The following is a 56,121-nucleotide window of genomic DNA, read 5'->3' on the forward strand; positions in this document are numbered from 1 at the left end:
AGTTCCTGCGGATATGATCCAGATTGATCGGAAAACGCTCTAGCTTGAGGCAAGAGCCGCGACGTAATGCCAATAAATACCGGCTTTCGCCGGAATGACGGACCCATGGCGACTCCAAGCAATCGAAACGAGAGCGCTCCACCCTACCCCCGTGTGACGAACCGCTCGTAATCGCGCGGCGCCATGCGGACTTCGTACACCGCCTGCTCGTCCTCAATATGCTGTCCGATCACGTCGCCATGCTGGTGCAGCCACGCGGCCGCGGCACCGTCGGCGGGATCGAGCCGAAGCGTGTAGCGGCGGTGCCCCTCGGTCAGTCGCCCAGCGACCGCCTCGACCAGCGCATCGACACCCTCCCCGTTCAGCGCCGAGATCACCCGCACCTCGTCAGTCCGGCGCGCAGCCATCGCCAGCGCCTCCTCGCGCTGCTCCTCATCGAGCAGGTCGAGCTTGTTCCACGCTTCGAAGCGCGGGGTCTGCTCGGACACGCCGATTTCCTGGAGCACCTTCTCAACGTCGGCGCGCTGCGCCTCTGTGTCCGGATGTGCGATATCGCGGACGTGGATCAGCAGGTCTGCCGAGACAACCTCTTCCAGCGTCGCCTTGAACGCGGCGACCAGCTGGGTCGGAAGCTCGGAGACGAAACCCACGGTGTCCGACAGGATCGCCTTGTCGATGCCCGGCAGCGATATCTGGCGCAGCGTCGGGTCCAGGGTGGCGAACAGCAGGTTCTCGGCCATCACCTCGGCGCCGGTCAGCCGATTGAACAAGGTCGACTTGCCGGCATTGGTATAGCCAACCAGCGCCACCACCGGCCAAGGCGCGCGCTGGCGTCGGTCGCGGTGAAGGGTGCGGGTGCGGCTGACCTGGTCGAGCTCACGCCGCAGCCGCGCCATGCGGTCGCGGATCAGTCGGCGGTCGGCCTCGATCTGGGTCTCGCCCGGCCCGCCGAGGAAGCCGAAGCCGCCGCGCTGGCGCTCAAGGTGGGTCCAGCTGCGCACCAGCCGGCCCGCCTGGTAATCGAGGTGGGCGAGTTCGACCTGCAGCCGGCCTTCGGCGGTACGGGCGCGCTCGCCGAAGATTTCCAGGATAAGCCCGGTGCGATCGATCACCTTGCAGCCGAGCGCCGTCTCGAGGTTGCGCTGCTGCACCGGCGTCAGCGCCGCATCGAACACCGCAAGCTGGAGCTCGCCGTCGCGCACCGTCTCGGCCAGGGCTTCCACCTGGCCCGAGCCGATCAGCGTACCCGGCTTGGGCTGACGCAGCCGAACGGCGACCCGCTCGACCACGTCGACGCCGATCGCCGCGGCGAGGCCGGCCGTTTCTTCCAGCCGCGCCTCGGCGTCGCGCGAGCTTCCGCCCATGTCCGGATAGACGACGAGCGCGCGTGCGCCCCGCGCGAATTCGTCGGGGTCGCGCTCGAAACCAGTGCTCATGCCGACGTCAATCGTCGTCGCCGCTATTGGTTTCCTCGGCGAGGTTCAGCGGATGCGCGGGCTGGATGGTGGAAACGGCATGTTTGTAGACCAGCTGGGCCATGCCCTCGCGCTGGAGCAGCATGCAGAACAGGTCGAACGCGGCGATCTGCCCTTGCAGCATCACGCCGTTCACCAGGAACATCGTGACGTTTTCCTGCGCCTTGCGCACGGCGTTGAGGAAGATTTCCTGCAACACCGGGTTCTTGTGCTGATACTCGCCCGCGGCCGTGAGCAGCGCGGCCAGGTCCATCGGGCCGGACGGCATGATCGTCGAGATCGCGTGCTTGTAGATCAGCTGCGACTGGCCGTCGCGACGGAGCAGCACCGAAAAATTGTCAAACCAGGTAACGATCCCCTGGAGCTTGACGCCCTTGACGAGGAACATCGTAACCGGCGTCTTCGACCGGCGCAGTGAGTTGAGGAACAGGTCCTGAAGCGAAGTCTGCTTCTCTGCCATATGGTTGGCTCCATTTATTCTTGGCGGGATTTGTCCCGCGGTGCGCCGTTCCCGGCGTCAGGGTCGGCGCCACCCTGGCGCCGGGCTGTAATCTAAGGCGTTCGTCGCACGGCGTCCATAGGGGTGCACTCACTCCTCGCGCGCATCGGTGATGCCGAGCAGCTTGAGCTTTCGGTGCAGCGCCGAGCGCTCCATGCCGATGAAGCTGGCAGTGCGAGAGATATTGCCGGAAAACCGCCGGATCTGAACGCGCAGATATTCCCGCTCGAAGCTCTCACGTGCTTCCTTCAGCGGTGCACCCATGATCGCGCTAGACGCCATGCCGCCGGTCGTTTCGCCCGGTCGGCCAAGCACTTCAGGAGGAAGCAGATCGATGTCGATCCGGCCGATCCGGTCACCCGGCGCCAGGATCACCGTTCGTTCCACCACGTTCCGAAGCTGGCGGACATTGCCCGGCCAGTCATAGCTCTGCAGGGCCACCATTGCGTCGGCGGCGATCTCAGGCGTGGGTACGCGCCGCTCGGCGGCGTAATGCGCGACATAATGCTCCACCAACGCCGGTATGTCCTCGCGGCGATCGGTCAGCGGCGGGATTGGCACGGGCACGACGTTCAGTCGATAATACAGATCTTCGCGAAACCGGCCGGCGCCGATTTCCGACATCAAGTCGCGTGCCGTGGCGGAGACCACGCGGACGTCGACCTTGACGATCCGGGTTCCGCCGACGCGGCTGAAACTCTGGTCGGTTAGCACGCGCAGGATGCGAGCTTGCGTAGCCACCGGCATGTCGGCGATCTCATCGAGGAACAAGGTGCCGCCATGGGCCTGTTCGAGCAGGCCGGGCCGGACAAGATCCCCCGCCTCCTCCACCCCGAACAATTCCTCGTCAACGCGGTCGGGAGTCATGCGTGCCGCGCTCACGATTACGAAGGGCGCATCGGCGCGCTGGCTCCACCCGTGCAGCAGGCGGGCGGCCACTTCCTTGCCCACGCCCGCACCACCGGTGATGAGCACGCGGCTGCCGGTAGAAGCGACGCGTTTAAGCGTCGCACGCACCGCGTTGATCGCGCTGGAGGCGCCGTGAAGATCGGTGCCCCGCCCCGCCACCGCGCGTAGCGACGCCACCTCGCGCCGCAGCCGCTCCGTCTCGGTCGCGCGTGCAACCATCAACAGCAGCCGTTCGGCCTCGAAAGGCTTTTCGATGAAGTCGGCCGCACCCCGCCGGATCGCTGCCACGGCTGTATCCAGATTGCCATGGCCGGAGATCACCAGCACCGGGATCGAAGGGTCGCGCCGCTTGATCTCGTCCAGCAGTTCCAGCCCGTCGAGCCGCGAGCCTTGCAGCCACACGTCGAGCAGCACCAGACTAGGCCGCCGCTCGGCGATGGCCTCGAGTGCGGAGTCGCTGTCGGCGGCGTTGCGAGTGGCGTAGCCCTCGTCCTCCAACACGCCGGCTACCAACTCGCGAATGTCGCGTTCGTCGTCTACGACGAGAATATCCAGGCTCATATTCTGCTTCCGGTTCGGGTGAGCATCGCCGGACGCGAATCCTTCGCATCCTCTGGCGCTTCGGTGAGTGCGACGCCAGCAAGCATCGCGGTATCGAAACACAAGCTGACCAGGGTGCCGCCGCCGGGGCGATCGGCGAAGGCGATCGTGCCGCAATGTTCCTCAACGATCTTCTTGACGATGGCGAGGCCCAGGCCAGTGCCGCGGCTGCGCGTCGTCATATATGGCTCGACGATCCGATCCCGTTCGACCGGCAGGCCCACGCCGTTATCGGCAAGGGTGAGGACAAGCTTGCCATCGGCTTCGGGATGGATGACGAGATGCACTTCGCCCTGCGGCAGATCTGCTCCGGCGCCCGCCGCGTCGTTGCGCGCGTCAATCGCCTCCACCGCATTCTTGACGATATTAGTAAGGGCTTGGCCTATTTGCCGACGATCGCACACAAGCGAAGGCGCCGGATCAGGCGCGTCCAGCGTGAAGCGCATTGCGGGATGCGCCACCTCGTGCAGGAACATCGATTGTCGCGCGATATCGAGCAGCGATTCCCGTCGGAACATCGGCTTCGGCATGCGCGCGAAGGAGGAGAATTCGTCGACCATGCGGCGGAGATCGCCAACCTGGCGGATAATCGTTTCAGTCAACCGTGCGAACACGCCGTCGCTGCTGTCCACCTGCTTGCCATAGCGGCGCTGCAGGCGCTCCGCCGCAAGCTGGATCGGGGTGAGCGGGTTCTTGATCTCGTGCGCGATGCGGCGGGCAACGTCTGCCCAGGCCGCCCGGCGCTGATCGTTCAACTGCTGGGTGATGTCGTCGAAGGTGAGCACCTGCCCGCCTTCGTCGGATGTGACCTTCACCGCCAGCGTCCGGGCCTCGCCCCCGCTCGCGATCTGCACGATGCCCTCGCGTTCGCCGCCGCCGAGCATGGTTTCAAGCTCGGGCGCGAGCGCCGCCAGGGGCTGACCCACCGGATCTTCTGCCTTATGCCGCAGTAGCGCATTGGCCGACGCGTTGATCAGACGCACCCGATGGTCGCCGCCGATTGCAATGACGCCAGCCGATACGCCGGACATCACCGCTTCAATCAACGCGCGGCGGCTGTCGAGCTGGGCATTCGCCGTCACAAGCGCATTGGTCTGTGCGCTCAGACGCTCGGTCATGCTGTTGAACGCGATGCCCAGCGTGGCGACCTCGTCGATACGCTCCGGCGGCGGAACGCGCGCGGTCAGATCGCCGTCTGCCACCTGCCCCGCTGCCTTGACGAGTTGATCAATGGGCCGAACCAACCGATCCGCAACCGCGAGCGCAATCCAGGTCGCGATTCCGACGATCAGCAGCGCGACACCGAACAGCACCGCGTTGAATTGCAGCTGAAGCGCACGCGACCGCGCGATCAGCGCATTATACTCGCTCCTGATGCGATCGGCTGCGACGTTCTGCCGGTTGAGAAACTCGACGTTGGTCGGCGTCGCAACGTACAGGAAGAGATTGGCCGAGCGATCGATCGGTGTAACGACCCATAGCATTTCAGAGTCGAAGTTCGTCGCGCTCTCGCCGTTTTTCATCACCTTCAGCACGTTACGCGACACCCTGCGCGCGAAAACCGGCGCGGATGGTGCTTCAAGGGAATAAATCACGTCGACCTTGTCGCCATCCACGACACGAAATAGCACCGATTGTGACAACCCGCGGTACACGATCTGCCGCAGATACCAATCCTGGAACAGGGGAGACTGCGGCGTGATTTTGGGCCAGCTTTCGATAAGATCGTTGACCATGGTCCGCGCCTCTAGCGTCCATCGACTGGCGACCAGCGTTTTTCCCTCTTCGGAAATCGCCGACGCCGTATCGAGTGCGGCGCGGGCCCGTTGAGATCCCCAGAGCTGGATGCCCGACTGGAACATGATCGAGGCTGCGATAACCGTGAGGACGATCGGCGCACTGGCCATGAGGGTGAACACCGCCACCAACCGGACGTGCAACCGTCCTCCGCCGGCGAGCGCAGAGCGTGCAGTGCGATTGATCGCGATGCGGCGCCCGATCAGTACGATCAGCGCGACATAGGGCAGCAGGTTGACGAGCAGCAGCGTTGCGGCGACGCCCGGACTGAACAGCTGTTGCTTGGAATTTTCCTTAACGAACCAGTAGGTTACAACAGGTGTAGCGAGCGCCAAAGCCAGAACGAGAAACTCGACAAGCCGAACCCATCGGCCGGACCGGGACCAATCCTCATGCGTGTCGAGATTCGTTGGATCTACCGCGTCCATTGCGTCCTTGATACACGCCGATTGTGGCAAAAAGAACACATAAAATCACATGATGTAGCGCGCCCGCATCGATCGCTGGCAGGGGAGCCTCAGTTTCTCAGGCTCCATCCTGCGTTTTTGCGCCCGATCCCAGACCCAACGTGTCCATGCGTTTCCGCAACGTGTTGCGATTGATCCCCAGCGCTCTGGCTGCCCGCAACTGATTGTTGTGATGTCGTGCCAGCATCGTCTCGATCAGCGGCCGTTCCACTTCCCCGATGATTCGGTCGTAAAGGGTGCCGTCGTCGATTGCATGAGGCTCCTCGATGGCAATACGCTCCAGCCGCGCTCGGATCGCCGCTTCGATGCCCGCATCGCGCGCGCTCGGTGCAGCACTGGCCCCTTCGCCCAGAGCCCGACGCAGGGCAGCCGCATCGATCCACTCGTCCCGGGAAAGCGCGGCGAGACGGCGCATGAGGTTTTCAAGCTCACGGACATTGCCCGGCCACTCTAGCGTCTCCAGCAGGGCGACGGCATCCTTGTCGAGCTGCTTGCGTGGCAGCCCGTCCTCGGCGGCACGTTCGAGGAAATGACGTGCTAGCAGCGGGATGTCCTGGCGCCGATCGCGCAGCGCCGGCAGGCTGATTGGCACCACGTTCAGCCGATAGAACAGGTCCTCTCGGAACTGGCCGATCTGCACCAGCTGGGCTAGGTCCTTGTTGGTTGCGGCGACGATCCGCACATCCGCTCGGATGGTTCGTGCGCCGCCGACTGTAGTGAACTCGCCAGATTGCAGCACGCGCAACAGTCGCGTCTGAGCATCCATCGGCATGTCGCCGATCTCGTCGAGGAAAAGCGTGCCGCCAGCCGCCTGCTCAAACTTGCCCGCGACGCGCGCCTGTGCCCCCGTGAAGGCACCGCGCTCATGGCCGAACAGCTCCGCCTCGATCAGTTCGCGCGGGATCGCAGCCATGTTCAGCGCGACAAAGGGCGCGCGTCGACGCGGACCCAGGTCGTGGATGGCCTTGGCCACCAGCTCCTTGCCCGTGCCCGACTCCCCGCTGATGAGCACGGTCAGATCGTTGGAGACGACGCGAGCGATGACCCGATACACCTCCTGCATCGCCGGCGATCGGCCGATCAGCGAGGGGCCGCCATCCTGCTCCACGTCTGGCAGGTCGGCGGGCCGACGGCGCCCACGCGCGATCGCGCTCTGCACCGCCTGGGTCAACACGTCGAGGTCGAAGGGTTTGGGGAGATAATCGAACGCGCCCACCTCTGTCGCGCGGACTGCCGTTGCCAGCGTGTTCTGGGCAGAAAAGACGATTACCGGCAGCGAAGGATGCGCTGCCATAAGCCCTGATACGACGTCCAGCCCATTGCCGTCCGGCAACACGACGTCCGTCACCAGTACATCGGGAATGCCGGTGCCAAGCGCCCGCCGCAGTTCGGCAACGCTAGCTGCGGTCGCGACGCGATGCCCTTCGCGCTTCAGCGCTGCGGCGACAACGGTACGGATCGCCGTATCGTCATCGACGACCAAAACCGAGCCAGGCATCATGCCTTGGCTCGCGGCAAAAGGATGCGGAACACCGTGACCTCCGGTTCGCGTTCGCGGGCATATTGCACGATGCCGCCCATGTCCCGCACCAGTTTTTCGACGAGCGGTAGGCCCAGCCCCTTGCCTTCCGGCTTTCCGGAGACGAACGGCTCAAACAGATGCTCGGCGATATCGGCCGGGGCACCGGGGCCGTTATCCATCACGCAGATTTCGATGGGCAGCGGCCGCCGCGGCTGGCCCGGCCCGACACTTACCGACATCCCATGGCGGAAGGCCGTCGAAAGAATGATCCGCGGCTGGGCGAGATCCGCAAGTGCCTCGGCGGCGTTCTTCAGGAGGTTGAGCAGCACTTGGAGAAAGGCGTCGCGATCGACCAGCACCGGCGGCAAGGAGGGATCGAACCATTCCTCGATCACCATGCCGCGCGCGAAGCCCGCCAACGCGACGCGACGGGCGTGGTCGAGCAGCGGATAAATGTTGGTCGGCACCAGATCGAGCGGGCGTGTGTCGGTGAAATCCTGCATTCGATCGATCAGCGCGGCTATGCGATCAACCTCGGTGGTGATCAGACGGGTGAGTTCGCCATTGCTCTCCGGATCGCCGCCGCTCTGCAGGAGTTGCGCGGCGCCTCGAATGCCCGAAAGCGGATTTTTGATCTCGTGCCCCAGCATCGCCGCCGCCCCGATCGCCGCGCGGGCCCCGGCGGTGCGGTCCAAACCATGCCCCATCTTACGGGCCTGCGGAGCGTGGTGGAGCGTCACGATGCGCCAGCCCGGATGATCGGGCACCTGCGTCTCGAGGAAATCGACGCGAAGGCGGGTGCCACGCACCGCCTCGATCTCTGCATCGAACGCGGCGAAGCCCCGCCCGTCTCGCCGCTCGGCATAATCCTCCGGCGGCAACAGGACCGCGTCATAGGGCTGGCCGACCATGCTGGTTTCGCTGTGATTCAGCAGCACCTCGCATGCGGGATTGGCATGGGCGATGCGACCGTCGGGGTCGAGCACCAGTACCGCCACGGGCAACGCGCCGAACAGCTCGGCGAAGCCCGGCCCTTCGACGGTTTGCGGGCGGAACCGCTTCAGGCCGCCGCGCGGGAAAGCCACGGCTCGTAGAATTCGGCCAGCATGTCGAGGACGCGCACCGCATCAGGCACCTGGTTTACCTTGTTGCGGAACTCGGCTGAACCCGGCAGCCCCTTGGTGTACCAGCCCAGATGCTTGCGCATCATGTTCACGCCAACCTCGCTGCCATAATGTGCAAGAGTTTCGACGTAATGCTCGGTAATGACGCGATATTGCTCTTCAATGGGTGGCTCGGGCCGTTCACCCTTGCCCGTCAGGGCGTCCATCACCTGTCGCAGGATCCAGGGCTTGCCATACGCGCCACGGCCGATCATCACGCCGTCCGCGCCGGATTGAGCCAGCGCCTCGCGCGCATCGCCCACCGAGCAGATGTCACCATTGACGATAACCGGGATCGACACCGCATCCTTCACGCGGCGCACGAAGCTCCAATCGGCGCTCCCGCGGTACATCTGATTGCGGGTACGGCCATGGACCGTCACCAGCTTGGCGCCGAGATCCTGCGCGATACGCGCGAGTTCCGGGGCATTCAAACTATCATGGTCCCAGCCCATCCGCATCTTGACCGTCACAGGCGTACGCACCGCGTCAACACAGGCACGAATGATCGCGCCGGCATGATCCAGGTCGCGCATCAGCGCCGAGCCAGCGTCGCCATTGGTCACCTTGCGAACCGGGCAGCCCATGTTGATGTCAATGATCGCGGCGCCGCGATCTTCGTTCAGCTTGGCCGCCTCTGCCATCTCGTGCGGCGTGCAGCCTACGAGTTGCATGGAAACCGGCTCTTCGATGGGATCCCACGCGGCCTTCTGCACCGATTGCCGAGTCTCTCGGATTGCAGCGGCGCTGGCGATCATCTCGGTGACATTGAGGCCCGAACCGAAGCGCCGCACCGCGCGGCGAAACGGCAGGTCCGTCACGCCGGTCATCGGCGCGAGCAGCACCGGGGCTTCGACCCGCACGGGGCCGATCTGGATGGGGGCGAGTTCGCTCATCAATTCTGCCTGAAAATCAGGCAGGCGATGTAGCGATCTCCGGTGACAAGAGCAAGGCAGGCCTACCCCCGAACCTCAAACTTCGCTAGGCGGCGCGGATGACCGAGTTCAGGACCGCCGCGATCCTCGTCGCCGCCGGCAGCGGCACCCGCGCCGGGGGCAGCGTGCCCAAGCAATATGCGCAACTTGGTGGGCGGCCACTGATTGCCTATGCTCATCAGGCGCTCGCCACCCATCCGAAGATCGATGCCGTGCTGACCGTGATCGGCGCAGGCCAGGAGGCGCTGCTAGGGGCTGCCCTGGGGACAACCCCTTTCGTAACGGGCGGGGCGACGCGGCGCGAGTCGGTAGCGGCGGGGCTGGAGGCTCTGATCGCCGGCGCGTTCACCCATGTGCTCATTCACGACGCCGCTCGCCCGTTCCTGGCGGCGCGCGTCATTGACGATCTGCTCACTAGCTTGGGCAACACGCTGGGCGCGGCTCCTGCCCTGCCCGTAGCCGACACGCTGGTGCGCGGTGACGGCGATCGGATCGGCGAAACTGTTGCCCGCGATAATCTCTATCGCATACAAACGCCTCAGGCGTTCGACTTCCCTGCCATTCTGGAGGCGCACCGCCGCTGGCCAGCCGATCGCGAGGCAACCGACGATGTGCAGATGCTGCGTGCCATCGGTGGGCACGTCGCGCTCGTTCATGGAGACCCAATGCTCGAGAAAATCACGCACCCAGCCGACTTTGCGGCGGCGGAGGCACGACTTGCGTCGGCCATGCGCGTGCGCACCGCCACCGGCTACGACGTTCACCGCCTTGTCCAGGGCGAGGCGTTGTGGCTGGGTGGCGTGCGCATTCCGCATAGCCATGGGCTTTCCGGCCATAGCGACGCTGATGTCGCACTGCATGCGATCACCGATGCCCTGCTTGGAACAATCGGCGCGGGCGATATCGGCATGCACTTCCCGCCCAGTGATCCGCAATGGCGCGGCGCGGCATCGGCCAGGTTTCTGGAGCATGCCGCCACTCTCGTCGCGACGAGGGGCGGCATCGTCGATTTTATAGACCTCACTCTCATCTGCGAGGCACCCAAGATCGGTCCGCACCGGGACGCGATCCGCGCCTCGATCGCGGCGATCCTTGGTCTTGATCCAGAACAAGTGAGCGTGAAGGCGACCACCACCGAAAAGCTGGGCTTCACCGGACGCGGCGAGGGCATGGCCGCGCAGGCGATCGCAACCATCCGCATGCCCGGCACGAACTGACTCGTAACGTCGATCATCCAGTGGCAAGGGGCTGCCGTTATGGACACGATTCTTCCTCCCGAGCTCGTTGACGCCGCGCGCAAAGTGCTCGATGCGAACCGCGCCGCCGGCCGTCGCGTTGCCGTTGCGGAAAGCTGCACCGGCGGCCTCGTTTCCGCGGCGTTGACCGAACTGCCAGGGTCGTCCGACGTTTTCGAAGCCGGCTTCGTCACCTATTCTAACGATGCCAAGATGGACCTGCTGAAAGTGAGCCTGGACGTGCTCGAAACCTTCGGCGCAGTTTCGATCGCCGTCGCCTGGAGCATGGCGCAGGGCGTGCTGGAACGCACCAATGCCGACGTCGCCGTGGCGATCACCGGTATCGCCGGTCCGAACGGCGCTACTGAGAACAAGCCGGTCGGCACCGTCGTGTTCGCCCAGGCGATCCGCGGCGCAGATCCCAAGCACGTCGTCGCCGATGCCCGTCATTTCGAGGATAATGGCCGCGGCGGCATCCGCCTTCAGGCGGCGTTGTGCGCGCTTGACCTGTTGCTGCCGTCTCTCGAAGTGCCGGTCGAGGAACCCGACGCCCCATAAAGCTTCGCTGCGCGCTCCTCGAAGGCACCGATCATCTTCCGAAGCGCGCGGTCGAACACCTGGCCTGCCAGCATCTCGAACACTCGGTTCTTGAACGCGAAGTCGACGCAGAAATCGACATAGCAGCCGCCCTGCCCGTCCGGCCGAAACTTCCAGTCGTTCGACAGGTGCTTGAGCGGCCCATCCACATATTCGACATGGATAGTCTCCGCCCGTGCCTTGGAAACGCGCGACGTGAAGGTCTCGCGCAGCCCCTTGAAGCCGACGATCATGTCGGCCACGACCTGAGTGTCGCTCGACGAACGAACACGCATCGCGCTCACCCAGGGCAGAAACTCGGGATAGCGCGCTACATCCGCCACCAAGTCGAACATCTGTTCCGGCGTGTAGGGAAGGTGCCGGGTCTCGCTATGCTTGGGCATCAGGCCTTGGCACTCGCCTTTGCAAGCTTGGCCTCACGGGCGGCCCGCATCTCGGCGAAATCCTCGCCGGCATGGTAACTGGAGCGCGTGAGCGGCGAGGAAGCGACCTGCAGGAAGCCCTTGGCACGAGCGATAGCGCCATAGGCCTGAAAGGCCTGCGGAGTCACGAACTCCTCGACCTTCGCATGCTTCGGCGTCGGTTGGAGATACTGGCCCATGGTCAGAAAATCGATATCGGCCGAGCGCATGTCGTCCATCACTTGGTGGACCTCCAGGCGCTGCTCGCCCAGGCCCAGCATGATGCCCGACTTGGTGAAGATCGACGGGTCGAGCCGCTTCACCGTCTCCAGCAGCCGCAGCGACGCATAGTAGCGCGCGCCCGGGCGGATCATCGGATAGAGCCGCGGGACCGTCTCGAGATTGTGGTTGTACACGTCCGGCCGCGCGGCGACGATCGCCTCGACGGCGGCTTCGTGCTTATTGCGAAAATCGGGCGTGAGGATTTCGATCGTAGTAGCCGGGCTGGCGCTGCGGATCGCCTCGATCACCTTGACGAACTGGCTGGCGCCGCCGTCGGGCAGGTCGTCGCGATCCACCGAGGTGATCACGATATGCTCCAGGCCCATCTGCACCGCCGCCTCGGCGACGTGCTGGGGCTCCAGCGGATCGACCTTGCGCGGCATGCCGGTCTTGACGTTGCAGAAGCGGCAGGCTCGCGTGCAGACGTCGCCCAAGATCATCACCGTCGCGTGCTTTTTGGTCCAGCACTCGCCGATGTTCGGGCAGGCGGCTTCCTCACACACGGTGGTCAGATTTTTCGAGCGCATCAGCGCACGGGTCTTGGCGAAACCTTCGGACGTGGGCGCCTTGACGCGAATCCAGTCGGGCTTGCGGATGCGTTCGGGCCGCGCCAGCGGAGTCTGCTCGTTCATGGGGGGCAGATAGAGCGCCCGAGCATGTTTCGCCAGCCCCGGAAATTGCGCAGAGCGCGTATTGGGAGCAGAAACGGGTCCGGAACGTTGTCGGGGTCGACAGCTTTACAGGAACGATAGGCGAAACACATGGCTGGATTCGAGGCACTGCTCAGCGGGTATCACCGCTTTCGGACTGACGGCTGGAGCGCTCAGCGTGAGCGTTGGGCTGAGCTTTCTGCAGGCCAGAGCCCGAAAGTAATGGTAATCGCCTGCTCCGACAGTCGAGTCGATCCGGCGCAAATATTCGACACGTCTCCGGGCGAGATTTTTGTGGTGCGCAACGTGGCCAATTTGGTGCCCCCCTTCGAAACCGGTGGAGGCCGGCACGGCGTTTCAGCGGCGCTGGAATTTGCGGTGACACAGCTAGAAGTGCCCGAAATCGTGGTGATGGGTCATGGTGCCTGTGGCGGCGCCCATGCGGCACTTACCGAGCGCTTCGCCGATGCAGATCATGGCGAGGGCGGCTTTATCGCTCACTGGGTCGATATGCTGGACGAAGCGCGGGAGAAGGTCCGCGCGGAATATGGTCAAGGCCCGGAGGCCGTTCGCGCGATGGAGCATGAAACCGTGCGGGTGTCGCTCCGCAATCTGCGAACGTTCCCGTTTGTCAGCGAGCGAGAGGCTGCGGGCAAGCTGACGATCCATGGCGCCTATTTCGCAATCGCTGATGGCCTGTTACACGTGATGGGCGACGACGGCACCTTCGCGGCGGCGTGAGCTTCCAAACTCCTCCCCGATCCGGGGAGGAACTAAGGCTCAGAACTTACCCAGCGTTTCGGTCGCCACCTTCACCACCTGCGGGTCGAGCTCCGGCGGCACCATCGGCACGTGCTTTTCGAGCTGCTCGGCAATCGCGGTCAGCGCCGCAATCCGCGCGGTCTTCTTGTTGTTCCCGTCGATCACTGTCCATCGTGCGTGCGGCGTGTCCGTCTCGCGAAACATCGCGTGCATCGCGTCGAGATAGTCGGCCCGGCGCGCGCGATTGCGGAAATCGTCCATCCCGATCTTCCACCGCTTCCAAGGATGGGTCAGACGGTCGCGAAGGCGCTTGTCCTGGGTCTTTTGCGTGACGTGCAGGAATATCTTGATCAACGTGGCGCCGTTATTGACCTGTTGCGCTTCGAAATCGTTGATCTCGGCATAGCTGCGGCGCCACTCCGCCTCGCTCGCATAGCCTTCGACCCGTTCGACCAGAACGCGGCCGTACCAAGTGCGATCGAACACCGCGATATTGTGCTGTGCCGGCAGCCGCTGCCAAAATCTCCAGAGGAAATGGTGCGACAGCTCCTCCTGCGTAGGCGCAGAAATCGGCCAGACCTCATAGTAGCGCGGGTCCCATTCGGCGGTGAGGCGCTTGATCACCCCGCCCTTCCCCGCCGCGTCCCAGCCCTCGAACGCAACGATCGCGCGGCGCTTGTGGATGATGTGGGCGGTCTGGATGTGGCTCAGCCGCTTCTGGAGCTTGGCGAGTTCGGCTTCGTAATCGCCGTCGAAATCGTCGCCGGCCTCATAGTCGGAAAGATCGATCGTCATGGGAGCCCATAACGCGGCGGAGCGATCAAGGCTGCATCGACGCGATGGGCGAGCGGGCGCCCGGCTTCAAAATCGGCGATGCTGGCCAGCGTCGTCTCGGCGATCGCCGACAGCGCCTCTTCGGTGAGGAAGGCCTGGTGGCCGGTGACCAGCACGTTGGGGAAGGTGAGCAGCCGCTGGAACTTGTCATCGGCGATGATCTCGTTCGACAGGTCCTCGAAAAACAGGTCGGCCTCCTGCTCGTACACGTCGAGTGCGACGGCGCGGACCTTGCGCGCCTTGAGCCCGTCGATCAGCGCGCCGGTATCGATCAGCGCCCCGCGGCTGGTGTTGACGATCACCAGCCCGTCCCGCGCCTCGGTGATCACCTGCGCGTTGATCAGCCGGTGGGTATCGGGCGTGAGCGGACAGTGTAGCGTGACGATCTCGGCGGTACGCAGCAGCTCGTCGCGCGGCACGTAGCGAACGCCCATCGCCTCCAGCTCGGGATCGGTGTGGAGATCGCTCGCCAGCACGGTGCAGCCGAAGCCTGCCCGCAGCGCCCGCGCGACCAGCGCGCCGATTTTGCCGGTGCCGACCACGCCGACGGTGCGCCCATGCAGGTTGCGCCCGATAAGCCCGTCGAGCGCGAAATTGTTTTCCCGGACGCGCGACCAGGCCCGGGGGATCTGCCGGTCAACCGCCAGCAGCAGCCCGACGGTGAACTCCGCCACCGCATGCGGCGAATAGGCGGGCACCCGCACCACCGTGATGCCCAACCGCTCCGCCGCCGCAAGATCTACATTGTTGAAGCCCGCGCAGCGCAGGGCCACCAGCCGGACGCCGACCTTCGCCAGGGCTTCCAGAACGCTCGCATCCACGCCGTCATTGACGAAGACGCAGACCGCCGCGTGCCCCGCCGCCAGTGTGGCGGTCAGCGCATCAAGGCGGGGTTCGAGAAAGGTCAGGTCATGGCCGAAACGTGCGTTCGCCTCGACGAGGAAGCGGCGGTCATAGGCCTTGGTGTTGAACACCGCGACGCGCATGACCGCCGGCCTCCGCTCAATTGGCCTTGGGGCCGTCGACGCCCGGCGCCAGCCGGATGTGCAGTTCCTTCAGCTGCTTGTCGCTCACCGCGGACGGCGCGTGCATCATCAGGTCCTCGGCTTTCTGCGTCATCGGGAAGGCGATCACCTCGCGGATGTTCGGCTCGTCGGCGAGCAGCATCACGATGCGGTCTACACCCGGGGCCGAGCCGCCGTGCGGTGGGGCTCCGAACTTGAACGCGTTGATCATGCCCGCGAAGTTCGTGTCGACATCGGCCTGCGTATAGCCCGCGATCTCGAACGCCTTGTACATGATCTCCGGCTTGTGGTTCCGGATCGCGCCCGAGGACAGCTCGATGCCGTTGCAGACGATGTCGTACTGATAGGCGAGGATGTCGAGCGGATCCTTGGTTTCCAGCGCCTCCAGCTCGCCCTGCGGCATCGAGAAGGGGTTGTGGCTGAAATCGACCTTCTTGGCGTCCTCGTCATATTCGAACATTGGGAAGTCGACGATCCAGCAGAACTCGAAGCGCTTCTTGTCGATCAGCTCGAGCTGCTCGGCGGCCCGGGTGCGGGCGAGCCCGGCGAGCTTGGCGGCCTGCGCTTCCTTGCCCGCGGCGAAGAAGATGCCGTCGTTCGGACCCAGGCCCATCGCCTCGGCAATCGCCTTCATGCCGTCCTGGCCATGGTTGTTGGCGATCGGGCCGCCGAACACGCCGTCCTTCTGCGTCGCATAGCCGAGGCCGGGGAAGCCTTCCGACTGCGCCCAGCTGTTCATGTCGTCGAAGAACTTGCGGCTCTTCTCGTGGGTGCCGGGTGCCGGGATCGCGCGGACGACGTCGCCGCCCTCGACGATCGAGGCGAAGCGGCCGAAGCCCGAGCCCTTGAAGAAGTCCGACACGTCGGTGATCACCAGCGGGTTGCGCAGGTCCGGCTTGTCGTTGCCGTATTTGAGCATCGATTCGCGATACGGGATGCGCTTGAACGGCAGCGCGCTGACGCTGCGGCCCATGCCCTCCCAGTCGGCGAATTCCTCGAACACGCCGTGCAGCACCGGCTCGATCGCGGCGAACACGTCATCCTGGGTGACGAAGCTCATCTCGAAGTCGAGCTGGTAGAATTCGCCCGGCGAACGATCGGCGCGGGCGTCCTCGTCCCGGAAGCAGGGCGCGATCTGGAAATAGCGGTCGAAACCGGCGACCATCAGCAGCTGCTTGAACATCTGCGGCGCCTGCGGGAGCGCGTAGAACTTGCCCGGATGGACGCGGCTGGGGACGAGATAGTCGCGCGCGCCTTCGGGGCTCGACGCGGTGAGGATCGGCGTCTGGAACTCGGTGAAGCCCTGGTCGATCATCCGGCGGCGGAGCGACGCGATCACGTTCGAGCGCAGCAGGATGTTCTTGTGGACCTTCTCGCGGCGCAGATCGAGATAGCGGTTCCGCAGGCGGATCTCTTCCGGATACTCCTGCTCGCCGAACACCGGCATCGGCAGGTCGGCTGCGGCCGACTGGACGGTCACTTCCGCCGCGCGGACTTCGATCTCGCCGGTCGGCAGGTTCGGGTTCACCACGCTGGCATCGCGCGCAACGACCGTGCCGGTGACGGTGATCACCGATTCGGAGCGCAGCGACTCGATCGCCTCGAACGCCGGGCCGCTGGCGTCGGTGACGATCTGGGTGATGCCGTAATGGTCGCGCAGGTCGACGAAGACCAGGTCGCCATGGTCGCGCTTGCGGTGCACCCAGCCCGACAGGCGGACGGTTTGCCCCACGTCCGCGGAGCGGAGCTGGGCGCAGGTGTGCGTGCGATAGGCGTGCATGATGCGGTTCTTCTCACCTTGGCGTCTTCCCGCCACGCTTGGCGGTGCCGGAACGGGCCGGCGCGACGATATTGAAACACTATGACCGCGCGCATTCCGGTCACACCCCACTTTTGTCAACCCGAAGACCGGTATATGGGCGTCAGATGCACATTCATGGTCTGATCGAAGACAGCGTCACCCTCGCCGATCTCTGCAAACGCCTCGCGAAGTCCGACTTCATCACGGTCGACACCGAGTTCATGCGCGAAAACAGCTATTGGCCCGAGCTCTGCCTGATCCAGGTGGCGAACGACAAGGAGGCCGCGGCGATCGATCCCAAGGCCCCGGACCTCGACATGGGGCCGCTGCTCGACCTGCTGACCGACAATGAGGACGTGCTCAAGGTGTTCCACGCCGGCGGCCAGGACATCGAAATCGTCTACAACCTCACCGGGAAGACGCCGCACCCGATGTTCGACACCCAGGTCGCCGCGATGGCGCTCGGCCAGGGCGAGCAGATCGGCTACTCCAACCTCGTCGACACCTATCTCGGCATCGTCGTCGACAAGGGCGCCCGCTTCACCGACTGGGCGCGCCGCCCGCTCGACAAGCGCCAGATCGACTATGCCATCGCCGACGTGACGCACCTCTCCAAGATCTTCCCCAAGATGCTGGAAAAGCTGCGCAAGTCCGGTCGCGGCGTGTGGCTGGACCAGGAGATGGAACGGATCTCCGACCCCGAAAACTATCGCAACGATCCCGACCAGGTGTGGCAACGCGTCCGCATCAACAGCCGCAAGCCCGAGGTGCTCGGCCGTCTCAAGGCGCTGGCCCGCTGGCGCGAGTTGGAGGCGCAAGGCAAGGACCTGCCGCGCGGCCGCATCGTCAAGGACGAGACGCTGGCCGATATCGCCGCCAACCCGCCGCGCAAGCAGGCCGATCTTGCCAAGGTGCGCGGCCTCTCCGCCGCTTGGGCAGGCAACGACATCGGCGGGCGGATGATGGCCGCGATTGCCGAGTCTAAGCCCCTGCCGGCCAGCGAAATGCCCGGCCGCGAGGAGCGCAAGCCTGCACTTGGCAAGGACGGTGCGCTGGTCGCCGATCTTCTGAAGCTGCTGCTCAAGATTCGTGCCAAGGAGGTCAATGTCGCTCCCCGGCTTCTCGCCCGTTCGGAGGATCTGGAAGCGCTCGCCGCAGGGGTTCGCAAGGATCTGCCGATCCTGGAGGGATGGCGCTACGAACAGTTCGGCCGCGACGCACTCGCGCTGGTTGAAGGTCAGCTGGCGTTTGCGGTGCGCAACGGCAAGCTCAAGATGAGCCGGACGGAGGAGCCCGCATGATCCGTACCCTCGCCCTTCTCGCTCTTGGCGCCGCTACGGTCGGCTGTGCGCCCAAAAAGGTCGAACCCCTGCCGCCCGGCGTGGAATGCGATGCCAATCGCGTGCTGTACCTGAAGGGCAAACCGCGCGCGGCAATCGATGCCGGCGAAGCGCTGCGCCATTCGGGAGCCAAGGTAATCCGCTGGATCGAACCGGGTTCGGCTGTGACGATGGACTTCCGCGTCGATCGGTTGAACCTGCATGTCGACAAAGTCGGTACGGTGACCGACGCGCGCTGCGGCTGAAGCGGGTTCAGCCCCGCTTCACCAGCGTTACCTGGAGCACGTCGATGCCGCCGCCGCGAAAACCACCTTCGCAATACATCAGGTAATAGCGCCATAGCCGCACGAAGCGATCGTCGAACTGCGCCGGCAATAGGCCGGCCGAAGCCGCCGCATCGAAACTCTCGCGCCAGCGGCGCAGCGTTTCGGCATAATCCAGTCCGAAGCGATGGACATCGCGCCACTCCAGGCCCTTCGCTTCGGCCAACGCCCGAAACTCGCTCTCGCGCAGCAGCATGCCGCCTGGAAAGACATAGGTCTGAATAAAATCGACGTTGCGCGCATAACCCTCGTAGAGCGCGTCGTCGAAGGTAATGACCTGCAGCGCAGCGCGGCCGCCCGGCCTCAGCGCACGCGCGATCGCCGCAGCATAGTCGGGCCAATATTCCCGCCCCACCGCCTCCGCCATTTCGATACTCGCCACGGCGTCATACTGCCCGGCGACGTCGCGATAATCGGTAAGGCTGAAGCGCGCGCCTTCCATGCCGGCAGTGCGGGCCTCGGCCCAGGCCTTTTGCTCGGTCGACAGTGTGATGCCGTGCACCTTCCGTCCCTGCCGCAGCGCCCGCTCGGCGAACGAACCCCAGCCGCAGCCGATTTCGAGGATCGTGTCGCCCGGCGCGGTCGCAGTGCGGTCGAGGATTGCCTGCAGCTTGGTATCCTGCGCCGCCTCCAGCGCTTCGTCGGCATCGGCAAAGATCGCGCTTGAGTAGCTCATCCCCGGATCGAGCCAGCGCGTATAGAAGTCGTTCCCGAGGTCGTAATGGAACGCGATGTTCTTGCGCGATCCATCACGATGGTTGCGCCGCATCCAGTGCATCGCCCGGCGCGGTAGTAGCGAAAGCCCACGCGAGCGGGACCTGGCCGCCAGACCGGCGCGATTGCGGCTGAACAGCGCGAACAACTGCACCGGATCCGGGCTCGACCACTCGCCCTTCTCCCACGCCTCGTACCAGCCTGAAGAGCCACCCGTCGCCAGCCGTACCAACGCCCGCCAGCTGTGTAGCGTCACCACCGCTGCCGGACCCGCGGCACTGCCGCCCAGCAGCCGCGCCTGCCCGTCGGGCGTGAACACCTCCAGACTGCCCTCGGCGATGCCGCGGTCCAGTCGATCGAGTTGGCGATGAAAGAAAGGGCCAAAAAGAGCTAGCGGCCCGTAGCCGCGCGACGCGACTCGTTCCCGATGCTGCACCGGAGCGTTCATGCCGCGTTACATGCACGCTTGAACGTGCGGAGCAAGCCCTCAGCGGATTGCGCGCCCCGCGGCCAGTGCCCGTTCGCGAGCATCGGGATGGCTGATCCGCTTACGAGGATAGCCGGGCGGGCGACAGCCCGCCGCCTCCGGATCGTGGATCGCCGCATCTGGCAGCTTGGCAAGCTCGGGTACCCATTTGCGGATATAGCCCGCAGCATCGAATTTTTCGGACTGGGCGAGCGGCGCCATCACCCGGCTCCATTGGCTGGAATCGATGCCCGAGCCGGAGATCCATTGCCAATTCACCGCGTTGTTGCCGTAATCGGCATCGACCAGCGTGTCCCAGAACCAGCGCTCGCCCTCGCGCCAGTCGATCAGCAGATGCTTGATCAGGAAGCTTGCGGCGATCATCCGAACCCGATTGTGCATCCAGCCGCTCGTCCAGAGCTGGCGCATGCCGGCGTCGACGATGGGATAGCCGGTCTGCCCCCGCTGCCAGGCGCGTAGATCGGCGTGCGCCTCCGCGCCGCTCCGCCAATCTAAGGCATCGAAGGACGGGCGGCCGTTCTTGGCGGCATAATCCGGATATTGGCAGATCAGGTTCTGGGCGAAGTCGCGCCAGCCCAGCTCACGCAGATATTCCTCCACCTGTCCGCCCGTATTCTCCAGCGCGTGCCACACCTGCGTCGGCGAAACCTCACCGAAGTGGAGATGGGGGGAAAGGCGCGAGCTCCCCTCGATGGAGGGCAGGTTACGGGTATCGTCATAGCGCGCGGCATGCCGGCGGAAGTGTTGGAGACGTTTGCGCGCTCCCGCTTCACCGGGTTCCCACTCCTCCCGGAGTCCGGTCGCCCAGTCAGGCGCGGTGGGAAGCAAGCGCCAATCCTCGAGTCGATCGCTTCCCGGCCATTTTCCGGGTGCCGGTATCCGATGTGGTACGTGCAACGGCTCGGCCGGCGGCAGGCGTTCGCGCAGCGCCCGCCAGAATGGCGTGAAGATCTTGTAGGGCTTGCCCGCACCCGTGGTGACCGCACCCGGCGGAAGCAGATAGTTGCCATCATGGCAACAGAGCGTCAGCCGCTTGGCGACGGCCCGCTCGGCATTGCGCCACCATGGCTCGTAATGCCGGATGCAATGGACGGTGGTCGCGCCGGTCTCCTCGGCAAGGCGGCCAAGTTGCTCGTCGCTGCTGCCTCGGCGGAGGATCAGCCGCGAGCCTTTCTCGCGTAGCGAATTGTCCAATGAGACCAGGCTATGGTGCAGCCACCAGCGCGAGGCCCCGCCCATTGCGCGATGCTTCGCACTTTCATCGTCTAGCACATAAACCGGGATTACTGGGCCTGCCTCTATCGCGGCGACGAGCGCGGGCTGATCGGCAAGACGGAGATCGCGGCGGAACCATAGAAGAACGGGTGCGGTCATGCGCCCACAAACGCGCAAGGCGGACGGGTGGCGACCTGTCCGCTGGAACAGGGGGCGACGGACCTTATCCGCCCGCGCGGGCGTTACGCTGCCGTCATCAATCGAGGGTTTCCCATGGCATTTCAATCGGCGGCGATGGTCGTCAACACCAAATCCCGCCATGGCCGTGACTGGTTCGATCGTGCCTGCGCCCGTTTTCACGATCAGGACATGCCTGTCGACGCGCATGCGGTGGACGACCCCAGCCAGCTGGAGGCGACGCTCGACGCAGCGCTTGCGAAGAACCCGGAAATGGTGATCCTCGGCGGTGGCGACGGCACGATCAGCGGTCTTGTTGATCGCCTGGTCGGCAAGGGCGTGACGCTGGGCGTTTTGCCGCTGGGCACCGCCAACAGCTTCGCCCGCTCGCTGGGTATCCCGCTCGACGTTGATGGCGCCGTCGACGCGATCCTTGCCGGACAGCCGAAGCGGATCGATCTCGGCATGGTCGATGACGATTATTTCGCCAGCACCGCCGCGATCGGGCTTTCGCCGCAGATCGCGGAAACCGTGCCGCACAACGCCAAGCGCTGGTTTGGCCGCATGGGCTATCTCAGCTGGGCAGCGATCCAGTTTCTGAAGTTCAAGCCCTTCACCGTCATCGTCGGCGAAGGCAAGGAGGCGGAGCGGATGCGCGCGGTGGAGGTAAGAATCTCCAACGGCCCATTCCATGGCGGCACCGAACTGGTTGACGAGGCCGGCGTGGCCTCCGGCGAGATCGTCGTCCAGGTCGTCAAAGGCCACGTAAAGTCGCGTCTGGTGCGCAACTGGGCAGCCTCTGTTCTGCGGCTGGATGCCCGCAAGGAGGATACGATCACCTTCCGCGGCAAGGCGCTTCGGGTGGCGACCGAGCCGGTGCTGCCGATTTCGATCGACGGCGAGGTGCTCGCCAAGACACCGGTGACGGCGAAGGTGGCGCCGGCGGTCATTGATGTGATGGTGCCCGTGGCAGTGGGAGCGAAGTAGCTAAATACGAGCCACCCTCACTCCCATCGCCGGCGCGATGCCCCCTCTCATGTCGAAAAGGAAGAGGCCTGCCGCCAAAGGCGGTGGGAAAGGTGAGGGTGGCCGATGGCCCTACCCCAGCCGCGCCAACGCCGCCGACAGCCGCTCGGCCTCGGCCGCCTTTTCGGCATGATCCGCCCGCGCCTTCTCGACCGCCTCGGGCTTGGCCCGCTCGACGAAGCTGGGGTTGCCAAGCCGGCCTGCGAGGCTGTCGCGCTCCTTCTCGGCGGCGGAGATTGCCTTGGTCAGTCGGGCGCGCTCGGCGTCCAGATCCACCACATCGCCGAGCGGCAGTACGAACGTCGCCTCGTCGAGAACGACCTGAAGCGCGCCGCCCGCAGGCGCATCGCCTTGAGCCTGATCGACGCGGGCCAGCCGCGCCAACGCCGCCTCTTGTCCGATCAAACGCGCCGCCGTGTCGGCGGAGGCGTCCCGGACGTGCAGCGCCAGCCGCGCGCCCGGTGGCACGTTGAGCTCGGTCCGCGCCGCACGGATCTCGCTCACCAACCGGATCAGCCAGTCTATCTCCTGCGCCGCGGACGGATCGAGCGCCCGCGCATCCGCCATCGGCCACTTGGCCACGATCAGGTCATGCTCGCGTGGGCCCATCTTCGACCACAGCTCTTCGGTGATGAAGGGCATGAACGGGTGGAGCATGACGAGGATCTGGTCGAGCGCCCAGCCTGCGACCGCGCGGGTCTCCTCCGCGTCCGCCGCGGCAACGCCCTCGCCCTGCAGCACCGGCTTGATGAGCTCGAGATACCAGTCACAGAAGCGGCTCCAGACGAACTGGTAGATGCTGTTCGCCGCCTCGTCGAAGCGCAGGTCGGCCAGCGCCAGATCCAGCGCCTGCACCGTCGCGATGGTTTCCGCGATGATCCAGCGGTTTACCGCCAGTTCCGCAGTCGGCGCCTCAAGATGCTTGCTGGCGGAAATGCCGTTCGCTTGGCAGAAGCGCGCAGCATTCCACAGCTTGGTCGCGAAGTTGCGATAGCCCTCGAGCCGCTTCTCATCCATCTTAATGTCGCGGCCCTGGCTCTCCATCGCCGCCATGAAGAAGCGCAGCGCATCGGCGCCGTACTTGTCGATCATCCCCAGCGGGTCGACCGTGTTGCCCTTGGACTTGGACATCTTCTGGCCGTCCGCCGCACGGACAAGACCGTGGAGATATAAGGTCTTGAACGGCACCTCTTTCATGAAGTGCAAGCCCTGCATCATCATCCTCGCATCCCAGAAGAACAGGATGTCGAAGCCGGAAATCAGCACGTCGTTCGAGTAGCGGCCGCCGAGCGTCGGGTCGCTGTTCTCCGGCCAGCCGAGCGTCGCGAACGGCCACAGCGCCGAGGAGAACCAGGTATCGAGCACGTCCGGATCACGAGTAAGCGCAACGCCCTCGCCGGCCTGCGCCTGCGCCTCTTCCTCGGTCTCGGCGACATAGGCCTTGCCGTCGGCATCGAACCAGGCCGGGATGCGATGCCCCCACCAGAGCTGGCGGCTGACGCACCAGGGCTGGATGTTCTCCATCCAGTTGAAATAGGTCTTTTCCCAGCTCTTCGGCACGATCTTCGTCGCGCCCGAGCGGACCGCCTCGATCGCCGGCTTGGCGAGCGTCGCGGCGTCGACATACCATTGGTCGGTCAGCCACGGCTCGATCACCTGGCCCGATCGGTCGCCATATGGGGTCTGGATCGTGCGCGGTTCGGCGTCGTGCTCGACGCCTTCCTTGTCGACAAAGGGCACGAGGAAGCCCTCGTCCTTCAGCCGCGCGACGATCGCCTTGCGCGCCTCGAAGCGATCGAGCCCGATCAGCTCGGCGGGAACCAGCCCATCCTGCGTCTGGCAGATCGCCGCCTTGGCATCGAGCATGTTGAGCATCTCGCCGGCCTTGATCCCGGCGCGGACACCCACTTCGAAGTCGTTGAAATCATGGCCCGGCGTGATCTTCACCGCGCCCGAACCGAGTTCCGGATCGGCATGCTCGTCGCCGACGATCGGGATCAGGCGGCCGGTGATCGGCAGCTTGACCTGCTTGCCGATCAGGGCCTTGTAGCGCGCGTCCTCGGGATGCACGGCGACGGCCATGTCGGCGAGCATCGTCTCGGGCCGCGTCGTCGCGACCTGGATGAAGCCCGATCCGTCCGCCAGCGGATAGCGCAGGTGCCAGAAATTGCCGCGGACTTCCTTGGTCTCGACCTCGAGGTCCGAGATCGCGGTGCCAAGGCCCGGATCCCAGTTCACCAGCCGCTTGTCGCGATAGAGCAGCCCCTGGCGGTGCAGTTCGACGAACACCTTGAGGACGGCCTTGGAGAAGCCCTCGTCCATGGTGAAGCGCTCGTTCGCCCAGTCCATCGAACAGCCGAGACGGCGCAGCTGGCGGGTGATCTGGCCGCCGCTCTCCGCCTTCCACTTCCACACCTTGTCGACGAACGCCTCGCGGGTGAAGTCGGTACGCTTCTGCCCCGCAGCGTTGAGCTGGCGCTCGACCACCATCTGCGTGGCGATGCCGGCATGGTCGGTGCCGACCACCCAGCGCGCGTCCTTGCCCTTCAGCCGCGCGTGGCGGACGAGGATGTCCTGCAGCGTGTTGTCGAGCGCGTGGCCGATATGCAGGCTGCCCGTCACATTGGGCGGCGGGTTGACGATCGTCCAGGGCTCGGCGCCAGTGCGCTCGGGGCGGAACAAGCCTTCGTCTTCCCAATGGGTGTACCAGCGGGATTCGATGTCGGCGGGGTCGAAGGTCTTGGGGAGTTCGGTCATGATGACAGAGGCTTTAGCGTCGCCCCTGCCCTGCGCACAACCCTAAGCGACGGTGCTCAGCTCAGGCTGCTGAGCACCTTGTCGACCCGGTCCAGAGTGAAGGGCTTGGAAAGCACTGGCCGGTCCCGATGCGGAACGGCGATGCTGTCGTCCGCACCGCCAGTTGCGAGCACGAAGGGAATGCCGAGTTCGGCAAGCTTGTCCGCAATGGGCCAGCTTTGTTCGCCGCCGCGCAGGTTTACATCAAGGATCGCCGCATCGATGCCGCCGGCACCGATCCGGTCCAGCGCCTCTGCGACGTTGTCGGCGGTTCCTGCCGGCACGCGATCGAGTGCGTCGAGGAAATCCTCCAACATCATGGCGATCAAAGGCTCGTCTTCGACGATCAGAATGTTACGCGGACCCTGCATATTACCCCCTTCGCAGGAAAACTGTTGCATGCCAAGCACTTATTCTGGCGCTACGATGTCCCGCACCGCCTCTGCAAGTTGCTGTACCGAAAAGGGTTTCGGGAGAAAGGCAACATTGTCGAGATCGATCGATCGTCGCAATTGTTCCTCTGCATATCCCGACATGAACAGAATGGGCAGGTCCGGCCAGCGCTCCCGAACCTTGCGGGCCATGCTGGGCCCGTCCATCACCGGCATCACCACGTCGGAAAGCAACAGATCAGGCTTCTCCATCGACGCGATCGTTTCGAGCGCCACTTCGCCATTTTCGGCCGTTACCACCGTATAGCCCTGGCGGGTTAGCGCGCGTTCGGCGATCGCCCGCACCATGTCTTCGTCCTCCACCACCAGGATCGTGCCGGAACCCCACAGGTCGGCGGGCCGCTCCTTGACGACGGGCAGCTTCGCCACCGCCGCTTCCGGTGTTGCGTGGACTGGCAAGTAAATGGTGAACTGCGCCCCGCCCAGCGGCGTGTTCTCCGCGAAGATATAGCCGCCGGACTGTTTGATGATGCCGTACACCGTCGAAAGCCCCAGACCCGTTCCCTTGCCGACTTCCTTGGTTGTGAAGAACGGCTCCCAGATCTTCGGCAGGATCTCCGGCGGAATGCCCGTGCCGGTATCGGAGATACGCAGGGCGGTATAGTCGCCTACCGGCAGGACATCGTCGTCCATGCGCCGCACATCGGCCGACGAGACCGACAGCGTCTCGATCGTCAGCGATCCGCCACCGCTGGGATTCTTGCTCAGCATCGAATCGCGGGCGTTGACGGCCAAGTTGACGACAACTTGTTCCAGCTGACCAGGATCTGCACGCACCGGCCCCAGGTTGCGGCCGTGTTTGACGTCCAGCGTAACGGTTTCGCCGAGCAGGCGCTTGAGCAGATTCGAGACTTCCGAAATGATGTCCGGCAGTTGCAGCACCTGGGGCCGCAGCGTCTGCTGTCGCGAAAATGCGAGCAGCTGCCGCGTCAGGCTGGCGGCCCGATTCGAATTGGCGCGAATCTGCTGAATATCGTCATAGTCGCTATCGCCGGGCGAGTGCCGCATTAGCATCAGGTCACAATGCCCGATAATGGCCGTGAGGATATTATTGAAGTCATGAGCCACGCCACCGGCGAGCTGGCCGACAGCCTGCATCTTCGTCGCCTGCGCCACCTGGCGCTTCAGCTTGCCTTCCTCGCCCATATCCCGCAGGCTGAGTAGCACCGCTGCGTCCCCTAGCCCCCGCGCGCCGGCGATTGTAATGGCAACGGGATCTTCCGCAGTGTCCTTCAGCCGAACCGTAATCTCCAGCGACTTGGGGGCGCCTCCGGCAAAACGCCGCACTGCGTCGGCGAGTGCGGCCTTATCCTCCCGAATGACGAGGTCGCCGGGGTAGAGCGGCGGGGTACCGCCCTGCACGCGGGCAGAACGCATGAAAGCTTCGTTCATGGTTACGAACCGACCATCGCGATCGACGAGTGCGAGCCCCGTCGGCAAAAGGGCGATCAGCGAACGGACGTCTGTGGAGCTGCTGCCGCCAGCCCCGCCCATCGCTAGGGGCTCTTCGTCGAGCAGAGCCACCAGCAGCGGCGCGTCTTCTCCCTCAAGAAACGGAATCTGAAGGAGCCGCAGCGGCGTCGCTTCCCGCCCCTCGCGTTCGAACCAAATCTGCCCCCGCACATCGGTGCTGAGCAGCTGCGCGAAATCCAGACCCTCGGCCACAGCGTCCGCATCGCCAAGCGCCCGCTGCCGAAACACGCGATTGGCCGAGCGAACTTGGCCGTCTGGTGCGACCAGCACCACCATCACCCCTGCCCCCCCCAAACGGTCGCCGGTGGGGCCAGCAATCAGCCCCTGGATCTGGACGGCCAAGTCGAGGGCGTTAACGCCGATGAACCGCCAAACAAGCGAGTCGTCGCCCACCCGCGCCACCCGCACGGCCACTCTTGCCCCAAAGATGTGAACGTCGTCGCATCGTGCCTCGCCGTCCCGCCAGGCGGCGCGGGCGCAGGCACCCAGCGCCTGCGCACCAGCCTCGCCAATGGGTAGGCTGGGCGGCGTCGGCCAACCGCCGAACAGCGCCTCGTATCGTGGGTTGGCGCAGACCAACCTTCCACTGCGATCCGTGACCGCCAGCGCATCGTCGCTGGCCGAGGCGAGCGCATGGGCGATCGCCCAATCGGTGTGACGCTCGACATGAAGCGGGGAGCGAAACAGCCGAGCCACGCCGACCAACACACCGGTTGCCAACAACGCGGCCGCCACGAAGCCGATCGCGATCGTCCGATCGCCGATCGTCAGAAGGATCAACCCGCCCGTCGCAATGCCAGTGAAAACCGCTACCGCGAGCGGCAGCAGCAGCGAAGGCTTCGGAATTTCGACAGCTGGCAGACCGGCCATCCGCCACCGATGTGCCGTTGTGGGGCGACCGTCAAGCGCGCAAACGACTTCCCGCGCGCGAAGGCGCGCGGGAAGCTGCCGACTTACCAGATCCGGACCCGCTTTTCGGGCGCGAGGAACAGCTTGTCGGTATTGCCGGGCTTAAAGGCGCCGTACCAAGGATCGAGGTTGCGCACGACCCAGGCGCGCTGTTCAGACGGAGAGTGCGGATCGGTGAGCAACCGCTGCCGAAGGTTGGCCTCGCGATAGTTGCGACGCCAAACCTGGGCCCATCCGAGGTAGAAGCGCTGATCGCCCGTCGTACCGCCGATCACCGGCGCCGGCTTGCCGCCCAGCGACTTGACATAGGCATCGTGCGCTACCGACAGGCCAGCCAGATCCGCGGTGTTTTCGCCGAGCGTAAGGCGACCATTCACGTGCATGCCGGGCAGCGGCATATAGGCATCATATTGCGCCGCCAGAGCGTCCGTCCGTGCCTTGAACGCTGCCACGTCGGCCGGCGTCCACCAGTCGGTCAGCCGCCCTTCTTTGTTATACTTTGCGCCCTGGTCGTCGAAATGGTGGCTCAGTTCATGGCCGATGACCGCGCCGATGCCCCCATAGTTCACCGCCGGATCGGCATTGGGATCGAAGAAAGGCGGCTGCAAGATGGCGGCGGGAAACACGATTTCGACCATGCCGAAATTGGCATAGGCGTTCACTTCCATCGGCGTCATGCCCCATTCCCAGCGCTGCAGCGGCTTGCCTAGGTGGCTGACATTCTCATCATGCTGCCACTGGTTTGCCCGCAGCGCATTGCCGAACGCATCGCCAGCCACGATCCGCAGCTCGGAATAATCCCGCCAGCGATCGGGATAGCCGATCTTCGGGGTGAAGGCGGCCAGCTTCTCATGCGCTTTCACCTTGGTCTCGGGCGCCATCCAGTCGAGCTGGTCGATCCGCGCATCCATCGCGGCGATCACGTTCTTCACGAGCGTGTCCGCGGCCGCCTTGGTCGCAGGCGGGAAGTAGCGCGCGACATAGAGTTTGCTGACTTCATCCGACAGCGCATTGGTGGTGAAATCGACTGCGCGCTTCCAGCGCACTTCCTGCTCCGGCGTGCCGGAAAGGATCGTCCCGTTGAACGCGAAAACCTCCTTGTCGACCGCGCTCGGCAGCACATCCGAAAAGGCGGACAGCGAACGCACGATCAGTTGATCGCGTAGCACCCCGATGGGAGTGGCCTGGATCAGCTTTGCGATGCCGGCAACGGCGCTCGGTTGAGCGACGATCACGCTATCCACCGGCGCGCCAACGCCCTTGAAATAGGTGGAGAAGTCGAAGCCGGGAGCTTCTTGGGCAAGCTGCGCCAGCGCCCGCTTGTTATAGGTCTTGTTGGCGTCACGGCTGTCCGCTCGCGTCCAGCTGACCCGCGCCACTTCGGTCTCGAACGCAACGATCGCGGCAGCACGCGACGCCGCGTTCGGCTCGCCGGCCAGCGTCAGCAACTTGGTAAGGTGCTGGACATAGGCCGCGCGCGTCTCCGCGAGCTTGGCGTCGGACGACAGATAATAGTCCCGATCCGGCATGCCGAGTCCGCTCTGATACATGCTGAGCGCGTAGACTTCGGGCTCCTTGTCATCCTGCCCGACATAGGTGGCGAAGGGAACCTGCACACCGCTGCGCGAGGCCTGTGCATACAGCGCAGGAAGAGCCGAAGACGATTGCACTGCCTTGATCTGCTCGATCCACGACCTAATGGGGGCCAGCCCCTTCGCTTCGATGCTCGCGGTATCGAGATAGGTGCCATAAGCGATGCCGATTTTTGATTTCGGGTCGCGTTTCGCTTCTTCGAGGATGCCTTGGGTGCGTTGCCGCGACAGATCGGCCAGCACATTGAACGCGCCATAATTGGATTTGTCGGCAGGGATTGGCGTGTTCTTCGCCCAGTTGCCATTGGCATAGGCGTAGAAATCATCGCCAGGCTGCACCGACCGATCCATGCCGCCGGTGTCGAAACCATAGGTACCGATAGCCGGCTTTTCCGCCTTCGCGGGTGATGTCGTCTGCGGTTCGCTGCTCTGTCCCTGCGCGGCGGCGGCGAGCAAAACGGGAGCGGCAAGAACGGTGGTGGCAAGGAGGAGAGTGAGACGCATCCTGGAACCTCGTGCGAAAGAATATTTCACTGTATGAGTTGATCAATACGCACCGTCAATGGCCTGAGGCGGGCACCGGTTGCCCGCTGCGCTTGCTGGAAATGCAACCCAGAGGCGAAAGATAATAAGATACTCCCACCGATCGCCTCCGATATGAATGCAACTCTCCGGGTTCATTGCACGAAGTGCCGCGACAGATATTTGAATTATCTCATATCCCCGAACCCTTCGCATGCGCAAAAAAAAGTTATCTTGTGTAAACCAGCAACATTGGATGAGTTTAATTCTTCATAAATATGCTCTGCACGTTGCATACTCTGCTTGCATCCCATGAAAAACGAGAAAGAGAGGATATCATGCCGGCACAATATGATCTTACACAGACTGCCTTTATGTTCTCTTTCTTCGTCAATGCCGCCTCCGCGGTGCAGGGGACATCGGCACAACTAGCGCAGTTTCTCGATAAAGTGCTCGGCACTGGCGGCACATGGAGCGCAGGGAAGAATAGCTACACGATCAACGGCCTGATCCAGCAGCAAGGGTCCCAGCTGATCGGGAGTGACTGGCAGATCGGCTGGGGCCCTGCGATATTCCGCCCGTCGACGAGCGGCTATCCGGACAATGCGATGGCCGTCCTCTACAGCCCATCGCAGGACACCTATGTCGTCGCGATCGCCGGGACAGATCCGAACAGCCCCTATGACTGGCTGTTCGAAGATCTGAAGGTCGGCCCAAACGCGATGGTCAACTTTCCCATCACCAACTTCTCCGCGGCGCCGACGGGCGGCGCGGCCAATGCCGGCACCGCGCAGATTACGCTGGGGACCGCGCTGGGCGTGTATAATCTGCTGCAAAACATGATCGACCAGGATGGCAACACCGCATCGCTTGTCAGCTATCTGAGCGGCTTGGTGCCGGTCAAATCCACCGCCAAGATTATCTTCGTCGGCCACAGCCTGGGCGGAGCGCTCTCAGCCACGCTGCCCCTTCAGCTGCTGTCGATGATCAAAAACTGGGGATGGACCGCAAAAGGCGGCGGCGTCTATGCGATGCCGACTGCTGGCCCTACTCCGGGCAACGCTGCTTTCGCCGCGATGTGGAACAAGCAGTTCCCGGCAACGCCGGTGCAGAATACTGCCAGCGGCAATCAGGTGACGTCGCTGAACGTGCCGATCGCGAACAGCCGCGACGTGGTGCCGCATGCCTGGACCAACATCTACGCCAAGACCCAAGTCCCACAAAGCCCTGTGTATTTCTACGACTATCAGGAAAAGCTGTTCCAAGGCACCACCACGCTCCAGACGCTGACGGTGACGCTGGCAAACGTGCCGAACTCGCTCAACAAGCTCGCCACCGAAATCTATGCGGTGGCGACCAAGGCCAGCACGAACGGGGCTGGAGCGGGTGCCGCGACGCTTGGCGCGCTTACCTGGCTGAGCGACACGTCTCCGATTACCTATTGGAACGGAACCGCGTTCGCGACCTACACGCTCCCAACAGGCAATGTCACGACGCTGGACGCGTTCAAGCAAGTGCTCGGCACGATTCACGTCTGGCAGTATTTTCCTTTTTTTGGGATCACGACGAGCACGCTGCCCTACCCTATCGTCACGACTGCCAAGGCGCTCGCGTCCCAGGAAACAGCCTAAACCCGGCGCGCGGGAACGCCGTCAGCCTGTTTGGCGGCTTCCCGCGCCACCCGCCGGCGGCGCCATTTCCCGGCGATCCAAAGTCGCCAGAGAAGCGCACTGGCAAAATAGCCAAGCATCGCTAGCGCCACGGCGATCGTCACAAGGCCGGTGGCGGTCGCGGGCCCTGCATCGTGCAGAAGCCAGTCGATCCATCCGGGTGCGGCCGCCGCCATGTCCTTGGCGCCGCCCGGCCCCAGCATCCAGCTTCCGAGCCAGTAAGCCGCGACCCACAAGGGCGGCGTGGTGAAGGGGTTGGTGAAGAACGTGGTCGCCGCCGCTGCCGGAATATTTGCGCGAAGCGGCAGGGCAAGCACCGCCGATGCGGGGATTTGCCCCATAGGGACCAAGATGCCGGTCAGCATCCCCAACGCGACGCCTCGCGGCACCGAACGGCGCGTGAACCGCCACAAGGCCGAGTGCATAACCCGGCTCGCCACCGGACGCAGCCAGCGATTATTCTCGATCGAATCGCGGCTCGGCATCGCCTTGTCCACGACACGGCGCAAGCGGCGGCGCGACATGTCAGCCGCGGTCCCGGAGGAGGCGCGATTGCTCGCGTTTCCAGTCGCGCTCCTTGATCGTCTCGCGCTTGTCATGCGTCTTCTTGCCCTTCGCCAGCGCCAGCTCCACCTTCGCCCGGCCCTTGCCGTTGAAGTAGACCGAAAGCGGCACGAGCGTCATGCCCTCGCGCGCTACGGCCCCATGCAGCTTGTTTATCTCGCGTGCATTGAGGAGCAATTTACGCGGGCGCTTAGGCTCGTGATTGAAGCGGTTGCCGTGGCTGAATTCGGGGATGTTGGCGTTCACCAGCCATACCGCTTCGTTCTTGATCTCGGCATAGGCTTCCGCGATCGAACCCTCACCGGAACGCAGCGATTTCACCTCGGTCCCGGTTAACACCAGGCCGGCTTCGTAGGTCTGCTCGATGAAGTAATCGAAACGCGCGCGCCGGTTCTCGGCGACGGTCTTCACTTTCTCGAAGGGTGTGGGACGCGGACGGGCCATAAGGCCGTGCGATGTAGGGGCGCCGAGGCCGGAGCGCCAGCCGTTTGTTGGCGCCCCGATCCGATCGTCAGCCCAGCCCGGCGAATTCCAGCGCCGCATCCACGGCCGTGCGGCTCGCCTCCCCGGCTTCGGTCATCGGCAGGCGCAGTTCCTGCGGGAAGCCCGGGCGCACCCGGCCCATGGCATATTTCACAGGCCCCGGAGACGCATCGGTGAACATCGCGATGTGCAGCGGATAAAGGCGATCGTGTAGTTCCAGCGCCTTGGCGGTGTCCCCCGCCGCCCAGGCAGCCTGGAATGCCGCGCACAGCTTGGGCGCGACATTGGCGGTGACGGATACGCACCCCGTTCCGCCCATTGCGTTGAAGGCGAGCGCGGTTTCGTCATTGCCCGAAAGCTGCACGAAGCCCGCACCGCAGCCGGCCCGCTGCTCGGACACGCGGCTGAGATTGCCCGTTGCGTCCTTCACGCCTACAAACCGCTCCGGATACGCCTCGACGATCCGCGCCATGGTGGCGGGCTGGATATCGGTGACGGTGCGGCCCGGCACATTGTACAGCACGATCGGCAGATCCGTCGCTTCCGCTACGGCGGCGAAGTGGCGGAAAATGCCCTCCTGGCTGGGGCGATTGTAATAAGGCGGCACCATCAGCGCTGCATCGGCGCCAGCATCGGCCGCAGCGTGAACATTCTCAATCGCGACCCGGGTGTCGTTCGAACCCGCGCCAGCCAGGATCTTCACCCGGCCTTTAGCCTGATCGGCGCAGACCCGCACGATGTGAAAATGCTCGTCCTTGGGCATGGTCGCCGCTTCGCCGGTCGTGCCGCACGGTACCAAAGCGGCGGAACCCTCGGTGATCTGCCATTCGACGAGCGCGCGGAAATCCTCCTCCGCAAACGCGCCGTTTCGGAACGGCGTCACCAGCGCAGGGATCGATCCTGAAAACATCGCGCGAAATCATCCTCTTTTTCTATCGAAACAGGGTGGCAGATACGGTGCGATGTCCTATCATGTCCAGCATGGTCGGCACGGTAATCAAAGGCGCGTTGTTGTTCGCCGGGATTTCGGGACTGGCCGCCTCCTCGCAGGTGTCGCCTGCGATGCTGGCGGCGCTGACAGGCGGGCTCATGCCCGAGGCTCAGGCCCAATATGATCCGGTGGGTACGGCGCTGGTAGAATGGCAGCGGCTGCAACAGTCGGATAATTTCCCGTTCTCGGACTATGCCAATTTCCTGCTGGCGCATCCCGGATGGCCCGGCGAAAAGGGGCGCCGCGCCGCCGCCGAGACGATCTTGGACAGCGGAGCGAGTACGCCCGATCTCGCCGTCCGGTTCTTCACCCGGTTGCCGCCGATCACGCCGGCCGGCAGGCTGCGCTATGCCGAAGCACTCGCCGCCACCGGCCGCCGCGCCGAAGCCGAGGACCAGGCCCGCCGAGCGTGGCGCGCGGGGATCCTGCGCGTGAGCGACGAGAGCCGCCTGCTGGCAGGCTTCGGCGCGGCACTGCGCCCCACCGATCACGATGCCCGCGAAGATATGCTGCTGTGGCAGGGGTCGACGAGCATCGCCACCCGGCAGTTGCCCTATACTTCCCCCGATCGGCGCGCGGTGTTCGAGGCGCGTATCGCCTTTCGGACCAACAGCGCCGACGTCGCGACCAAGACGGCGCTTGTCGACTCTCGCGGACAGAGCGATCCCGGCTATATCGCAGACCGTGCCCGCTGGCTGCGCGAGACCGGCCAGTCGCCCGCGATGCGCGCCTATCTCGCCCAGCCCCGGCGCATGTCCGGCTATCCCGGCGATGCCGAGAAGTTCTACGAGGTGCTGCTGTCGGCCGCGCGCGGAGCGGCGATGGACGGGCAATATGACCTTGCCTTTCGCATAGCCTCGCAAGTGGACGATGCGCTGCCCCGCGGCACCGACGTCAGCGACCTGTCGCTGGGCGTGCGCGACGATTATACCAGCCTGACCTGGCTTGCCGGCACCTTGGCACTCTACAATCTGGGCCGTGCCAGTGACGCGATCGGCATGTTCGATCGCTATGGCCGCGGATCGAAGACGCCGCAGACTCAGTCCAAAGGCATGTACTGGGCTGGTCGTGCGGCGGAAGCGACGGGCAATCAGGCGCTGGCGAAGTCGTTCTACGCGCGCGCCGCCGGCTTCCCCGATCTCTTTTATGGCCAGCTCGCCGTCGAACGCATGGGCCAGGCGCTGCGCGGCCCACGCGACCTGAGCGGCAAGACCGCCACGCCCGCCGCTCGGGAGGCCTTTTATCGACGCGAGATCGTCCGCGCGGCCCAATTGCTGGGGGCGATGGGCAACCGAACCGATCAAAGCCTGTTCCTCCGCAAGATCGCCGAGGATGCGACGACCGAAGACGATCATCTGCTTGCGGCCGATCTCAGCCGCACGCTGGGACGACCCGATCTGGGCGTGATGGTCGGCCGCAGTGCCCTTCAGAACGGCCTCTCAGACTATAGCGCTGCCGGCTATCCTTCCGTGAAAGTGCCGGAGGGGCAGCGCGACTATTGGACGATCATCCACGCCATTGCCCGCCAGGAAAGCCAGTTTAATCGCGACGCCGTGAGCCGAGCCGGCGCGCGCGGCTTGATGCAGTTAATGCCGGGCACCGCGCGCGAAACGGCAGGCAAGCTCGGCCTGGGCTATGATGCCGGTGCGCTCAACGCCGATACTGACTACAACATCCAGCTCGGCTCCAGCTATTTCCAGCGGATGCTTCGCTATTACGGCGGCAGCTATCCGCTCGCGGTGGCAGCCTATAATGCTGGACCCGGCAATGTGAACAAGTGGATCGCCGCCTATGGCGACCCGCGGCTGCCCGGCGGCGACGTGGTGCGGTGGATCGAGGAGATCCCGATCTTCGAGACGAAGAACTATGTCCAACGCGTGCTCGAAAATGCCGTGGTCTACGATCTGATGCACCCCTCCTATGCACGGAGCCAGGGCGTCGCCAATCTCAGCTGGTATCTGGGCAAGAACCGCCCGGGCTGATAGCGCGGGCGGCGATGAACGATCGCCCGAACTACATCACGCCTGCAGGCTATGCGGCACTCAAGGCCGAATATGACCAGCTCTTCGGAGAGGAACGCCCGAAGCTCGTCGACACCATCGCCTGGGCAGCAGGCAATGGCGATCGTTCGGAGAATGGCGACTATATCTATGGCCGCAAGCGTCTGCGGGAGATCGATCGGCGGCTGGGCTTTCTGGCGAAGCGCATGAAGGCGGCCAAGGTCGTCGATCCCAGCCGCCAGGAAGATCGTAGCGGCGTGTTCTTCGGCGCCTGTGTGACGATCGCCGACGAAGACGACCATCACCGCACCCTTACCCTGGTCGGCGATGACGAGGCCGATGCCGGCAAGGGCTTGATCGGGTGGAATGCTCCCCTCGCCCGCGCGCTGCGCGGTGCCCGCATCGGCGATCTGCGCCGCGTGCAACTGCCGGCAGGCGAACGCGAATATGAAGTGATCGCCATCACCTACCCATGACGCGCCGGGGGCTGCCGTAGTTGCGGCGGACCGTGCGTACGCCCCGCTTCCGATTTGTCCCGGACTGCTACAGATGGAGCGAGCCCCGATCGCCGGGTGCGTGTAAAGGGAGCGTATGGCGCAGCAGCGAATTCTTGTTTCGGGACGGGTACAGGGGGTCGGCTATCGCGACTGGGTGGTGCGGACCGCACAGCGCAGCGGGTTGACCGGATGGGTCCGCAATCTGAAGGACGGTCGCGTCGAGATCCTCGCTGCCGGGGAAGAGGCCGCGCTGAGCCTGTTGCTGGAAACGTGCCGCGAAGGACCGCCGCTTGCGCGCGTCGAGCATGTCGACAGCGAGGTGGTGCCCGAAGAAAAGCAGCACAAGGGCTTCACCAAACGCTTCACCGCCTGATCGGGAACGGGAGCGGCTGACGACCGGTTGATGGCGCAGGAGAACGCCAATGGAAAATCCCCGCACTGAAACCGCCCGCGATCATGACGATCGTGATCTCCTTGAAAATGCGACCGAAGCGCCATCCTTCTCCGGCGCTAGCGGCGGCAATCTCGGGCGTGACGTCGCCAGCAATGCCGAGCTGGACTCAGTAGATGCGCCGAACGGCAGCCAGCGCGTGCGCAAGCAGGACGCGATCGACCATGATCAGAGCCGGCCACGCGATCGCCCCCGCGACTGATCCACAAAAAAGGGCCTCTTCGCACCAGCGAAGAGGCCCTTTTCGTTAGGCGAGGCGGCTGAAGCGGCTCAGCGCGTCAGCTTCTTGTAGGCCAGCGCGGTGGGACGATCGGCGGCGTCGCCCAGACGGCGGCGCTTGTCTTCCTCATAGGCTTCGAAATTGCCCTCGAACCATTCGACATGGCTGTTGCCCTCGAAGGCGAGGATGTGGGTGGCGAGACGATCGAGGAAGAAGCGATCGTGGCTGATCACCACGGCGCAGCCCGCGAAATTCTCGATCGCCTCTTCCAGCGCACCCAGCGTTTCCACGTCGAGGTCGTTGGTCGGTTCGTCGAGCAGCAGCACGTTGCCGCCGCGCTTCAGCATCTTGGCGATATTGACGCGGTTGCGCTCACCGCCCGACAGCTTGCCGACGTTCTTCTGCTGATCCTGGCCCTTGAAGTTGAACGCGCCGACATAGGCACGCGTCGACTGGTCGTGGCCGTTGATTTTCATATAGTCGAGCCCGTCAGAGATTTCCTCCCAGACGTTCTTGCTGTCGTCGAGGTGATCGCGGCTCTGGTCGACATAGCCGAGGCGCACGGTCGAGCCGATCTCGATATCGCCCGAGTCGGGGGTTTCCTGGCCGGTGATGATCTTGAACAGCGTCGACTTGCCGGCGCCGTTCGGCCCGATCACGCCGACGATGCCGCCCGGCGGCAGCATGAACGAGAGGTTCTCGAACAGCAGCTTGTCGCCGTACGCCTTGGAGATGTTCTTGGCCTCGATCACCTTGCCGCCCAGGCGCTCGGGCACCTGAATGACGATCTGGGCCTTGCCCGGCGTGCGGTTTTCCTGGCTGGCGACCAGTTGCTCGAACTTGGCGATACGCGCCTTCGACTTGGTCTGGCGGGCTTTGGCGCCCTGCCGGATCCATTCGAGCTCGTCCTTGATCGCCTTCTGGCGGCCGGTGGCCTCGCGGTCTTCCTGCTCGAGGCGCTTGGCCTTCTTCTCGAGATAGGTCGAGTAGTTGCCTTCGTACGGGAAATACTTGCCGCGATCGATCTCGAGGATCCAGTCCACGACATTGTCGAGGAAGTAGCGATCGTGGGTGATCATCAGCACCGCGCCAGCATATTCCTTGAGGTGGTTCTCCAGCCAGTTGACGCTTTCGGCGTCGAGGTGGTTGGTCGGCTCGTCAAGCAGCAGGATCGACGGCTTCTGGATCAGCAGGCGGGTCAGCGCGATGCGGCGCTTTTCACCGCCCGACAGATTCTCGACCGGCCAGTCCGACGGCGGGCAGCGCAGCGCTTCCATCGCGACTTCGAGCTGGTTGTCGAGCGTCCAGCCGTCGACCGCGTCGATCTTGGCCTGGAGATCGCCCATCTCCTCCATCAGCGCGTCGAAATCGGTGTCGTCCTTGGGATCGCCCATCTCGGCCGAAATGGCGTTGAAACGATCGACCATGTCCGCCACTTCGCGCGCGCCGTCCTTGACGTTCTCGAGCACGTTCTTGCTGGGATCGAGCTGCGGCTCCTGCGGCAGATAGCCGACGGTGATGTTCTCGCCCGGCCATGCCTCGCCGGCGAAATCCTTGTCGATGCCCGCCATGATCTTCATGAGCGTCGACTTACCCGCGCCGTTCGGACCGACGATGCCGATCTTGGCGCCCTGATAGAATTGCAGGTTGATGTTGTTGAGCACCGGCTTGGGGGCGCCGGGGAAGGTTTTGGTCATGTCCTTCATGACGAAGGCGTATTGCGCTGCCACGGTGGCGTATCTCCGTTGCGAGAATTCTGGATGCTGGAAAGACCCGGGGCATGTAGCGATCCGACGGAGCGTTGGCAACGCGACGCGATGGTCGCGGGGCGGCGCTGCAATCCCATTGCAATCGGCCTCGCGCTGGTTAGCATCTGCAGCATGACCAATCGCTTGCTGCTCGCGGCCGCTGCCGCGCTCGCCCTGCCCCTCCCCGCCTTGGCCCAGACCGCCGCCCAGGTGGCGAGCGTGCGCAATGCTGCGATGAAGGACGACATTGCCTGGGATGTTGTCGAAGGCCTTACCACCGAAGTCGGCCAGCGCCTCGCCGCCACGGAAGCAGAAGCGCGCGCCCGAACGTGGGCCCTGCAGAAGCTCACCGCGCTAGGCTTCAAGAACGTGCACGTCGAGACGTACCGTATGCCGGTGTGGGTGCGAGGCGTGGAAACGGCGGAAGTCCTCGGCGCTTCGGCCCAGAAGCTGGCGATCACGGCGCTCGGCTATTCCGGTTCCACCGGCGCTCAGCCGCTTGAGGCCGAAGTCGTCTATTTCGCTTCGGTCGCCGATCTCCAGGCGGCGCCGGCGGGCAGCCTGAAGGGCAAGATCGCCTTTATCGATCATGCGATGGTGCCAACCCAGGACGGCTCGCAATACGGCTATTATGGCGCGGTCCGTCGCGCCGGGCCCAGCATCGCGGCAAGCAAGGGGGCGGCGGCCGTGCTGATCCGATCGATCGGCACCGACCACCACCGCAATCCGCACACCGGCGTCACCACGTGGGGCAAGGACGTCCCGCCGATCGGGGCCGCCGCGCTTTCGCTGCCGGATGCCGAGCAGCTCGTGCGGCTGGTCAAGCGCGGCCCGGTGAGGCTGCGCCTGTCGGTCACGCCGCAGTTCAAGGGCGAGGCGGAGTCGGGCAACGTCATCGCCGACATTCCCGGCAGCGATCCCGCGGCCGGTATCATCGTCGTCGGCGGCCATCTCGACAGCTGGGATCTCGGAACCGGCGCGATCGACGACGGCGCAGGCGTGGCGATCACCACGGCCGCCGCGCTCCACGCCGCCAAGCTCGGCCAGCCCCGCCGCACGATTCGCGTCGTCTGGTTTGGCGCGGAGGAAGTCGGCGGGTTCGGCGGCGAAGCTTACGCCAAGGCGCATGCTGGCGAACGGCACGTGCTGGCGATGGAGTCCGACTTCGGCGCGGATCGCGTGTGGAAGTTTGAGACGAACCTTCCCGAGAGCGCCAAGGGTATCGCCGACCGGCTCGAAACCGCGCTTTATCCGATCGGCATCGAGCGCGGGCGCGACACTGCCCATGGCGGCACGGATGTGGAACCGATCCTGCGCAGCGGTGTCGGCACGATCGGCATGACACAATCGGGAACCCGATATTTCGACCTGCACCACACACCTGACGACACGCTCGACAAGATCGACCCGGAGCAGCTGCGTCAGAATGTTGCAGCGTGGGCTGCAATGCTCGCCATCGCTGCCAACGCACCCGAGGACATCGGTCCGGTTAAAGCGGGCCACTGATCGCCGCGCCAAAATGGGGCGAGATCATGGCCAAGCCGCGATGGCCGAACACATTTTCAATTGACGGGCCGGGTGGCCCGGCCCATGCATCGGGCTTGGCGCTCGATCGGGTCGCCTGCGAAATGAATTGAGTAGAATGGGAGCACCCCGATGACCAAGCTTCGCCTGATGGCAGCGGCAGTCGCGCTCATGCCGCTGGCGGCGTGCGGCGGCGGCGAGAGCAATGTGGCGGACAGCTCGAATTATTCGCCCGAAGCCAACGCGATGATCTATCAGGATGGGTCGGACAATGCCGCCAATGCGGAGGCAGAGGCGATGATTGGCAATGCCAGCAACAGCACGGGCGCTGACGCTATGGGTGGAAATAGCAACTGACGCAGCGTTAGCGCGCAGGGTACTCGGAGAAGGGCGCGTTCTCCCCGGAGGACGCGCCCTTTCTCGTACCGCCACGCCAACTGGGGAACCTAATAGCCCGCTTCGATCGCCATGCGGACGGCGTCTGCCGCCGTGCGGACGCCCAGCGCCCGGAACATCGCGGCGCGGTGCATCTTGATGGTCCGCTCTGTCAGGCCAAGGTCATAGGCAATCTGCTTGTTCAGCTTGCCGGCGGCCATGGCGATCAGCACGGCGCGCTGGCGTGGGGACAAGGCGTCGATCTTGTCCCGTGCCACCGTGGCGCGATGCGCCGTTCCCTCGGCGGGGCTCTCGACCTCCATTTGCGAGCCGAGGAAATATTCCAGTTCGCCATCCTCGCCGAAGATCGGCGCCACTAGCACGGCGTTGCGAAACGGCGTGCCGTTCTTCTTGTAGTTCAGGATCTCGACCATCACCGGCCGCTTTTCCCGAACGCCGGCGCTCAGCGCATCGCTAAGCCAGGGTTCAGTCTTGTCGCCTGAGAGGAAGCGGCAGTTCCTGCCGATGATTTCTTCGCGACGATAGCCGGTCAACGCAATGAACGCGTCGTTGCAGTCGATGATGGGATTGTCCGGCAGCTTCGGGTCGCTCAGCACTGCAGCCACAGCACTGCCTGCGATCATATCCGTAAGGGGCATCGTTCGGCCTTCTGCATCGTAACGGTAGCGCGCAATCGCATACCCTTTTGTCCATGTTCCGGGTTTCTGCCCGGTTCCTCATCAGGAGGATGCTTGATGCCGGCTCCCCAGATCATTGCCGGTGTAACGAAAGGTAGGCCCAATGAACTTCTTCTGCAATGATATAGAAGGGGTCGACCTGGATCAAAGCGCCGAATTGGTGCCGGACGAAGTGCAGGAAGCGGTTCGAACGCTCCTGCGCTGGGTGGGTGAAGACCCTGATCGCGAAGGCTTGCGCGATACGCCCTTACGCTATGCGAAGGCGTGGCAGGAATATTGCCAGGGATATGAAGAAGATCCGGGTATGCACCTTGCCCGCACCTTCGAAGAGGTGGCGGGCTATGACGAAATCGTGCTACTGAAGGACATCCCGTTTCATTCGCATTGCGAACATCATCTTGCGCCGATCACCGGCAAGGCATCGATCGCCTATCTTCCCACGAACAGAGTCGTCGGGATTTCCAAGCTCGCACGGGTTCTGCACGGCTATGCCCGCAGGTTGCAGATCCAGGAACGCCTGACGGCCGAAGTGGCGCAGGCGATCTGGGACCATCTCCAGCCGAGCGGCGTGGCGGTGGTGATCGAGGCGCAACATGGCTGCATGACCGGCCGCGGCGTGAAGACGCCCGGCGTCGGCATGGTCACAAGCCGCCTGCTCGGATGCTTTCTGGAAGACAAGAGCAGCCGTGCCGAGCTGTTCTCCCTCATGGGTTATTGAGCGGCTGCCGCGATGAACATCGTTATCCTTGGCGCCGGAATTGCGGGACTCGCAGCCGCCGACTCTTTGCACGCGGCGGGCCATCAGGTAACACTGTTCGACAAAGGGCGTGGTCCGGGCGGGCGCATGTCCACCCGTCGGGTGGAGTTGGGGGCAGAGAAGCTTCAGTTCGATCATGGCGCCCAGTACTTCACCGTGCGCGATGAACGGTTCCGACGCCAGGTAAATGCCTGGCAGGCGAGCGGCGTCGCCAGCCCCTGGCGCGCCGCCGGAGAAGATGCGTGGGTCGGGACGCCGGCCATGAACGCGCCGGTGCGTCACATGGCTGCGGCGCACGCGGTTCATTTCGGACATCACGCCATGGCACTGACGCGGAGCGCACAAGGATGGCGTCTTCGCCTGCAAGAAGGTGAACACGGCCCCTATGATGCGGCGATCGTCGCTCTACCCGCCGAGCAGGCGGCCGCCTTTCTGGGAGCGCATGATCTGCAGATGGCGGGCTATGCAATGGCGGCGCGCTCCCAGCCCTGCTGGACGACGATGATCGCCTTCGAGGGGCGTCTCCCCCTTGCTGCCGATTGCATCCGCCAACAGGGCATTATCGGTTGGGCAGCCAGGGACGGGGCGAAACCGGGGCGCGATGGTGGAGAGACCTGGGTCGTGCAAGCACATGGATCCTGGTCTGCCCAGCACTTGGAGGATTCCGCCGAAGCAGTGGGTACTGCCTTGCTCGACGCCCTGCTCTCCCGGGCCGAGCGGCCCGCACCTGCGGTTCGCTATATCGCCAGCCATCGCTGGCGCTTCGCGATGACGCCGGGTGCCGATATGGGCGCTTTGTGGAACGAACAGCTGCGGCTGGGCGCGTGCGGAGATTGGTTGCAGGGTCCGCGCGTTGAATTTGCCTGGCTGTCGGGCCATCGGCTCGGAGCGTTGATCGGCGCTGCCGCAGCCGCTGCCTGACCTCGGCCGAAACGCGCGGTAGCGAAGGAGTACCGGCTCGGTGTCGGAAGCGGAGCTGCTCACGGTCTGGTACGATGGCGGATGCCCGCTTTGTGTGCGCGAGATCGCGGCAATGCGTCGGCTGGACCGGCGTGGCCGCCTCTGCTTCGTGGACGTCGGTGACGAGTCCGTCGCCTGCCCGATCAATCGCGGCGATCTGCTCGCCCGCTTCCATGTCAGCGACGCGCACGGACGCTTCTTCCATGGAGCGGCCGCCTTCGCTGCGATGTGGCGGGCAATCCCGCTGTTTCGGCCGCTGGGCCTCGCTGCGCAAGCCCCCGGCATGACCTGGCTGCTCGAACGGTTCTATCGCGCCTTTCTGCGCGTTCGGCCAAGGTTGCAGCGCCTGCTGCGGGAAAGGGAGCGACATGGCCGATGATCGATCGAGCGAGGGCCGCGCACGTGCCGTCCCCAAGGGCAGGCTTTCGCGGCTGAGCGTGATGGGGCGGCTTGCCGGCAGTGTCGCCGGCAATGTGCTGACGGAAGGCGCCAAGCGCCTCGCATCTGGCCAACGCCCGCATCTACGCGACCTCGTGCTCACCCCCGGCAACGCCGCCCGGGCCGCCGAGCAGCTGGCGCAGCTGCGCGGCGCAGCGATGAAGCTGGGCCAGATGATCTCGCTCGACGCGGGAGACGTGCTGCCGGACGAGCTCACCCAAATCCTCGCTCGTCTGCGCGATCGCGCGCACCATATGCCGCCTGCCCAGCTGCAACAGGTGCTGGCCCGCGAATGGGGCGCCGATTGGCGGCGGCGCTTTGCGCTTTTCGAGGCCCAGCCGATTGCCGCTGCCTCAATCGGCCAGGTGCACCGCGCCCGGCTGCCGGATGGCCGGATGTTGGCGATCAAGGTGCAATATCCGGGCGTCCGACAGAGCATCGACGCCGACGTCGACAATGTCGCAACGCTCCTCCGTCTCTCTGGACTGCTGCCCAAGGGGCTCGAGATCGCCCCTCTGCTCGGCGAGGCCAAGCGCCAGCTCCATGACGAGGCCGATTATGCGCGCGAGGCTGCGATGATGACTCGCTATGCCGATCATCTGTCGGGCGACGATCGCTACCTAGTCCCTCGGCCAGTTACCGAGCTTTCCACCGGCAACGTTCTGGCGATGGACTATATCGCTGCGCGCCCGATCGAAACGCTGGAAAACGCGCCGCAGGACGCGCGCGACCGCGTAACGGAAGCACTGATCGATCTGGTTCTGCAGGAATTGTTCGACTTTGCCTTCATCCAGACCGATCCGAATTTCGCCAATTATCGATACCAGCCGGAAAGCGGGAGGCTGGTACTTCTGGATTTCGGCGCCGCGATACCCGTTTCACTCAACCTTGCTGAGGGTTATCGAGACCTCCTGAGAGCAGGAATGAACAGCGACAGCGCAGGCGTGCGGACCGCGGCACTTGCCTTGGGCTTCTTCAGCCCGGCGGCGTTGGAGCGCCATCCGCAGGTGATCAATCGCATGATTGAGCTAATCCTCCAGCAGACCGATCGCGCCGAGACGTTCGATTTCGCCGATCGGAACTTTCTCCAGGCTGTGCGAGGCGAAGGCATGACGATGGTCGAGGACCGCGCCGTCTGGCACATTCCGCCGGCGGAAACGCTTTTCGTGCAGCGCAAGATCAGTGGCATGGCGCTGCTCGCGGCACGTCTGAAGGCGCGAGTTCAACTGCGCGCGCTCGTGCAGAAACGGGTCGATCTTCAATAAGGAAGACGCTCGCCGTCCCAGGCGAACAGGCCGCCCGAATCTTCCGGACGAAGCGCGTCCAGCACCTTCCGCAAATGCCGCGCGCTGGTTTCGGGCGAAAACAGCCGCGCGACGGGCACGCCGCGCTGAAAGGGGGCGGACAGGCCGGTGTCAACCGTCCCGGGATGCAGCGCCGCGACGATAGCTTGCGGATGGGTGCGGCGGAGTTCGATCGCGAAATTAGCGATCAGCATGTTGAGCGCCGCCTTTGACGCCCTGTAGCTATGCCAGCCCCCCAATCGGTTGTCCGCGATCGAGCCCACGCGCGCAGACAGGGCGGCGAACACCGCGCGTCGGTCCCGCGCCAGCAGCGGTAGAAAGTGGCGTGCTATGACCGCCGGTCCGATGGCGTTCACCTGGAACAGCTCGGCCATCGCGGCTCCGTCAATGGCGCGGAAACTCTTCTCCGGCGCTGGTCCGCCCGCCCGATGCAACATGCCCGTGGCGACGAATACCAGATCGACCGCGCCTTCTTTGCCGATCTGCGTCGCCGCCGCGGCGATACTGCCCGCATCGCGCAGGTCGAACCGGAATGGCTGGACAGGCCCTCCAGCGGTACCGCCCCGGCGGCTGCCAGCATAGACGCGCTCGATTGCCGGATCGGTGGCAAGCTGCGCCACCAACGCCGCGCCGATCCCGCCTGATGCTCCGAGCACCGCCGCACGCAGACCCATGATGCTTCTCCCTAGCTGCCCTGTCCTCTCGGCTTCACACCGATTTTAGGCAATCTGTCCCGGCGGCCGTTTGCAGCCATTCGCCGGCACAACTCATCCCGTCTGGCATGCGAGCTGGAGGCAATGCCCTTTTTGCGCCCGAAATGTCTGTCTAGGACAAACGTCATGCGCGCTTTGTTGTTTGCCGTCCCCTTGTTGCTCGCTAATGCTGATGATCCGACGATCCCGTCGGCAATCAAGGCGATGCTCGATGCGGCAATGAGCACGGGCAACGAAGCCGATGTCTCGGTGATCGTCAAATATGCCCGCGTGGCGGATCCGGCGAGCGCACCGCTCGTAGCCCGCATCGCCAACGAATGGCGGGGCAAGCGCCGCGAAGTCGCTCAGCAGGCGCTGCGTGAGGCCACGTTCCTCGATCTCGTCAAGGGTCATGTCGAACTCGGCGGCTATGTGACCACCGGCAATTCCCAAAATATCGGGGTCACCGCTGTCGCCGAGGTCAAGCGCGAAGGGATCGAATGGCGCCACAAGGTGCGCGCGCAAGCCGATTACCAGGAAAGCTTGGGCTTCACCACGCGCGAACGCTATGTCTTCGCCTATGAGCCAAATTGGAAGTTCGACAGCCGCGCCTATCTGTACGGCGCGGCGCAGTATGAAAGCGATCGCTTCTCCGGCTTCAGCGATCGTGTGTCGATCTCGAGCGGCGCCGGCTATTCGGCGGTGAAGACTTCCGCGATCAAACTCGATGTCGAACTCGGCCCCGCCTATCGTTACACGCGGTTCATCGGCGCGCCGACGGAAAATAACATCGCCGCGCGCGGGTCACTCGATTTCGCATGGCGGCTGTCGCGCGGCATGTCGGTTACCCAGACGGCATCGGCCTATCTGGAAAAGGACAACAGCACCGTCTCTACCAAATCGGCGCTGCTCGCGCGGCTGATCGGGCCACTTTCCGCGCAGTTCAGCTACACCGTCCAATATGAAAGCGCACCACCGCTTGGGCGGCTGAGTACCGACACGACAAGTCGGGCGGCGCTCGTCGTCGACTTCTGATTGCGGGATACCGGGGGGGTGTTCAGCCCCCCGCTTCCGGGCTACCACCGACGCCATGCATGAGCTTTCCGCAACCGAACGGGCGGCCATTGAGAGGGCGCAGGCAGCTCCGATGCTCGCCAGAACCGAGGCATGGGCCGCCATTAACAGCGGCACCCGCAATCTTCCCGGGCTCAAGGCCATGGCCGCCGCGCTGGCGGATGCCTTTTCCGCGCTGCCCGGCGCGCTGGCGCTGTTGCCAGCCGACCCGGTGGACACCGTGAACGCCGACGGCAGCGTGCAGTCGCTTGACCATGGCGACCATCTTCAGCTGGTCGTGCGTCCAGAGGCCCCGGTGCAACTGCTGTTCACCGGCCACATGGATACCGTGTTTGGCATCGACCACCCCTTCCAGCACGGCCGTTGGCAGGCCGACGGCACCCTCAACGCTCCCGGCGCCGCCGACATGAAGGGTGGCCTCTCGCTGCTGCTCGCGGCCCTGGAAAGCATCGAGCGGAGCCCGCCCGCCGCCCGGCTGGGCTACACCGTTGTCATCAATTCGGACGAGGAAACCGGCTCGCTTTCTTCGCGACGCCTGATCGCCGAAGCCGCGCGTGGCAAAGTCGCGGCTCTCACTTACGAGCCGGCTTTGCCCGACGGCACGTTGGCCGGCGCGCGCGGCGGCACGGGTAACTTCTCGCTCGTCGTGCGCGGGCGCAGCGCCCATGCAGGCCGCAATCCGGAGGACGGCCGCAACGCGATCGTCGCCGCCGCGGCGCTCGCATTGCACCTCTCGGAGGCGGGTAGGCCCGGTCTCGCGGTCAATCCTGCCCGGATCGACGGCGGCGGGCCGAACAATGTGGTGCCTGATCTCGCAATCCTGCGCGTCAATTTCCGTCCCGGCGACGCGTCTGCGATCGCCCGCGCACACGCCGCGCTGGACGACGCGATCGCCGCCGTCACCGCTGCGCACGGTGTTACGATCCAACTGCATGGCAGCTTCAACCGGCCGCCGAAGCCGATCGATGCAGGCGCGGACCGGCTGTTTGCCTTGGTCCGACAGGCGGGTGCCGATCTTGGGATCCCGGTGGCGTGGAAGACCACCGGCGGCGTCTGCGATGGCAACAACATCGCCGCCTGCGGCGTGCCGGTGGTGGATACCATGGGAGTGCGCGGCGGCGCGATCCACTCGGGCGACGAATTTCTGATCCCCGAAAGCCTGGCGGAGCGCGCCGCGCTGTCCGCCCTCACGATCCTGCGTCTTGTTGAACGGGGCCATCCATGACCTTTCGCATTCGCGTCGCCCGCGATGAAGATCTTCAACATTTGTATGAAATGGCAAAGCTAACTGGCGGTGGTTTCACAAATTTACCACCTGACAAGCCCGCCCTGCGCGCCAAGCTCGAACGCAGCCATGCGGCACTGGCGCGCGCCGACGATACCGATGCCGACGATCTGTTCGTGCTCATTCTCGAGAATGTCGAGACAAGCGAGGTGCGGGGCACCTGCCAGATCTTCACCCGCGTGGGCCAGCATTGGCCGTTCTACAGCTATCGCATCGGCACCGTCACCAAGCACAGCCAGGAACTGAAGCGTACCTTCCGCGCGGAAATCCTCAGCCTAGTCAACGATCTGGAGGGCTGCACCGAAGTGGGCGGGCTGTTCCTGCACCCTGGCGAGCGCGCCGGCGGGCTGGGGCTGCTACTCGCCCGCAGCCGCTACCTGTTCATCGCCCAACACCGCGCGCGTTTCGCCGATCGCATCCTCGCCGAGTTGCGCGGCGTGATCGACGAGGCGGGCGGTTCGCCCTTCTGGGACGGTGTGGCCGGCCGCTTCTTCGGAATGAATTTCCAGCAGGCAGACGAATTCAACGCGACGCACGGCAACCAGTTCATCGCCGACCTGATGCCCAAACACCCCGTCTACACGGCGATGCTACCGGAAAGCGCACGATCGGTGATCGGCCTGCCGCACCCCTCGGGTCGTGCCGCGATGAGAATGCTTGAAAATGAGGGGTTTGCTTTCGAGAACTATGTCGACATCTTCGATGGCGGCCCCACTATGACGGCGCGCACCGATCAGGTGAGGACCATCCGAGACGCCCGCCGCGCTACCATCGTCGCGCTCGGTTCCGATGGCGAACCGGCGCTGGCAGCGACGGGTCGGCTGGCCGACTTTCACGCCGCGCTGGCGCAGGTGCGCGAAGTCGAGGGCGGGGTGACGATCGATGCTACCGCCGCGGGCGCGCTCGCCGTCGGGCCTGGCGACAGCATCTTGTGGATCGAGCGCTGATGATCACCGAAATCAACTTCGACGGCATTGTCGGTCCCAGTCACAATTATGCGGGGCTCAGCCCGGGCAACCTCGCCGCCACCAGCAATCGCGGGCAGATCTCGCATCCCCGTGCCGCCGCGCTGCAGGGCATCGCCAAGATGCGGAAAAACCTGGCGCTAGGGTTGCCACAAGGAATCCTGCTGCCGCATGCCCGTCCCGACCATCGCTGGCTCGCCCAGCTCGGCCTCACCTATTCGCACGCGCCGCCGCACAGCCAGGCACAGGCGCTGTCAGCCTCGCCGATGTGGGCAGCCAATGCAGCCACCGTCTCGCCGGCGCCAGACACGGCGGACGGGCGCTGCCATCTGACGGTCGCCAACCTTGCCACGCTGCCCCATCGTAGCCACGAATGGCCCGAGACGTTGGCCCAGCTTCGCCTCGCCTTCGCCGCGCCCGTCTTCGCCGTCCACCCACCCGTGCCGCCGCCCTTCGGCGACGAGGGGGCGGCCAATCACATGCGGCTCGCCCCGCGGCACGATGCGCCAGGTGTAGAGGTCTTCGTCTATGGGATCGCCGGCGGCCCCTTCCCTGCCCGGCAGCATCCCGATGCCAGCGCGGCAATCGCACGACGCCATCTTCTCGATCCCGAACGCACCCTGTTCGTACAGCAGTCGGAAGAAGCGATTGCGGCGGGAGCCTTTCACAACGATGTGGTTGCCGTCGCAAATGGCCGGGTGCTGTTCGCGCACGAAAGGGCCTTTGCCGACAAGGATCGCTTCTACACGCGGCTCCGCACCATCCTGCCGGAGGTGGAAATCGTTGAGGTGCCGGAGGCCGCCGTCAGCCTGGCAGATGCGATCCGCTCCTATCTGTTCAACGCCCAGCTGGTGTCGCTGCCCGGCGGCGCCACGGCGCTGATCGTGCCGAGCGAAGCAAGGGATACGCCTAGCGTCTGGACCTGGTTGCAGGCGCATGTCGCCGGCAATGGCCCGATCCGCCAGATCGAGGTGGTCGACGTCCGCGAATCCATGGCCAATGGCGGCGGCCCGGCCTGTCTGCGACTACGAGTGGTGGCCGATCCTGCGGCGATCGACCCCCGCTTTCTGGTCGATTCCGCTCGCCTCGATCGGATCGCAGCGATTGTCGAGGGCTATTGGCCGGAGGCGATCGATCCCACCTTGCTTGCCCAGCCTGCGCTGATTGCGCAAATCGAAGCGGCGCGACGGGCGCTGCTGGAAGCGCTGGAAATTGTCGATTTAAGGGACAGTTGATCCGCGCGTGCGGCGTTGCCGGTTGCGTGCCGTCTTTGGTACCCCACCGGGCATGTTGCACCGTATAGGCCGCCTATTCATCATCAAATCGAAGTTCGAGGCGTTCCTCGTCATCTTCGGCTTGGCGAACGGCGCGGTCGAGCGCGGAACTCATTATTTGGCGGCTTATCCCGGCGCTGCGGGCAAGCTCCTGTTCGGAGCCTGCGCACTCGCCGTGATGATGGCCGGCGGCCATATTCTCGACAGCCTGGAGCACAGCGCCTGATCGGCGCCAGAAACACAAACCCCCGCCGAGCGATGCTCTGGCGGGGGTAATGGCGCGCCCGGAACGATTCGAACGTCCGACCCTCAGATTCGTAGTCTGATGCTCTATCCAGCTGAGCTACGGGCGCGTGGTGGAGGCGTGCCTTTATCGACGGTCCGCACGGAGTGCAACCCCGTTGCGCCAAGTTTTCCACGGGCATATGGCAGGGCCATGCGATCGCTTTCCCTTCTCGCGGCATCCGCGGTGTTCCTTGCCGGCTGCGGACAGTCCGGCACCCGCTACCCCTCGCTGCTGCCGCGGACGTCGGAAAATGCCGGCTTCATCGAACCCGAACGTCCGGTGCCCGTAGCCGGTGCCGATGCGGAGCTCGATTCGCAGGTCGCCGCGCTGGTGAACACGATCGAGACTGCGGATCGCGACTTCGCCGCTGCCGCGCGGGATGCGGAGACCAAGGTTGCACGCGCCAAGGGTTCCGCTTCCGGATCCTCTGCCTGGCTTGATGCGCAGGCGGCGCTGAGCGCACTCGACAGCCTGCATGCCAGGGCGAGCGTGGCGCTGGCGGATCTGGACAAGCTCGCGATCGATCGGGGCGCAGCCGGGATGGTGCCCTATCCGGCGTTGAATGCGGCAATCGCACGCGCTGGGGAACGAGTGGCGGCGCAGGAGGCGCAGGCGCAGGCATTGGAAGCCGCAATCAACGGCGGCTAATCACTCTCCTCCTCGCGATTGAACATCCGCATTGCGCGCACAAGCGAGGCATAATCGTCACTCCAGCCTGTACGATCTGCCGGCACCGGCAGCGGCCGCCATTCGGGATTTCGCCCACGCAGCGCTGCCAGCATCTCCGGATTGCGGCTGAGCGCGATCCAATCGGATATAGCACCCTCCTCCTCGCGTTCCAGCGCGCTGGGCGAATGGACCATCCGCAGCCCCTGCCAGCCGCTGGCCGATGCCGACGCCGCCACGATCGGCGCAAGGACCAGGAAGCGGTTAGAAATATGAACGAGCAATATCCCGTTCCGCGCCACCACTCGCCCGTAGCCGGCAAAGGCCTCGCGCGTCAGCAGGTGCATCGGAACGGCATCGGACGAGAAGGCGTCGAGTACCAGGAGGTCCAGGCTCGCCGGCACACTCTGCGCCAGCCGCAGCCGGGCGTCCCCGATGATGACCGGAGCATCCGGAGTACAGCCGCGCAGGAAGGAGAACCAGCCCGAATCCCGCGCGATGCGGACGACCGTCGGGTCGATTTCGAAAAAACGCCAGTCCTGACCGGGCCGTGCATAACAGGCGAGCGTGCCGGTGCCGAGGCCGACCACGCCGATCCGCGCCTGATCACCGAACAGCAGGGGTGCCGCTTCCAAGGCAGCGCCGACGCCGGACCCGGGCTGGTAATAGGTCGTGGGGTGGAGTGCGCCTGCCCCCTTCAGCTGGATGCCGTGCAGCGTCGTGCCATGCGCCAGCCGGCGCGCATCCTGCGCATCGCCCACGGTGTAAACGCCGAAATAGCTGCGCGTGCGATTGCCTCGAAGGGTGGTGTCGATCGCGCTATAGCCACCGAAAAGGAACAGCCCTGCCGCCAGCGCGATCAGATAGGGTCGCCGCGATCCCACCGCCGCGAGGCCTAGCGCGGCGATCAGTGCGAAGGCCGTCTGCTCCTGCAGCGTTCCCCAGGGTCCGGGCCGCAGCCCCCACAGCACAAGCAGCAGCACGGCCAGGGAGAAGGCGAGCAGGAATGATCGCTGGTGCCGCCCGCGCCATAAGTCCACCAGCGGGCCGATCAAAGGCTGCTGCGGCACCAGCGCAGCCGCCGCCAGAATCAGCAGTGGATATTCATAGGTCCAGTCGAACAGCAGCGGGGCGAGCAGCCCCGCGAAGACGCCGCCCAGCATCCCGCCAAATGCCATGGCGAGGTAAAAGCCCGTCAGCCGATCCGGTGCGGGCCGCAGAGCATAGAGGCGTGCGTGGCAGGCCACCGACACGGCCAGCAGCAGGAGCAAGCCGATGAGCGCGTTCAAATACGCCAGGTTGTGATTGCCGGCGATCAGCGTCGCCCCGAACATCAGCAGCAGCACCGGCATCAGTTTGCCGGAGAGTTCCTTGATCAGCGGAGAGTCGCGGAAAGCAACGGTGAAGCTCAAAAGGTACACGCCCAGCGGCAGCACCCACAGCAAGGGCACCGCCACGATGTCGGTGGTAAGGAAGGTCGTGGTCGCGAGCATCAGGCCGGATGGAACGAGCGCGAGCAGGATCCATCGCGCGCACAGGCCCAATGCGGGCTTCGGGCTGACATGCCTTCCCGCGGATTCGCCGCCGCCGCGCGGCAGTTGCAGAGCGCACAGCCCGACGAGCAGCACCAGTACGCCATATCCGCCGCTCCACAACAGCCGCTGGTCGCCCACGCTCAGGAACGGCTCGACCAGCAAGGGATAGGCGAGCAAACCGACGAAGCTGCCGATGTTGGACGCGGCGTACAGGGCATAGGGGTCTCGCCCATGGGTGGAGAGACTGAACCAGCGCTGGAGCAGCGGTGCCTGCGCCGACACAGCAAGGAACAGCGGTCCGATCGAGGCGACCAGCAGCCAGGGTACCCACAGGGCCGGCTCGGCATCGGCCGGAAGCGTGAATGACGCCAGCCCGATCGGGAGCCAGGCCATGGCCGCTACCAGTAGCGCCAGGTGCACGCCCGCCTGCGTGCGCGGCGACAGGCGGCGGAGCAGATGCGCATAGCCATAGCCGCCCAGCAGGAGGCCCTGATAAACGAGCATCGCCGAGTTCCACACCGCAGGCGCCCCGCCCAGCCGCGGCAGTGCCATGCGTGCGATCAGCGGCTGCACCAGGAACAGCAGGAACGAACTCGTCAGGATCGTGACGACGAATGCGAACGGCACCAGCCGTCCGCTGGCCCGACCGCGCATGTCACTGGTAGCGCCGCTCACGGGCGCCGGATCTGATAGCCGACGCTTTCGCGCCAGGTGCTGCCGGTCGGGAAGCCGGGGTGATCGAATTCGGTGAACTGGGTCATCCCCAGCCGCGCCATCAGCTTGCGGCTGGCAAGATTGGACTGGGCGGTAATCGCGACAATGCGGGCAGCGTCCGTCTTCTGCCATCCCCATGTCAGGCCGGCGCGCGCCGCTTCCTGCGCAAAGCCCTGCCCCCAACAGCTGCGGACGAACATCCAGCCGATCTCGACCTCGCCTTCGATCGGCGTGCCGGGCGCGCCGGGCTTGAGCCCGCAAAATCCGGCTAGCAAGCCATCGTCCCGCCGCTCAGCCACCCAGAAGCCCAGGCCGCAACGATCGCGATAGCCCTGGTGCCTGGCGAGCGCGGCGCGGCTTTGCGCAGGCGTCTTTTCCGGGCCGAGATCGCGCATCACCAGCGGATCGCTCCACATGGCGTGGAGCGCGTCGAAATCGCGCGGGTCCGGTACGCGCAGCCGGAGCCGCGCCGTTTCGATCATGCGCCGAGCAGCCGGGCCGCCAGCGGGGCATGGTAGGTGAGAACCCCCGAGCATCCCGCGCGCTTGAAGGCCATCAGCGTTTCCAGGACCAGCGTGTCGCGGTCGCCAGCCCCCACTGCCGCCGCCGCCTCGATCATCGCATATTCACCGGATACCTGATATGCGAAAACGGGTACCTCGAACGCGTTCTTGACGCGGAGGATGATGTCCAGATACGGCAGGCCGGGCTTCACCATTACGCTGTCCGCTCCCTCGGCCAGATCCAGCGCCACTTCGCGCAGAGCCTCCTCGGCATTGGCTGGATCCATCTGGTAGGTCTTCTTGTCGCCCTTCAGCAGCCCGCGGCTGCCTACCGCGTCGCGGAACGGTCCGTAGAAGCCACTCGCATATTTGGCGGCGTAGGCCATGATCTGCACATTGCGATGTCCATTCGCCTCCAGCACATCGCGGATCTGGCCGACGCGGCCGTCCATCATATCGCTGGGGGCGACGATGTCCGCACCGGCGGCTGCCTGGACGAGCGCCTGCTCGGTCAGGACCGCCGATGTCTCGTCATTGAGGACATAGCCCGCCGCATCGACGATTCCGTCATGGCCGTGGCTGGTATAGGGGTCGAGCGCCACGTCAGTGAGCACGCCGATATCCGGCACCGCATCCTTGATCGCGCGAATGGCGCAGCACATCAGATTGTCGGGGTTCAACGCCTCCCGTCCGTCCTCCGTACGGAGGGCTGACGGGGTATTCGGAAACAACGCCAGGCAGGAAATGCCCAGCTCCCGCGCCTCCCGCGCCCTCTCCACGATCCCGTTCAGGCCCCAGCGCGATACGCCTGGCAAGGCGCCGATAGGCTCTTCTTCCGTCCCCTGCGTGACAAACAACGGCCAGATCAGGTCCGCGGGGGTGATCACCGTTTCGGCATGAAGTCGCCGGCTCCAGCCGGTAGCTCGGGTGCGGCGCAGGCGAAGCGCGGGATATTGGCTCATGTCGGGTCAGATGCGCTTTGCGCCATCGGGTTGCAAGCGCCCAACGCGGTTTCGCCGAGCGTGAGGATCGAGGTGACGTGTCGGCGCGCAACCTCCATCGCGTCCGTGCCATAGCCACCGCCCAGCGTGCTGGCGAAAGGGATGGACTTGCGGCGCAGCGTCTCCGCCACCCAGCGATCCCGGGCGACCAGCCCAGCTCCGCTCAGCGCCAGGCGCCCGAGGCGATCGTTGGCGAAGGGGTCGACGCCCGCTTGGTACAGCACGATGTCCGGATCGAAGCTGGTAAGAAGGGGAAGCAACGTGCGCTCCAGCGCTTCCAGATACGCCGCGTCTTCCGTGCCATCCGGCAGCCCGACATCAATCGTGGAACGCGCTTTGCGGACCGGGAAGTTCTTTTCGGCGTGGATCGAATAGGTGGCGATATCCGGGCGACCGGCAGTCAAAGCGGCGGTGCCGTCGCCCTGATGCACGTCGCAATCGACGATCAGCACCCGGCGGGCGCGCCCCTCATCGGCCAATCGTACCGCGGCAATTGCCAGATCGTTGAACACGCAGAAGCCGGCGCCCGTATCCGCCAGGGCATGGTGGCTGCCGCCCGCAGTGTTGGCAGCATAGCCGTTCTGCTGGGCGAGTTGCGCTGCGAGGAACGTCCCGCCTGGCACGCGTTCAGACCGACGCGCGACAGCAATGCTTACCGGGAAGCCGATCCGTCGCATCTTGTGCGCCGGCACGCGTGCCTCGCGCACTTCCGCCACATAGTCGGGGTCGTGCACCGCCTCGAGCCAGGGCTGCGGCATCACCTCGGGTTCGTGCCAGATGACGCGACCCGCTTCCGCCGCGAGCAGATCGCGTACCAAGCCGTTCTTGTTCCAAAGATAGGCGGACCCAGCGGGTGCGGGCGCTACATAGTCGGGATGATGGACGACGGGGATCACCCCGCAGATTTAGGGTGCGGACAACGACTGCGAAAGACGACCCTTTCGTCATGTCGTGCCACCCGATAGGGAAAGGACATGACCGATACTGCTTCGCTTCCCTATCGCCCTTGCGCGGGCGTGATGCTGCTCAATCGTGAAGGTCTGGTGTTCGTGGGCCAGCGCCTGGATTCGGTGGTGGAGGCCTGGCAAATGCCGCAGGGCGGGATTGATCCGGGGGAAGATGCGCTCGACGCCGCCTTCCGCGAACTTAGCGAGGAAACCGGCATCGCACGCTGTCACGCAGAGCTGATCGCGCAGTCGCCTGACGAGCTTTGCTACGATCTTCCGGACGATCTAGTTGGCAAGGTCTGGAAGGGAAAATGGCGTGGCCAGCGGCAGCGCTGGTTCCTATTTCGCTTCCTGGGCGAAGACAGCGACATCAACATTCAAACGACCGAACCGGAATTCCGCGCGTGGCGCTGGGTGGAGCCGACCGAGCTGCCGGAACTGATCGTCCCCTTCAAGCGTGCGCTATATGCCGAGATCCTGGAGCTGTTCGCGCCACATCTTCGCTAACCTGCTCACGCA

At 64.7% G+C, this 56,121-nt stretch carries 53 protein-coding genes and 1 tRNA gene (1 of these 54 only partly in view); 24 read left to right on the forward strand and 30 right to left on the reverse strand.

Annotated elements, in window-relative coordinates:
- Positions 1-143 precede the first annotated feature (143 nt).
- The 7 genes from hflX to dusB all read right to left on the reverse strand — a co-directional run bounded on the left by hflX (position 144) and on the right by dusB (position 9,328).
- Positions 144-1,436 carry a GTPase HflX gene (gene hflX / locus B215_RS0112160; protein WP_019369923.1) on the reverse strand — a complete coding sequence of 431 codons (1,293 nt, stop codon included), beginning with the start codon at positions 1,434-1,436 and terminating at the stop codon, positions 144-146.
- A gap of 7 nt (positions 1,437-1,443) precedes the next feature.
- Entirely contained in the window at positions 1,444-1,953 is a 510-nt protein-coding gene (gene hfq / locus B215_RS0112165; RefSeq protein ID WP_269083849.1) for an RNA chaperone Hfq, read from the reverse strand.
- 111 nt (positions 1,954-2,064) lie between these two features.
- A complete protein-coding gene (ntrX, locus tag B215_RS0112170) occupies positions 2,065-3,444 on the reverse strand; it encodes a nitrogen assimilation response regulator NtrX (protein WP_019369925.1) in 1,380 nt (459 codons plus the stop codon).
- Positions 3,441-5,708 (reverse strand): sensor histidine kinase NtrY-like, encoded by a 2,268-nt coding sequence (locus B215_RS0112175; protein WP_019369926.1) that lies wholly within the window; start codon positions 5,706-5,708, stop codon positions 3,441-3,443. The genes ntrX and B215_RS0112175 overlap by 4 nt, the downstream gene beginning before the upstream one ends.
- 97 nt (positions 5,709-5,805) lie before the next feature.
- A complete protein-coding gene (ntrC, locus tag B215_RS0112180) occupies positions 5,806-7,248 on the reverse strand; it encodes a nitrogen regulation protein NR(I) (protein WP_019369927.1) in 1,443 nt (480 codons plus the stop codon).
- Entirely contained in the window at positions 7,245-8,354 is a 1,110-nt protein-coding gene (locus B215_RS0112185; protein WP_019369928.1) for a two-component system sensor histidine kinase NtrB, read from the reverse strand. The genes ntrC and B215_RS0112185 overlap by 4 nt, the downstream gene beginning before the upstream one ends.
- The gene (dusB, locus tag B215_RS0112190) at positions 8,330-9,328 is read right to left on the reverse strand and encodes a tRNA dihydrouridine synthase DusB (protein WP_019369929.1); all 999 of its coding nucleotides are present in this window, start codon (positions 9,326-9,328) and stop codon (positions 8,330-8,332) included. The genes B215_RS0112185 and dusB overlap by 25 nt, the downstream gene beginning before the upstream one ends.
- A 98-nt stretch (positions 9,329-9,426) precedes the next feature.
- Between dusB and B215_RS0112195 the strand changes: the two genes are divergently transcribed.
- Positions 9,427-10,584, forward strand: coding sequence for a bifunctional 2-C-methyl-D-erythritol 4-phosphate cytidylyltransferase/2-C-methyl-D-erythritol 2,4-cyclodiphosphate synthase (locus tag B215_RS0112195; protein ID WP_019369930.1), 1,158 nt, complete (start codon positions 9,427-9,429; stop codon positions 10,582-10,584).
- Between the two features lie 39 nt (positions 10,585-10,623).
- A complete protein-coding gene (locus tag B215_RS20055; RefSeq protein WP_019369931.1) occupies positions 10,624-11,160 on the forward strand; it encodes a CinA family protein in 537 nt (178 codons plus the stop codon).
- Here B215_RS20055 and B215_RS0112205 read toward each other — a convergent pair.
- Both B215_RS0112205 and lipA read right to left on the reverse strand, forming a co-directional pair.
- Complete coding sequence (locus B215_RS0112205) at positions 11,085-11,582, reverse strand: type II toxin-antitoxin system RatA family toxin (protein WP_019369932.1); 498 nt, start codon at positions 11,580-11,582, stop codon at positions 11,085-11,087. The two genes, B215_RS20055 and B215_RS0112205, sit on opposite strands and share 76 nt — an antisense overlap.
- Positions 11,582-12,514, reverse strand: a complete 933-nt coding sequence (gene lipA, locus B215_RS0112210) for a lipoyl synthase (RefSeq protein WP_019369933.1) — start codon at positions 12,512-12,514, stop codon at positions 11,582-11,584. Before lipA ends, B215_RS0112205 begins: the two co-directional genes overlap by 1 nt.
- Positions 12,515-12,643: 129 nt before the next feature.
- Between lipA and B215_RS0112215 the strand changes: the two genes are divergently transcribed.
- Entirely contained in the window at positions 12,644-13,273 is a 630-nt protein-coding gene (locus tag B215_RS0112215; protein ID WP_026009203.1) for a carbonic anhydrase, read from the forward strand.
- Between the two features lie 39 nt (positions 13,274-13,312).
- Here the strand turns inward: B215_RS0112215 and B215_RS0112220 are convergent, their stop codons facing one another.
- Genes B215_RS0112220 through aspS form a run of 3 tightly spaced genes read right to left on the reverse strand, consistent with a single transcriptional unit; the run spans position 13,313 to position 16,933 of the window.
- Positions 13,313-14,089, reverse strand: coding sequence for a polyphosphate kinase 2 family protein (locus tag B215_RS0112220; RefSeq protein WP_019369935.1), 777 nt, complete (start codon positions 14,087-14,089; stop codon positions 13,313-13,315).
- Positions 14,086-15,114 carry a 2-hydroxyacid dehydrogenase gene (locus B215_RS0112225; protein WP_019369936.1) on the reverse strand — a complete coding sequence of 343 codons (1,029 nt, stop codon included), beginning with the start codon at positions 15,112-15,114 and terminating at the stop codon, positions 14,086-14,088. The genes B215_RS0112220 and B215_RS0112225 overlap by 4 nt, the downstream gene beginning before the upstream one ends.
- Positions 15,115-15,130: 16 nt before the next feature.
- Entirely contained in the window at positions 15,131-16,933 is a 1,803-nt protein-coding gene (gene aspS, locus B215_RS0112230; protein WP_019369937.1) for an aspartate--tRNA ligase, read from the reverse strand.
- 146 nt (positions 16,934-17,079) lie between these two features.
- Here aspS and rnd point away from each other — a divergent pair, with 146 nt between their 5' ends.
- Positions 17,080-18,255, forward strand: coding sequence for a ribonuclease D (gene rnd / locus B215_RS0112235; protein ID WP_019369938.1), 1,176 nt, complete (start codon positions 17,080-17,082; stop codon positions 18,253-18,255).
- Entirely contained in the window at positions 18,252-18,539 is a 288-nt protein-coding gene (locus B215_RS0112240) for an I78 family peptidase inhibitor (RefSeq protein WP_019369939.1), read from the forward strand. The genes rnd and B215_RS0112240 overlap by 4 nt, the downstream gene beginning before the upstream one ends.
- 7 nt (positions 18,540-18,546) lie before the next feature.
- On the opposite strand, the gene B215_RS0112245 is transcribed toward B215_RS0112240, so the two are convergent.
- Both B215_RS0112245 and B215_RS0112250 read right to left on the reverse strand, forming a co-directional pair.
- A complete protein-coding gene (locus B215_RS0112245) occupies positions 18,547-19,779 on the reverse strand; it encodes an SAM-dependent methyltransferase (protein ID WP_019369940.1) in 1,233 nt (410 codons plus the stop codon).
- Positions 19,780-19,818: 39 nt separating this feature from the next.
- Complete coding sequence (locus B215_RS0112250) at positions 19,819-21,192, reverse strand: cryptochrome/photolyase family protein (protein WP_019369941.1); 1,374 nt, start codon at positions 21,190-21,192, stop codon at positions 19,819-19,821.
- A gap of 114 nt (positions 21,193-21,306) precedes the next feature.
- On the opposite strand from B215_RS0112250, the gene B215_RS0112255 reads away from it, so the two are divergent.
- A complete protein-coding gene (locus B215_RS0112255; protein WP_019369942.1) occupies positions 21,307-22,197 on the forward strand; it encodes a diacylglycerol/lipid kinase family protein in 891 nt (296 codons plus the stop codon).
- Positions 22,198-22,308: 111 nt separating this feature from the next.
- Here B215_RS0112255 and B215_RS0112260 read toward each other — a convergent pair whose 3' ends face one another.
- The 4 genes from B215_RS0112260 to B215_RS0112275 form a co-directional block, all read right to left on the reverse strand.
- A complete protein-coding gene (locus B215_RS0112260) occupies positions 22,309-24,993 on the reverse strand; it encodes a valine--tRNA ligase (RefSeq protein ID WP_019369943.1) in 2,685 nt (894 codons plus the stop codon).
- A 56-nt stretch (positions 24,994-25,049) separates the two neighbouring features.
- Positions 25,050-25,403 carry a response regulator gene (locus tag B215_RS0112265; protein WP_019369944.1) on the reverse strand — a complete coding sequence of 118 codons (354 nt, stop codon included), beginning with the start codon at positions 25,401-25,403 and terminating at the stop codon, positions 25,050-25,052.
- Positions 25,404-25,442: 39 nt separating this feature from the next.
- The gene (locus tag B215_RS0112270) at positions 25,443-27,827 is read right to left on the reverse strand and encodes a hybrid sensor histidine kinase/response regulator (protein WP_019369945.1); all 2,385 of its coding nucleotides are present in this window, start codon (positions 27,825-27,827) and stop codon (positions 25,443-25,445) included.
- 83 nt (positions 27,828-27,910) lie between these two features.
- Positions 27,911-29,962, reverse strand: a complete 2,052-nt coding sequence (locus B215_RS0112275; RefSeq protein ID WP_026009204.1) for a M13 family metallopeptidase — start codon at positions 29,960-29,962, stop codon at positions 27,911-27,913.
- A gap of 296 nt (positions 29,963-30,258) precedes the next feature.
- Here B215_RS0112275 and B215_RS0112280 point away from each other — a divergent pair, with 296 nt between their 5' ends.
- The gene (locus tag B215_RS0112280; protein ID WP_152997961.1) at positions 30,259-31,611 is read left to right on the forward strand and encodes a lipase family protein; all 1,353 of its coding nucleotides are present in this window, start codon (positions 30,259-30,261) and stop codon (positions 31,609-31,611) included.
- On the opposite strand, the gene B215_RS0112285 is transcribed toward B215_RS0112280, so the two are convergent.
- The 3 genes from B215_RS0112285 to dapA all read right to left on the reverse strand — a co-directional run bounded on the left by B215_RS0112285 (position 31,608) and on the right by dapA (position 33,607).
- Positions 31,608-32,174 (reverse strand): DUF2062 domain-containing protein, encoded by a 567-nt coding sequence (locus tag B215_RS0112285; RefSeq protein ID WP_019369948.1) that lies wholly within the window; start codon positions 32,172-32,174, stop codon positions 31,608-31,610. The two genes, B215_RS0112280 and B215_RS0112285, sit on opposite strands and share 4 nt — an antisense overlap.
- 1 nt (position 32,175) lies before the next feature.
- On the reverse strand, positions 32,176-32,658 hold the full coding sequence (gene smpB / locus B215_RS0112290) for an SsrA-binding protein SmpB (RefSeq protein WP_026009205.1): 483 nt from the start codon (positions 32,656-32,658) through the stop codon (positions 32,176-32,178).
- Positions 32,659-32,725: 67 nt separating this feature from the next.
- On the reverse strand, positions 32,726-33,607 hold the full coding sequence (dapA, locus tag B215_RS0112295; RefSeq protein ID WP_019369950.1) for a 4-hydroxy-tetrahydrodipicolinate synthase: 882 nt from the start codon (positions 33,605-33,607) through the stop codon (positions 32,726-32,728).
- Between the two features lie 71 nt (positions 33,608-33,678).
- Here dapA and B215_RS0112300 point away from each other — a divergent pair, with 71 nt between their 5' ends.
- From B215_RS0112300 to B215_RS0112315, 4 genes are all read left to right on the forward strand, one after another.
- A complete protein-coding gene (locus B215_RS0112300; protein WP_019369951.1) occupies positions 33,679-35,670 on the forward strand; it encodes a lytic transglycosylase domain-containing protein in 1,992 nt (663 codons plus the stop codon).
- A gap of 14 nt (positions 35,671-35,684) precedes the next feature.
- Positions 35,685-36,164, forward strand: coding sequence for a transcription elongation factor GreB (gene greB, locus B215_RS0112305; RefSeq protein WP_019369952.1), 480 nt, complete (start codon positions 35,685-35,687; stop codon positions 36,162-36,164).
- Positions 36,165-36,279: 115 nt separating this feature from the next.
- Positions 36,280-36,558: an acylphosphatase gene (locus B215_RS0112310; protein ID WP_019369953.1), complete on the forward strand. Its 279-nt coding sequence runs from the start codon at positions 36,280-36,282 to the stop codon at positions 36,556-36,558.
- Between the two features lie 49 nt (positions 36,559-36,607).
- Complete coding sequence (locus B215_RS0112315; protein ID WP_019369954.1) at positions 36,608-36,838, forward strand: hypothetical protein; 231 nt, start codon at positions 36,608-36,610, stop codon at positions 36,836-36,838.
- A 68-nt stretch (positions 36,839-36,906) separates the two neighbouring features.
- Here B215_RS0112315 and ettA read toward each other — a convergent pair whose 3' ends face one another.
- Entirely contained in the window at positions 36,907-38,586 is a 1,680-nt protein-coding gene (gene ettA / locus B215_RS0112320; RefSeq protein WP_026009206.1) for an energy-dependent translational throttle protein EttA, read from the reverse strand.
- 150 nt (positions 38,587-38,736) lie between these two features.
- Here ettA and B215_RS0112325 point away from each other — a divergent pair, with 150 nt between their 5' ends.
- Together B215_RS0112325 and B215_RS0112330 are read left to right on the forward strand one after the other, a co-directional pair.
- Positions 38,737-40,110 carry a M20/M25/M40 family metallo-hydrolase gene (locus B215_RS0112325; protein ID WP_026009207.1) on the forward strand — a complete coding sequence of 458 codons (1,374 nt, stop codon included), beginning with the start codon at positions 38,737-38,739 and terminating at the stop codon, positions 40,108-40,110.
- Between the two features lie 150 nt (positions 40,111-40,260).
- Entirely contained in the window at positions 40,261-40,485 is a 225-nt protein-coding gene (locus B215_RS0112330) for a hypothetical protein (protein ID WP_019369957.1), read from the forward strand.
- An 89-nt stretch (positions 40,486-40,574) separates the two neighbouring features.
- Here B215_RS0112330 and B215_RS0112335 read toward each other — a convergent pair whose 3' ends face one another.
- A complete protein-coding gene (locus tag B215_RS0112335; RefSeq protein ID WP_019369958.1) occupies positions 40,575-41,162 on the reverse strand; it encodes a helix-turn-helix domain-containing protein in 588 nt (195 codons plus the stop codon).
- 142 nt (positions 41,163-41,304) lie between these two features.
- Here B215_RS0112335 and folE point away from each other — a divergent pair, with 142 nt between their 5' ends.
- Genes folE through B215_RS0112355 form a run of 4 tightly spaced genes read left to right on the forward strand, consistent with a single transcriptional unit; the run spans position 41,305 to position 44,621 of the window.
- Positions 41,305-41,919 (forward strand): GTP cyclohydrolase I FolE, encoded by a 615-nt coding sequence (gene folE, locus B215_RS0112340; protein ID WP_019369959.1) that lies wholly within the window; start codon positions 41,305-41,307, stop codon positions 41,917-41,919.
- 12 nt (positions 41,920-41,931) lie between these two features.
- Positions 41,932-42,879, forward strand: coding sequence for an NAD(P)/FAD-dependent oxidoreductase (locus B215_RS0112345; RefSeq protein WP_019369960.1), 948 nt, complete (start codon positions 41,932-41,934; stop codon positions 42,877-42,879).
- Between the two features lie 40 nt (positions 42,880-42,919).
- Positions 42,920-43,297, forward strand: a complete 378-nt coding sequence (locus B215_RS0112350) for a thiol-disulfide oxidoreductase DCC family protein (protein ID WP_026009208.1) — start codon at positions 42,920-42,922, stop codon at positions 43,295-43,297.
- Positions 43,287-44,621 (forward strand): ABC1 kinase family protein, encoded by a 1,335-nt coding sequence (locus tag B215_RS0112355; RefSeq protein ID WP_019369962.1) that lies wholly within the window; start codon positions 43,287-43,289, stop codon positions 44,619-44,621. Before B215_RS0112350 ends, B215_RS0112355 begins: the two co-directional genes overlap by 11 nt.
- On the opposite strand, the gene B215_RS0112360 is transcribed toward B215_RS0112355, so the two are convergent.
- Positions 44,615-45,334 carry an SDR family NAD(P)-dependent oxidoreductase gene (locus tag B215_RS0112360; protein WP_019369963.1) on the reverse strand — a complete coding sequence of 240 codons (720 nt, stop codon included), beginning with the start codon at positions 45,332-45,334 and terminating at the stop codon, positions 44,615-44,617. The genes B215_RS0112355 and B215_RS0112360 overlap by 7 nt on opposite strands.
- A 165-nt stretch (positions 45,335-45,499) precedes the next feature.
- On the opposite strand from B215_RS0112360, the gene B215_RS0112365 reads away from it, so the two are divergent.
- The 5 genes from B215_RS0112365 to B215_RS0112385 are packed head-to-tail and all read left to right on the forward strand — an operon-like array spanning position 45,500 to position 50,176.
- Positions 45,500-46,387 carry a DUF481 domain-containing protein gene (locus B215_RS0112365; protein WP_019369964.1) on the forward strand — a complete coding sequence of 296 codons (888 nt, stop codon included), beginning with the start codon at positions 45,500-45,502 and terminating at the stop codon, positions 46,385-46,387.
- Positions 46,388-46,442: 55 nt separating this feature from the next.
- Positions 46,443-47,651 (forward strand): hydrolase, encoded by a 1,209-nt coding sequence (locus B215_RS0112370; RefSeq protein WP_026009209.1) that lies wholly within the window; start codon positions 46,443-46,445, stop codon positions 47,649-47,651.
- Complete coding sequence (locus B215_RS0112375; RefSeq protein ID WP_019369966.1) at positions 47,648-48,658, forward strand: arginine N-succinyltransferase; 1,011 nt, start codon at positions 47,648-47,650, stop codon at positions 48,656-48,658. Before B215_RS0112370 ends, B215_RS0112375 begins: the two co-directional genes overlap by 4 nt.
- Positions 48,658-49,911: an N-succinylarginine dihydrolase gene (locus tag B215_RS0112380; protein ID WP_037513695.1), complete on the forward strand. Its 1,254-nt coding sequence runs from the start codon at positions 48,658-48,660 to the stop codon at positions 49,909-49,911. Before B215_RS0112375 ends, B215_RS0112380 begins: the two co-directional genes overlap by 1 nt.
- 52 nt (positions 49,912-49,963) lie before the next feature.
- On the forward strand, positions 49,964-50,176 hold the full coding sequence (locus tag B215_RS0112385; protein ID WP_019369968.1) for a hypothetical protein: 213 nt from the start codon (positions 49,964-49,966) through the stop codon (positions 50,174-50,176).
- A 50-nt stretch (positions 50,177-50,226) separates the two neighbouring features.
- Here B215_RS0112385 and B215_RS0112390 read toward each other — a convergent pair.
- Positions 50,227-50,303 (reverse strand) — tRNA-Arg (locus B215_RS0112390).
- An 83-nt stretch (positions 50,304-50,386) separates the two neighbouring features.
- Here B215_RS0112390 and B215_RS0112395 point away from each other — a divergent pair.
- On the forward strand, positions 50,387-50,884 hold the full coding sequence (locus B215_RS0112395) for a hypothetical protein (protein ID WP_019369969.1): 498 nt from the start codon (positions 50,387-50,389) through the stop codon (positions 50,882-50,884).
- On the opposite strand, the gene B215_RS0112400 is transcribed toward B215_RS0112395, so the two are convergent.
- Genes B215_RS0112400 through B215_RS0112415 form a run of 4 tightly spaced genes read right to left on the reverse strand, consistent with a single transcriptional unit; the run spans position 50,881 to position 55,551 of the window.
- Positions 50,881-53,091, reverse strand: a complete 2,211-nt coding sequence (locus B215_RS0112400; protein WP_019369970.1) for a fused MFS/spermidine synthase — start codon at positions 53,089-53,091, stop codon at positions 50,881-50,883. The two genes, B215_RS0112395 and B215_RS0112400, sit on opposite strands and share 4 nt — an antisense overlap.
- A 17-nt stretch (positions 53,092-53,108) precedes the next feature.
- Positions 53,109-53,633, reverse strand: a complete 525-nt coding sequence (locus tag B215_RS0112405) for a GNAT family N-acetyltransferase (protein ID WP_019369971.1) — start codon at positions 53,631-53,633, stop codon at positions 53,109-53,111.
- Complete coding sequence (gene hemB / locus B215_RS0112410; protein ID WP_019369972.1) at positions 53,630-54,616, reverse strand: porphobilinogen synthase; 987 nt, start codon at positions 54,614-54,616, stop codon at positions 53,630-53,632. Before hemB ends, B215_RS0112405 begins: the two co-directional genes overlap by 4 nt.
- A complete protein-coding gene (locus tag B215_RS0112415; RefSeq protein WP_019369973.1) occupies positions 54,613-55,551 on the reverse strand; it encodes a histone deacetylase family protein in 939 nt (312 codons plus the stop codon). Before B215_RS0112415 ends, hemB begins: the two co-directional genes overlap by 4 nt.
- A gap of 78 nt (positions 55,552-55,629) precedes the next feature.
- Here B215_RS0112415 and B215_RS0112420 point away from each other — a divergent pair, with 78 nt between their 5' ends.
- Positions 55,630-56,109, forward strand: coding sequence for an RNA pyrophosphohydrolase (locus B215_RS0112420; RefSeq protein ID WP_019369974.1), 480 nt, complete (start codon positions 55,630-55,632; stop codon positions 56,107-56,109).
- A 5-nt stretch (positions 56,110-56,114) separates the two neighbouring features.
- Here the strand turns inward: B215_RS0112420 and B215_RS0112425 are convergent, their stop codons facing one another.
- On the reverse strand, positions 56,115-56,121 hold the final stretch of the coding sequence (locus B215_RS0112425) for a hypothetical protein (protein ID WP_237718460.1). 716 nt of this gene lie beyond the right edge of the window; 7 of the gene's 723 nt are visible here — the last part of the coding sequence; the start codon falls outside the window, past its right edge — the gene reads right to left on this strand; the stop codon is at positions 56,115-56,117.

It is taken from the genome of Sphingomonas sp. ATCC 31555 (assembly GCF_000282895.1).
Taxonomy (GTDB): Bacteria; Pseudomonadota; Alphaproteobacteria; order Sphingomonadales; family Sphingomonadaceae; genus Sphingomonas.

What these genes read in the sequence shown, in the direction of transcription:
- B215_RS0112370 (WP_026009209.1), top strand. Translation starts at nt 46,443, where the DNA reads ATGCATGAGCTTTCCGCAACCGAACGGGCGGCCATTGAGAGGGCGCAG.
- B215_RS0112255 (WP_019369942.1), top strand. Translation starts at nt 21,307, where the DNA reads ATGGCATTTCAATCGGCGGCGATGGTCGTCAACACCAAATCCCGCCAT.
- B215_RS0112400 (WP_019369970.1), bottom strand. Translation starts at nt 53,091, where the DNA reads ATGCGCGGTCGGGCCAGCGGACGGCTGGTGCCGTTCGCATTCGTCGTC.
- ntrX (WP_019369925.1), bottom strand. Translation starts at nt 3,444, where the DNA reads ATGAGCCTGGATATTCTCGTCGTAGACGACGAACGCGACATTCGCGAG.
- aspS (WP_019369937.1), bottom strand. Translation starts at nt 16,933, where the DNA reads ATGCACGCCTATCGCACGCACACCTGCGCCCAGCTCCGCTCCGCGGAC.
- B215_RS0112225 (WP_019369936.1), bottom strand. Translation starts at nt 15,114, where the DNA reads ATGCGCGTCGCGGTGTTCAACACCAAGGCCTATGACCGCCGCTTCCTC.
- B215_RS0112385 (WP_019369968.1), top strand. Translation starts at nt 49,964, where the DNA reads ATGTTGCACCGTATAGGCCGCCTATTCATCATCAAATCGAAGTTCGAG.
- lipA (WP_019369933.1), bottom strand. Translation starts at nt 12,514, where the DNA reads ATGAACGAGCAGACTCCGCTGGCGCGGCCCGAACGCATCCGCAAGCCC.
- B215_RS0112205 (WP_019369932.1), bottom strand. Translation starts at nt 11,582, where the DNA reads ATGCCCAAGCATAGCGAGACCCGGCACCTTCCCTACACGCCGGAACAG.
- B215_RS0112330 (WP_019369957.1), top strand. Translation starts at nt 40,261, where the DNA reads ATGACCAAGCTTCGCCTGATGGCAGCGGCAGTCGCGCTCATGCCGCTG.
- B215_RS0112265 (WP_019369944.1), bottom strand. Translation starts at nt 25,403, where the DNA reads ATGCAGGGTCCGCGTAACATTCTGATCGTCGAAGACGAGCCTTTGATC.
- B215_RS0112355 (WP_019369962.1), top strand. Translation starts at nt 43,287, where the DNA reads ATGGCCGATGATCGATCGAGCGAGGGCCGCGCACGTGCCGTCCCCAAG.
- B215_RS0112325 (WP_026009207.1), top strand. Translation starts at nt 38,737, where the DNA reads ATGACCAATCGCTTGCTGCTCGCGGCCGCTGCCGCGCTCGCCCTGCCC.
- B215_RS0112275 (WP_026009204.1), bottom strand. Translation starts at nt 29,962, where the DNA reads ATGCGTCTCACTCTCCTCCTTGCCACCACCGTTCTTGCCGCTCCCGTT.
- smpB (WP_026009205.1), bottom strand. Translation starts at nt 32,658, where the DNA reads ATGGCCCGTCCGCGTCCCACACCCTTCGAGAAAGTGAAGACCGTCGCC.
- B215_RS0112380 (WP_037513695.1), top strand. Translation starts at nt 48,658, where the DNA reads ATGATCACCGAAATCAACTTCGACGGCATTGTCGGTCCCAGTCACAAT.
- B215_RS0112360 (WP_019369963.1), bottom strand. Translation starts at nt 45,334, where the DNA reads ATGGGTCTGCGTGCGGCGGTGCTCGGAGCATCAGGCGGGATCGGCGCG.
- B215_RS0112175 (WP_019369926.1), bottom strand. Translation starts at nt 5,708, where the DNA reads ATGGACGCGGTAGATCCAACGAATCTCGACACGCATGAGGATTGGTCC.
- B215_RS0112315 (WP_019369954.1), top strand. Translation starts at nt 36,608, where the DNA reads ATGGAAAATCCCCGCACTGAAACCGCCCGCGATCATGACGATCGTGAT.
- rnd (WP_019369938.1), top strand. Translation starts at nt 17,080, where the DNA reads ATGCACATTCATGGTCTGATCGAAGACAGCGTCACCCTCGCCGATCTC.
- hflX (WP_019369923.1), bottom strand. Translation starts at nt 1,436, where the DNA reads ATGAGCACTGGTTTCGAGCGCGACCCCGACGAATTCGCGCGGGGCGCA.
- B215_RS0112300 (WP_019369951.1), top strand. Translation starts at nt 33,679, where the DNA reads ATGGTCGGCACGGTAATCAAAGGCGCGTTGTTGTTCGCCGGGATTTCG.
- B215_RS0112395 (WP_019369969.1), top strand. Translation starts at nt 50,387, where the DNA reads ATGCGATCGCTTTCCCTTCTCGCGGCATCCGCGGTGTTCCTTGCCGGC.
- B215_RS0112405 (WP_019369971.1), bottom strand. Translation starts at nt 53,633, where the DNA reads ATGATCGAAACGGCGCGGCTCCGGCTGCGCGTACCGGACCCGCGCGAT.
- B215_RS0112345 (WP_019369960.1), top strand. Translation starts at nt 41,932, where the DNA reads ATGAACATCGTTATCCTTGGCGCCGGAATTGCGGGACTCGCAGCCGCC.
- B215_RS0112215 (WP_026009203.1), top strand. Translation starts at nt 12,644, where the DNA reads ATGGCTGGATTCGAGGCACTGCTCAGCGGGTATCACCGCTTTCGGACT.
- dapA (WP_019369950.1), bottom strand. Translation starts at nt 33,607, where the DNA reads ATGTTTTCAGGATCGATCCCTGCGCTGGTGACGCCGTTCCGAAACGGC.
- B215_RS0112335 (WP_019369958.1), bottom strand. Translation starts at nt 41,162, where the DNA reads ATGCCCCTTACGGATATGATCGCAGGCAGTGCTGTGGCTGCAGTGCTG.
- B215_RS0112375 (WP_019369966.1), top strand. Translation starts at nt 47,648, where the DNA reads ATGACCTTTCGCATTCGCGTCGCCCGCGATGAAGATCTTCAACATTTG.
- B215_RS0112245 (WP_019369940.1), bottom strand. Translation starts at nt 19,779, where the DNA reads ATGAACGCTCCGGTGCAGCATCGGGAACGAGTCGCGTCGCGCGGCTAC.
- dusB (WP_019369929.1), bottom strand. Translation starts at nt 9,328, where the DNA reads ATGAGCGAACTCGCCCCCATCCAGATCGGCCCCGTGCGGGTCGAAGCC.
- B215_RS0112220 (WP_019369935.1), bottom strand. Translation starts at nt 14,089, where the DNA reads ATGACGATCGATCTTTCCGACTATGAGGCCGGCGACGATTTCGACGGC.
- B215_RS0112270 (WP_019369945.1), bottom strand. Translation starts at nt 27,827, where the DNA reads ATGGCCGGTCTGCCAGCTGTCGAAATTCCGAAGCCTTCGCTGCTGCTG.
- ntrC (WP_019369927.1), bottom strand. Translation starts at nt 7,248, where the DNA reads ATGATGCCTGGCTCGGTTTTGGTCGTCGATGACGATACGGCGATCCGT.
- greB (WP_019369952.1), top strand. Translation starts at nt 35,685, where the DNA reads ATGAACGATCGCCCGAACTACATCACGCCTGCAGGCTATGCGGCACTC.
- B215_RS0112365 (WP_019369964.1), top strand. Translation starts at nt 45,500, where the DNA reads ATGCGCGCTTTGTTGTTTGCCGTCCCCTTGTTGCTCGCTAATGCTGAT.
- B215_RS0112250 (WP_019369941.1), bottom strand. Translation starts at nt 21,192, where the DNA reads ATGACCGCACCCGTTCTTCTATGGTTCCGCCGCGATCTCCGTCTTGCC.
- folE (WP_019369959.1), top strand. Translation starts at nt 41,305, where the DNA reads ATGAACTTCTTCTGCAATGATATAGAAGGGGTCGACCTGGATCAAAGC.
- B215_RS20055 (WP_019369931.1), top strand. Translation starts at nt 10,624, where the DNA reads ATGGACACGATTCTTCCTCCCGAGCTCGTTGACGCCGCGCGCAAAGTG.
- B215_RS0112420 (WP_019369974.1), top strand. Translation starts at nt 55,630, where the DNA reads ATGACCGATACTGCTTCGCTTCCCTATCGCCCTTGCGCGGGCGTGATG.
- B215_RS0112195 (WP_019369930.1), top strand. Translation starts at nt 9,427, where the DNA reads ATGACCGAGTTCAGGACCGCCGCGATCCTCGTCGCCGCCGGCAGCGGC.
- B215_RS0112310 (WP_019369953.1), top strand. Translation starts at nt 36,280, where the DNA reads ATGGCGCAGCAGCGAATTCTTGTTTCGGGACGGGTACAGGGGGTCGGC.
- hemB (WP_019369972.1), bottom strand. Translation starts at nt 54,616, where the DNA reads ATGAGCCAATATCCCGCGCTTCGCCTGCGCCGCACCCGAGCTACCGGC.
- B215_RS0112260 (WP_019369943.1), bottom strand. Translation starts at nt 24,993, where the DNA reads ATGACCGAACTCCCCAAGACCTTCGACCCCGCCGACATCGAATCCCGC.
- B215_RS0112240 (WP_019369939.1), top strand. Translation starts at nt 18,252, where the DNA reads ATGATCCGTACCCTCGCCCTTCTCGCTCTTGGCGCCGCTACGGTCGGC.
- B215_RS0112280 (WP_152997961.1), top strand. Translation starts at nt 30,259, where the DNA reads ATGCTCTGCACGTTGCATACTCTGCTTGCATCCCATGAAAAACGAGAA.
- B215_RS0112285 (WP_019369948.1), bottom strand. Translation starts at nt 32,174, where the DNA reads ATGTCGCGCCGCCGCTTGCGCCGTGTCGTGGACAAGGCGATGCCGAGC.